46 protein-coding genes, 1 tRNA gene and 2 pseudogenes (1 of these 49 only partly in view) are annotated in these 57,671 nt (G+C 58.4%); 24 read left to right on the top strand and 25 right to left on the bottom strand.

The window, feature by feature from the left end:
- Positions 1–134: 134 nt before the first annotated feature.
- Positions 135–383, top strand: a complete 249-nt coding sequence (locus tag JTJ32_RS07375) for a transposase (protein ID WP_221432736.1) — start codon at positions 135–137, stop codon at positions 381–383.
- Between the two features lie 57 nt (positions 384–440).
- On the opposite strand, the gene JTJ32_RS07370 is transcribed toward JTJ32_RS07375, so the two are convergent.
- Positions 441–1,602, bottom strand: a protein-coding gene (locus tag JTJ32_RS07370; protein WP_210041610.1) for an IS3 family transposase whose coding sequence is annotated in 2 segments (ribosomal slippage) — positions 441–1,344 and positions 1,343–1,602 — 1,164 coding nt in all. Because the reading frame shifts where the segments join, the coding sequence is not laid out codon by codon here.
- A gap of 615 nt (positions 1,603–2,217) precedes the next feature.
- Between JTJ32_RS07370 and JTJ32_RS07365 the strand changes: the two genes are divergently transcribed.
- Positions 2,218–3,297, top strand: a complete 1,080-nt coding sequence (locus tag JTJ32_RS07365; RefSeq protein WP_210041608.1) for a M50 family metallopeptidase — start codon at positions 2,218–2,220, stop codon at positions 3,295–3,297.
- A gap of 151 nt (positions 3,298–3,448) precedes the next feature.
- On the opposite strand, the gene JTJ32_RS07360 is transcribed toward JTJ32_RS07365, so the two are convergent.
- Together JTJ32_RS07360 and nhaA (JTJ32_RS07355) are read right to left on the bottom strand one after the other, a co-directional pair.
- Positions 3,449–3,859: a YybH family protein gene (locus JTJ32_RS07360; RefSeq protein ID WP_038452922.1), complete on the bottom strand. Its 411-nt coding sequence runs from the start codon at positions 3,857–3,859 to the stop codon at positions 3,449–3,451.
- A 383-nt stretch (positions 3,860–4,242) separates the two neighbouring features.
- Complete coding sequence (gene nhaA, locus JTJ32_RS07355) at positions 4,243–5,490, bottom strand: Na+/H+ antiporter NhaA (RefSeq protein WP_210041606.1); 1,248 nt, start codon at positions 5,488–5,490, stop codon at positions 4,243–4,245.
- 290 nt (positions 5,491–5,780) lie between these two features.
- On the opposite strand from nhaA (JTJ32_RS07355), the gene JTJ32_RS07350 reads away from it, so the two are divergent.
- Both JTJ32_RS07350 and JTJ32_RS07345 read left to right on the top strand, forming a co-directional pair.
- Positions 5,781–7,658 carry a DUF294 nucleotidyltransferase-like domain-containing protein gene (locus JTJ32_RS07350; RefSeq protein ID WP_210041605.1) on the top strand — a complete coding sequence of 626 codons (1,878 nt, stop codon included), beginning with the start codon at positions 5,781–5,783 and terminating at the stop codon, positions 7,656–7,658.
- The gene (locus JTJ32_RS07345; RefSeq protein WP_408004578.1) at positions 7,658–8,380 is read left to right on the top strand and encodes a 3'-5' exonuclease; all 723 of its coding nucleotides are present in this window, start codon (positions 7,658–7,660) and stop codon (positions 8,378–8,380) included. The genes JTJ32_RS07350 and JTJ32_RS07345 overlap by 1 nt, the downstream gene beginning before the upstream one ends.
- 323 nt (positions 8,381–8,703) lie before the next feature.
- On the opposite strand, the gene JTJ32_RS07340 is transcribed toward JTJ32_RS07345, so the two are convergent.
- Together JTJ32_RS07340 and JTJ32_RS26710 are read right to left on the bottom strand one after the other, a co-directional pair.
- Positions 8,704–10,374, bottom strand: coding sequence for a BCCT family transporter (locus JTJ32_RS07340; protein ID WP_210041604.1), 1,671 nt, complete (start codon positions 10,372–10,374; stop codon positions 8,704–8,706).
- A 292-nt stretch (positions 10,375–10,666) separates the two neighbouring features.
- Positions 10,667–10,737 (bottom strand): annotated as a pseudogene (locus JTJ32_RS26710) (hypothetical protein); the annotation flags it as partial.
- A gap of 159 nt (positions 10,738–10,896) precedes the next feature.
- Here JTJ32_RS26710 and JTJ32_RS07335 point away from each other — a divergent pair.
- Entirely contained in the window at positions 10,897–12,219 is a 1,323-nt protein-coding gene (locus JTJ32_RS07335; protein WP_210041603.1) for a chloride channel protein, read from the top strand.
- A gap of 1 nt (position 12,220) precedes the next feature.
- On the opposite strand, the gene JTJ32_RS07330 is transcribed toward JTJ32_RS07335, so the two are convergent.
- The gene (locus tag JTJ32_RS07330; RefSeq protein WP_328823956.1) at positions 12,221–12,457 is read right to left on the bottom strand and encodes a hypothetical protein; all 237 of its coding nucleotides are present in this window, start codon (positions 12,455–12,457) and stop codon (positions 12,221–12,223) included.
- A 350-nt stretch (positions 12,458–12,807) separates the two neighbouring features.
- Between JTJ32_RS07330 and nhaA (JTJ32_RS07325) the strand changes: the two genes are divergently transcribed.
- The gene (gene nhaA / locus JTJ32_RS07325) at positions 12,808–14,157 is read left to right on the top strand and encodes a Na+/H+ antiporter NhaA (protein WP_210041602.1); all 1,350 of its coding nucleotides are present in this window, start codon (positions 12,808–12,810) and stop codon (positions 14,155–14,157) included.
- Positions 14,158–14,408: 251 nt separating this feature from the next.
- Here the strand turns inward: nhaA (JTJ32_RS07325) and JTJ32_RS07320 are convergent, their stop codons facing one another.
- Positions 14,409–15,323, bottom strand: a complete 915-nt coding sequence (locus JTJ32_RS07320; RefSeq protein WP_004879583.1) for a LysR family transcriptional regulator — start codon at positions 15,321–15,323, stop codon at positions 14,409–14,411.
- Between the two features lie 318 nt (positions 15,324–15,641).
- On the opposite strand from JTJ32_RS07320, the gene JTJ32_RS07315 reads away from it, so the two are divergent.
- The 5 genes from JTJ32_RS07315 to pgm all read left to right on the top strand — a co-directional run bounded on the left by JTJ32_RS07315 (position 15,642) and on the right by pgm (position 24,543).
- Entirely contained in the window at positions 15,642–16,664 is a 1,023-nt protein-coding gene (locus JTJ32_RS07315; RefSeq protein WP_184322617.1) for a zinc-dependent alcohol dehydrogenase family protein, read from the top strand.
- Positions 16,665–17,357: 693 nt separating this feature from the next.
- Positions 17,358–18,860: a hypothetical protein gene (locus JTJ32_RS07310; RefSeq protein WP_210041601.1), complete on the top strand. Its 1,503-nt coding sequence runs from the start codon at positions 17,358–17,360 to the stop codon at positions 18,858–18,860.
- A 94-nt stretch (positions 18,861–18,954) separates the two neighbouring features.
- Positions 18,955–20,367, top strand: a complete 1,413-nt coding sequence (locus JTJ32_RS07305; RefSeq protein WP_210041600.1) for an aminotransferase class I/II-fold pyridoxal phosphate-dependent enzyme — start codon at positions 18,955–18,957, stop codon at positions 20,365–20,367.
- Between the two features lie 165 nt (positions 20,368–20,532).
- On the top strand, positions 20,533–22,788 hold the full coding sequence (locus tag JTJ32_RS07300; protein ID WP_210041836.1) for an ATP-dependent DNA helicase: 2,256 nt from the start codon (positions 20,533–20,535) through the stop codon (positions 22,786–22,788).
- Between the two features lie 108 nt (positions 22,789–22,896).
- Entirely contained in the window at positions 22,897–24,543 is a 1,647-nt protein-coding gene (pgm, locus tag JTJ32_RS07295) for a phosphoglucomutase (alpha-D-glucose-1,6-bisphosphate-dependent) (protein WP_210041598.1), read from the top strand.
- Positions 24,544–24,598: 55 nt separating this feature from the next.
- Here pgm and JTJ32_RS07290 read toward each other — a convergent pair whose 3' ends face one another.
- The gene (locus JTJ32_RS07290; RefSeq protein WP_004879573.1) at positions 24,599–24,874 is read right to left on the bottom strand and encodes a peptidylprolyl isomerase; all 276 of its coding nucleotides are present in this window, start codon (positions 24,872–24,874) and stop codon (positions 24,599–24,601) included.
- A 111-nt stretch (positions 24,875–24,985) separates the two neighbouring features.
- On the opposite strand from JTJ32_RS07290, the gene JTJ32_RS07285 reads away from it, so the two are divergent.
- Entirely contained in the window at positions 24,986–26,152 is a 1,167-nt protein-coding gene (locus tag JTJ32_RS07285) for a PilT/PilU family type 4a pilus ATPase (RefSeq protein WP_210041596.1), read from the top strand.
- A 12-nt stretch (positions 26,153–26,164) separates the two neighbouring features.
- Here JTJ32_RS07285 and JTJ32_RS07280 read toward each other — a convergent pair whose 3' ends face one another.
- The 11 genes from JTJ32_RS07280 to JTJ32_RS07230 form a co-directional block, all read right to left on the bottom strand.
- Positions 26,165–26,923 (bottom strand): 3-hydroxybutyrate dehydrogenase, encoded by a 759-nt coding sequence (locus tag JTJ32_RS07280; RefSeq protein WP_099227723.1) that lies wholly within the window; start codon positions 26,921–26,923, stop codon positions 26,165–26,167.
- A 10-nt stretch (positions 26,924–26,933) separates the two neighbouring features.
- Entirely contained in the window at positions 26,934–28,325 is a 1,392-nt protein-coding gene (locus JTJ32_RS07275; RefSeq protein ID WP_210041594.1) for a GntP family permease, read from the bottom strand.
- A 252-nt stretch (positions 28,326–28,577) separates the two neighbouring features.
- On the bottom strand, positions 28,578–29,990 hold the full coding sequence (locus JTJ32_RS07270; RefSeq protein WP_210041592.1) for a sigma-54 interaction domain-containing protein: 1,413 nt from the start codon (positions 29,988–29,990) through the stop codon (positions 28,578–28,580).
- Between the two features lie 59 nt (positions 29,991–30,049).
- Positions 30,050–31,633 carry an ABC transporter ATP-binding protein gene (locus JTJ32_RS07265; protein ID WP_184322623.1) on the bottom strand — a complete coding sequence of 528 codons (1,584 nt, stop codon included), beginning with the start codon at positions 31,631–31,633 and terminating at the stop codon, positions 30,050–30,052.
- 1 nt (position 31,634) lies between these two features.
- Positions 31,635–32,657: an ABC transporter permease gene (locus tag JTJ32_RS07260; protein WP_099227719.1), complete on the bottom strand. Its 1,023-nt coding sequence runs from the start codon at positions 32,655–32,657 to the stop codon at positions 31,635–31,637.
- Complete coding sequence (locus JTJ32_RS07255) at positions 32,657–33,721, bottom strand: microcin C ABC transporter permease YejB (RefSeq protein ID WP_210041590.1); 1,065 nt, start codon at positions 33,719–33,721, stop codon at positions 32,657–32,659. Before JTJ32_RS07255 ends, JTJ32_RS07260 begins: the two co-directional genes overlap by 1 nt.
- Positions 33,722–35,584 carry an extracellular solute-binding protein gene (locus JTJ32_RS07250; protein WP_210041588.1) on the bottom strand — a complete coding sequence of 621 codons (1,863 nt, stop codon included), beginning with the start codon at positions 35,582–35,584 and terminating at the stop codon, positions 33,722–33,724. It lies immediately after the preceding gene.
- Positions 35,585–35,738: 154 nt separating this feature from the next.
- Positions 35,739–36,020, bottom strand: a complete 282-nt coding sequence (locus tag JTJ32_RS07245; protein WP_058432735.1) for a peptidylprolyl isomerase — start codon at positions 36,018–36,020, stop codon at positions 35,739–35,741.
- Between the two features lie 83 nt (positions 36,021–36,103).
- Positions 36,104–37,186 (bottom strand): 3-deoxy-7-phosphoheptulonate synthase, encoded by a 1,083-nt coding sequence (locus JTJ32_RS07240; protein WP_210041586.1) that lies wholly within the window; start codon positions 37,184–37,186, stop codon positions 36,104–36,106.
- A 329-nt stretch (positions 37,187–37,515) separates the two neighbouring features.
- Positions 37,516–37,662, bottom strand: a complete 147-nt coding sequence (locus JTJ32_RS07235; protein ID WP_210041585.1) for a hypothetical protein — start codon at positions 37,660–37,662, stop codon at positions 37,516–37,518.
- Between the two features lie 212 nt (positions 37,663–37,874).
- Positions 37,875–38,105, bottom strand: coding sequence for a DNA-binding protein (locus JTJ32_RS07230; RefSeq protein WP_099227715.1), 231 nt, complete (start codon positions 38,103–38,105; stop codon positions 37,875–37,877).
- Between the two features lie 82 nt (positions 38,106–38,187).
- Here JTJ32_RS07230 and JTJ32_RS07225 point away from each other — a divergent pair, with 82 nt between their 5' ends.
- The 5 genes from JTJ32_RS07225 (at position 38,188) to JTJ32_RS07205 (ending at position 41,995) form a co-directional block, all read left to right on the top strand.
- Positions 38,188–38,547 carry a helix-turn-helix domain-containing protein gene (locus tag JTJ32_RS07225; RefSeq protein ID WP_099227714.1) on the top strand — a complete coding sequence of 120 codons (360 nt, stop codon included), beginning with the start codon at positions 38,188–38,190 and terminating at the stop codon, positions 38,545–38,547.
- 242 nt (positions 38,548–38,789) lie between these two features.
- A complete protein-coding gene (gene gacA, locus JTJ32_RS07220; protein WP_025992955.1) occupies positions 38,790–39,434 on the top strand; it encodes a response regulator transcription factor GacA in 645 nt (214 codons plus the stop codon).
- A gap of 2 nt (positions 39,435–39,436) precedes the next feature.
- On the top strand, positions 39,437–41,260 hold the full coding sequence (gene uvrC, locus JTJ32_RS07215) for an excinuclease ABC subunit UvrC (RefSeq protein ID WP_099227713.1): 1,824 nt from the start codon (positions 39,437–39,439) through the stop codon (positions 41,258–41,260).
- Between the two features lie 32 nt (positions 41,261–41,292).
- Positions 41,293–41,853 carry a CDP-diacylglycerol--glycerol-3-phosphate 3-phosphatidyltransferase gene (pgsA, locus tag JTJ32_RS07210; protein ID WP_004879535.1) on the top strand — a complete coding sequence of 187 codons (561 nt, stop codon included), beginning with the start codon at positions 41,293–41,295 and terminating at the stop codon, positions 41,851–41,853.
- Between the two features lie 66 nt (positions 41,854–41,919).
- Positions 41,920–41,995 (top strand) — tRNA-Gly (locus tag JTJ32_RS07205).
- A gap of 87 nt (positions 41,996–42,082) precedes the next feature.
- Here the strand turns inward: JTJ32_RS07205 and JTJ32_RS07200 are convergent.
- The 4 genes from JTJ32_RS07200 to JTJ32_RS07185 form a co-directional block, all read right to left on the bottom strand.
- Positions 42,083–43,162, bottom strand: coding sequence for an alpha/beta fold hydrolase (locus JTJ32_RS07200; RefSeq protein WP_210041584.1), 1,080 nt, complete (start codon positions 43,160–43,162; stop codon positions 42,083–42,085).
- A 184-nt stretch (positions 43,163–43,346) separates the two neighbouring features.
- A complete protein-coding gene (locus JTJ32_RS07195; RefSeq protein ID WP_210041583.1) occupies positions 43,347–44,273 on the bottom strand; it encodes a sugar ABC transporter substrate-binding protein in 927 nt (308 codons plus the stop codon).
- 59 nt (positions 44,274–44,332) lie between these two features.
- Positions 44,333–45,121: a TIM barrel protein gene (locus JTJ32_RS07190; protein ID WP_184322629.1), complete on the bottom strand. Its 789-nt coding sequence runs from the start codon at positions 45,119–45,121 to the stop codon at positions 44,333–44,335.
- Positions 45,118–46,140, bottom strand: a complete 1,023-nt coding sequence (locus tag JTJ32_RS07185) for a Gfo/Idh/MocA family oxidoreductase (protein WP_210041582.1) — start codon at positions 46,138–46,140, stop codon at positions 45,118–45,120. Before JTJ32_RS07185 ends, JTJ32_RS07190 begins: the two co-directional genes overlap by 4 nt.
- 192 nt (positions 46,141–46,332) lie before the next feature.
- Between JTJ32_RS07185 and JTJ32_RS07180 the strand changes: the two genes are divergently transcribed.
- Positions 46,333–48,324 carry a sigma 54-interacting transcriptional regulator gene (locus JTJ32_RS07180; RefSeq protein WP_210041581.1) on the top strand — a complete coding sequence of 664 codons (1,992 nt, stop codon included), beginning with the start codon at positions 46,333–46,335 and terminating at the stop codon, positions 48,322–48,324.
- 24 nt (positions 48,325–48,348) lie between these two features.
- On the opposite strand, the gene JTJ32_RS07175 is transcribed toward JTJ32_RS07180, so the two are convergent.
- Complete coding sequence (locus JTJ32_RS07175) at positions 48,349–50,652, bottom strand: FdhF/YdeP family oxidoreductase (protein ID WP_210041580.1); 2,304 nt, start codon at positions 50,650–50,652, stop codon at positions 48,349–48,351.
- Between the two features lie 203 nt (positions 50,653–50,855).
- Positions 50,856–51,284 (bottom strand): VirK family protein, encoded by a 429-nt coding sequence (locus JTJ32_RS07170; protein WP_184322633.1) that lies wholly within the window; start codon positions 51,282–51,284, stop codon positions 50,856–50,858.
- A gap of 242 nt (positions 51,285–51,526) precedes the next feature.
- Between JTJ32_RS07170 and JTJ32_RS26705 the strand changes: the two are divergent.
- From JTJ32_RS26705 to JTJ32_RS07145, 6 genes and pseudogenes are all read left to right on the top strand, one after another.
- Positions 51,527–52,051: pseudogene (locus JTJ32_RS26705) on the top strand (MCP four helix bundle domain-containing protein); the annotation flags it as partial.
- Between the two features lie 57 nt (positions 52,052–52,108).
- The gene (locus tag JTJ32_RS26700; RefSeq protein WP_408004590.1) at positions 52,109–53,155 is read left to right on the top strand and encodes a methyl-accepting chemotaxis protein; all 1,047 of its coding nucleotides are present in this window, start codon (positions 52,109–52,111) and stop codon (positions 53,153–53,155) included.
- A gap of 334 nt (positions 53,156–53,489) precedes the next feature.
- Positions 53,490–54,491, top strand: coding sequence for a sugar ABC transporter substrate-binding protein (locus JTJ32_RS07160; RefSeq protein WP_210041578.1), 1,002 nt, complete (start codon positions 53,490–53,492; stop codon positions 54,489–54,491).
- Positions 54,492–54,504: 13 nt separating this feature from the next.
- Complete coding sequence (locus JTJ32_RS07155) at positions 54,505–56,061, top strand: sugar ABC transporter ATP-binding protein (RefSeq protein ID WP_210041577.1); 1,557 nt, start codon at positions 54,505–54,507, stop codon at positions 56,059–56,061.
- Positions 56,048–57,052 (top strand): ABC transporter permease, encoded by a 1,005-nt coding sequence (locus JTJ32_RS07150; RefSeq protein WP_210041576.1) that lies wholly within the window; start codon positions 56,048–56,050, stop codon positions 57,050–57,052. Before JTJ32_RS07155 ends, JTJ32_RS07150 begins: the two co-directional genes overlap by 14 nt.
- A protein-coding gene (locus tag JTJ32_RS07145; RefSeq protein WP_184322638.1) for an ABC transporter permease crosses the window boundary here: on the top strand, positions 57,049–57,671 show its 5' portion. The gene runs 364 nt beyond the window's last position; the window shows 623 of its 987 coding nt (coding positions 1–623); it begins with the start codon at positions 57,049–57,051; its stop codon lies off the right edge, out of view. The genes JTJ32_RS07150 and JTJ32_RS07145 overlap by 4 nt, the downstream gene beginning before the upstream one ends.

Below are 57,671 nucleotides of genomic sequence, written 5' to 3'. Positions count from 1 at the left end.
AGATCTCAAGCGGGACGCTTTAACCTCGTGCGTATCCGTCCGGCCAAGTCACCTACCAAGCCCCGCAAAGCCAAGACATGGTGTGCACTTAAATTTAAGTGGGCACCAGTTCTAGCCTTTTAAGTGGGTATTTCATGCAGCCAACACGCCGTTCCTATTCCAAGCCCTTCAAAGCCCAGGTCATTCAAGAGTGTGCCCAGCCAGGCGCTTTGATTGCCAGCATCGCGCTCAGCCATAGCCTCAATGCAAACCTCGTCCACAAATGGATTCGGTTACACACGCAGCAAAATACGGCGCTGCAACCTGCTTTCATTCCGTTGCCCATGCCCCCGGACGCTTACAAACGTCTATGCGACGTAGAACGAGAGCTAAGAAATGGCTGATGCATGCGAAGGATGATCATCTCACTGGCCCCTATTGGTTAGCACGGGCTGTAGTGGTCAACTAATCCCGGACACGACGTTAAGTTTTTCCTCGGCCCGCGCTGGTGCCAATCCATCGTTGAATTGATGAGGCCGAATCCAGTTGTACCGATGCATCAAAAAATGGCTGATATCGCGCTGTGCTTCCTGCGCAGTTCGATAGCCCACGGTCGGTATCCATTCTGTTTTCAAGCTGCGAAATACGCGCTCCATCGGTGCGTCATCCCAGCAGTTTCCTCGTCGACTCATGCTTGGGCGCATGCGGTATCGCCATAACCGCTGGCGAAAGAGTCGGCTTGCATATTGCGATCCCTGGTCAGAGTGGAATAGCAGATCCGAAGGCCTGCCACGCTGCTCGTAAGCCATATCCAGCGCTTTGATCACCAGTTCAGCGTCTGGCTTTTCCGACAGCGCCCAGCCCACGATCCGACGCGTACAAAGATCCAGGACGACAGCCAGGTAATGCCACTTTCCTTGCGCCCAAATGTAGGTGATATCGCCGCACCAGACTTGATTGGGCGCAGGCACGCCGAACTCGCGGTTCAATGTGTTCGGGATATCCAGTCTTTCTACTGTTGCTCGTTTGTAGGCATGGGAGCCGGGTTGTTTGCTGACTAAATCAAGCTCGCGCATCAAGCTACGCACTTTGAATCGACCGAGTTGCTCACCGTCTTCACGCATCAGTGACAGGATGTTGCGACTGCCCGCAGAGCTGCGACTTTGCGAGAACAGCTCACTGACGCGACTCCGCAATCGAAGCCGTTCAACATCCGGCGTGCGGCGCCGCAGGCGCTGGGCGTAGTAACACGAGCGAGTGACGTCAAACACCTTGCACAGCCAATCAACCGGCTCATATGCCCTCAACTGGTCAATCAGCGCGAACGCTCGTGATCTTCCGACATCAAGAGCGCGGTAGCCTTTTTAGTATTGATTTCTCTCGCTCAAGCCGAGCAATCCGGGCTTCCAGCTCCTGAATTTTCTGCTGTTCCGGAGTCAGTGCCTTGCTCTGCGGGGTGACGCCTTTATGTTCTTTCTGAATCTGGTCAACCCAGCGGCGCAATGCCGACTCATCAATGCCGAGCGAACGGCTGGCTTCGATGTAGCTGTAGTTTTGTTTGAGCACAAGGTCGGCAGCCTCGCGCTTGAATTCAGGAGTAAAGGAGCGGCGTTGTTTGGTCATCTGACACCTCGATCTGGCGAGCATTCTCACCTAAATGAGTGTCCGGTTTCATTAGACCACTACAGGCAACTGCGGGCTCTAGGATAGGATCTTAAGACCAAACTAGCTTTCCAGGCTGGGGTGCCATGGAGGGCTAGTGCAGGGTAGCCTAACCGCGGGTGAAGCGTGCGCACACCGTAAACGTCCGGGGGAATACAGTTCGCGCGGAGGATCGCTGGCATAACGTCGAGGAATGTGGCATCACTCCAGCGGGTCATAGTCAAGATATGAGCTTTTTGAGGGATTATAGAATCAACGTTAGCTGACATCGATAGAGATGGCTGGGAGTTGGACGACGCCAAAGCCATCCACTAGGAATCCTTGTTCTGGTCTGGCTGTTTTTTTTGCGCCTTGCACAGGATGGCTCGCAAGTCACTCGGCTTCAATCCGCATTCATAACAGAGCTGAACCAGATAGCGCCTGACGCGAACGGTCATATACGGCGGACATTGACCTAAGACGCCTACATGCCAAACACTGACAGTCGGACACATCTGGAAAAACCGATACTATTCTGTCGGTCGCAAGCTCAAGGAAAGCTGTGATGAAAATTAGCAAGAGTCAGGTTGTAGCCTAATGCGCTTTATGCAAGTGCTCTTTGGGCTGGTGGGCTGGATGGGCGCAGCGTTGATTCTGGGGCTGCATTTGCGCTCAGAGTTACAACCGTTTTTGTCACTGATCTTGGCGTCGGGGCTAGGTGTTATTGCCATGATCGTGCATGAAGGCGGTCACTACCTAGGTGCCAGACTGCACCGCATGCCAGTGTTGATGATGCGTTTCGCAGCTGTGGAGGTTCAGGTGAGACGCCGGAATTGGCGGATCCGATGGTCGCCGCAGATCAAGGATCGTCGACTCGGCGGTTACGTGATGGCAGCGGCCAACCTTGAGCGTCCTCTGCGCCAGCAGATGTTATGGGTAGTGCTTATGGGCCCAATGGCCAACCTGCTCATGGGATTAGCCTCATGGGGGGGTAGCTGGTTCATTGAGGGGCTGATCTCAGCGTTTTTCCTCGCATTTGCCATGCTTAACTTGAGTATTGCATTGGCCAATCTGGTACCAACCTCCCGAATTCTGCCCAGCGATGGCACACTCTTAATCGCCTGGTGGATGCATCGCGACGATCAACGAGCTGAATTGGCCCACATGCGCTTGCTGGCAATGTCAGTGGCGGGAGTGCCTTGCGAGCAACTGCCAGATGCTGATATTGCACAGCTGTCCCAAGGAGCCATGCCTCAACCCTTGATCGCCATGAGCTACCGGCTTAGTGCCTTGTTTAACCAAGGCGATCTCACGGCGGCAATGCAACTGGAGCAGGATCTGGAGGCGGTGTTACAGGAGCATGTGCAGTCACTCAAAGGTATAGGCACGCTGCTCACTCTGTTGCGCATTGAGTTCGCTTTCGTCCGGGCATATCTAGATCAGGACGCCAAGCATCTGTGGGACGACTGGACGAATAGCGACCTTGATTGGTATTGCCCTTGGCTACGTCCACGCTGTGCGGCCCTGCGAGCTTTTTTAGATGGAGACCTGCAGCTAGGTGAACGATATTTGCAGCAGGCGCTAGCCGCTGCAAATAACAGCGTGGTAGCTACGACAATTCGCAGCGAAGCAATTCTGGCGGACAGTATTCGGGCATTACCAGCAGCCGCACTTTAAGTGTCTGCCCAAAACCGAAAAATCAGATTGCTGGCTGCTCTAAATGACGTAAGCGTCTGGCAGACACACCTTGCTGATAGCTAAACTGCCGCCTTTAATTTGTGGGTGATGGAGCCTACTTGCAGGAGGTAGGCACTATCCTTTTGATGTCCTACGATCCGACGACGCTATCAAGTAGCGTCGTCCCATAGGAGTTGTCCACCACGCATAGCCACTTTTCCGAGATTTGTCGAAACACGTAGGTCGCCCTGCGCGAAATCTCAGTTTTCACACCGGCCTTATCCGTGGCCTGTAGCAAGGTTTCCATGATAACGAGAGCTACATCACCTCCTTGTATAACTTGGATCTCCCCCTGTGTGACAACGATGCTGTTATTGAAATGATCCGCAATGGCGACAAAAGCTCGGCGGATGCTCTCTTTGCCTGAGACGGTCAATCCTGGTTTGACCACGAGACTGGCGTCATCCGCATAAAATTTCATCAGCTCGTCGAAGTCTTCGGCTGTGATAGCGCGATCAGCGGCCTCAATTGTCTCTTTGAGAGTTCGGGTAAGTGCGTCCATTCCTGTGCTCCTGTATGAGCCTCAGAAGCAGGAATGAAAAACCCCGCTTTTGAGACGGGGTTCGGCAGATCGTGCGCAGCCCCACCACCTATGTGAAGGCGATAATAATGGAACTTGCGCAACGGAAACTGTAACTGCTCATGGCATGAATCTGCCGCATAAAGCCAAGAAAATCAACTGATACAATCCTGTATGGACACACCGTTTGCCATTACATCGGTCTCCACTGATGCGGCAGCAACTGGCCGATCTCACTCGCCCGCTACGCCGGCAACCGGGTTAGCACATCTTTGAGATATCGCAGGGATCGGGTAGGTGACTTCGCCGGACGCTTACCCTCGTGCAACTTGTCAAGCGTTTATTCCTGCACTCTTGGGACTCACTTAATTCCGCGGGTCGGGTCCCTGGCTGCCTGAGCGGTTAATGTCAGGCTCCAACAGGAGCGGCCTGGCGCTGAGAAGAACGGCAACCCCTAGAACAGCGGAAAGCACAGAGCCCAGTAACACACCGACTTTTACCTCATCCACCAAAAGTGGATTTCCGGCAAAGGCCAGCGCCCCGATAAACAGGCTCATCGTGAAGCCAATGCCGCATAGCAGTGCCATGCCGTATAGCTGGAGCCAACCACATCCTTCCGGCAGTCTTGCCAGACCTGAACGAATGGCCAGCGCGGAGAGACCGAACACGCCCACTTGCTTACCCAGCAAGAGCCCCAAAGCCACGCCCAGCGGCACTGGATCAATCAGATTACCGGGTGAAATACCTGCAAGCGACACTCCGGCGTTGGCAAAACCAAAGACGGGTACGACGGCGAAAGCCACCCACGGATGCAGTTTTTCCTCCAGATAGATAAGTGGAGACTTGCGCTCGTGGTCCGGATCACCCAGCGGAATGCAAAGTGCGAGAATGACTCCCGCCAACGTTGCGTGAATGCCGGACTGGAGCATGAAGAACCACAGTAAACTGCCCGCCACCATGTAAGGCCAAATCCTCTTCACTCCGCAACGGTTGAGCACGAGCAGAAAAACGATCACGGCCAGCGAAGCCAGAAGCATACTGATGGATAAACCGCTGGTGTAGAACAGTGCGATGATAACCACTGCCCCAAGGTCATCGAGAATCGCCAGGGCAGACAGGAAAATTTTCAAAGAGACAGGAACACGCTTGCCCAGCAGAGACAGAACGCCCAGCGCAAAAGCAATGTCCGTTGCCGCAGGAATTGCCCAACCACCCAGGGTTTCAGGATTTCCCCAGTTGATGGCAATGTAGATCGATGCCGGTATGAGCATCCCTCCCAGTGCGGCAAAGCCCGGAAGTGCGCGCTGGCTCCAGCTGGATAACTGACCCACGAGCATTTCACGCTTGATTTCGAGGCCGACCAGCATGAAGAAAATAGCCATCAACCCATCGTTGACCCAATGTTCGATCGAAAGACCAAAGAGTTTGATATGCAGGGTTGAAAAGTAAGCTTCAGACCATGAGGAGTTCGCGACGACGAGCGCGGCAAACGCAGCCGCCATTAAAATCAGGCCGCCAGCGGATTCGGCAGCGAAAAAACGGGTGAGAAAAGCCAGCGCAGCAGGTGTTGTATGGCTATGGTCTTTTTCAAGACGCGAGGGATCCAAGTTCATAGGCGTGATAACCCCGCGCGGCGGCCCGACCTGCGCTAAGTTAAACCTGCCTTGCCGCGGTTTGCGGTGACACCCGGTGACGCATGTTACACAAATGTCTATGACAAGACGACCCGTTGCACGCTACCCGGAAAAACAGTAATGAAGCCGCTTTTCCACGCGGGCTTCTTCATACGGGCATGGGTTGGTTGAACATCTCTCTGACATGTGGTCTGGTGGCGCATGACTGCAGTACTGATCCTGCCCGGGCACTTGGCCGGGCCCGCCTTGTTCATCGACCTTGAGGTCCCATGCAAATCGAGTTACTGGAGATTCGCGACCATCTTCAACGCTTCGCACCTTTCGATACGTTGCCGCAGGCATCGCTGGATGCTATCGCACAGCGCGTTGAAGTCGGCTATTTCAAGGCCGGCAGCGATATCCTCGAGGCGGGAGCGATCATCCAGGACCTGCACTACGTGCGCAGCGGGGCAGTAGAGGTTTATCGCCGGAATGGTGAGCTCTACAACCGACTCGTTGAAGGAGACATCTTCGGCCAGGCAGGTTTGCTGCGCAGCAACAAAGTTCGCTTTCCTGCCCGCGCCCTGGAAGACAGCCTGATCTACTTTATTCCCGCAGAGGTGTTCGCCCAGTTATGTGCGCAGCACGATGCCTTTGCCGATTTCGTTGAGGCGGAAGGCCACTCCAGACTCAAGTCCGCCGTCGATGCCCAAGGCCGTGCAAGCGAGTTGATCCAACTGAAAAGCCGCGCTTTGATTTCTCGTGCTTTGGTCTGGGTCGCATCCGACACCTCGGTGCATGACGCCGCCAAAGTCATGACCGAACAAAGTGTTTCTTGTGTGGTAGTGATGGCTGTGGTTGAAGGCGAAGCAGCAAAGATGGTCGGTATCGTCACTGATCGGGATCTGCGTACGCGTGTAGTTGCCTTGGGGCGAAGCGGGGTATCGACACCTATCAGTGAAGTCATGTCCAGCGATCCCGTAGCAATACAGGCAGACGACTCGGTGTTCGAGGCGATGCTGGTCATGCTGAGGCGTAATATTCATCACCTGCCAGTCGTCCACAAGGGCCGTACCTTAGGCCTGATTAATCTGTCGGATATCATCCGCTACGAGTCCCAGAGTAGCTTGTACCTGGTCAACCGAATATCCAATCAGACGTCTGTCGCGGGATTGCGCTCATTGCTGCGTGATCTTCGCGCCACCTACATTCGGATGGTGCGGGACGGCGCGACTGCGCACATGATCGGCAGCGCTATTTCAGGTATTGGCCGGGCCTTTACCCAGCGTCTGATTGAGTTGGCGGAGAAAGAACTGGGTCCGCCGCCAGTACCGTACTGCTTCATGGTACTGGGCTCGATGGCTCGAGATGAGCAATTGCTGGTAACCGACCAGGATAACGCTCTGGTGCTGGATGATCGGTTCGACCCCGTTCTGCATGACGGTTACTTTCACAGTCTTGCCACATTCGTCAGTGATGGCCTCGCAGCGTGCGGCTATAGCTATTGCAAGGGTGGGGTGATGGCCACCAATGATCAGTGGCGGCAGCCATTACGGATCTGGCGAGCCTACTTTGAGCGATGGATTGAAAAACCAAATGCCGGGACGCTACTTAACAGCAGTATTTTTTTCGACCTCGATGGTGTTTATGGCCAGCTTGATCTCGTTCACGCGCTCAAGACGTTGTGTGCTGAAAAATCCAGTACCCATCCCGGATTTCTTAACGCAATGGCCCGGATTGCGCTGAATCGTACGCCACCGTTGGGGTTCTTCCGTACTTTTGTAGTGGAAACAGACGGCCAGCAGAAGAGAATTATCAATTTGAAGGGCAGGGGAACAGCACCCCTGACCGACCTCATCCGCATCCATGCTCTGGCGTGCGGCACTACGGCGCAGAACTCGTTTGATCGTCTCGATGCAATCAGCACGACCCAGCGTTTACAGCCCGATGCGGTGGAGCATCTACGTTACGCATTAGAGTTTTTGTCCATGGTCCGAATCCGGCATCAGGCAGACGCCCTTGAGCAGGGCGCGACGCCGGATAACTACATTGAGCCTGAGCGATTTTCCACCAGTGAAAGGCACAACCTCAAAGAAGCGTTTCAAGTGTTGAGCAATGCGCAGAATTTTCTGCGATTTCGTTATCCGGGCAAAGGGCGTCAGTCGTAATGATGGGTAGCCACTCCGTAAGCAAACCTGAAACCGTGGAATGGGCCGACAGATTTCAGACGTTGGCTCATAACGCGATCAATCCTTGCGTGCGAAGGTTCTATGAAGCTGGCGCCGTTGACGCAAGGACACCCATAGAGCAGGTGCAATTGCTGGCGATGGATGTGGAGACCACTGGCCTCAACGCGCAGGTCCATAGCATTGTCAGCATCGGCCTGATGCCGTTCAGCTTGCAACGTGTACATTGCGGTCAGGCATTTTATTGGGTGATCAAGCCTCCCTCAGAGCTGAGTAGTCAATCGATCACCTTCCACCACATCACCCATACCGATATTTTGCAGGCTCCCCCGCTGACGGAGGTTGTGGATGCCCTGTTGGGGGCGATGGCAGGGAGGGTGATGGTTGTGCATTACCGTAATATCGAGCGAGGCTTTCTTGATCAGGCGTTTCGCCGTTATCTGGGAGAAGGGCTGCAGTTTCCGGTCATTGACACCATGCAGTTGGAAGCACGAATGCATAGACAGAAACCTGGATGGCTCGACCGGCTTCTGCGTCGTCCTCAGCCCTCGATCAGGCTGGCGGACAGCCGCGTGCGCTATAACCTGCCAAACTACCATGCGCATCACGCGCTAACCGATGCCCTTGCTACTGCCGAGTTGCTGCAGGCGCAGATAGCTAACCATTACTCCCCATCCACGCCCGTCGGAACGCTGTGGGATTGATCTACTGCTCCGCTTGATCAAGCCTTTGCTGGTAGATAGGGGGGGCATCTATTTCGTAATAGCCGTCCAATCAATATATCCTGCACAGCCCGTGCGACTGCAACGCTGCCCACACCAAGGCTCAGGCAAGTCAGGTACTCCGATACTTATCAATAGGAATGCGAGCAGCAGAAGTGTTCCGCTGGTCCCTGACAACACTTATGAAAAGATCGATAGTTGCTTGCAGCATGCCACCCTCGACAGGTGCCCGTGAGCGCGCAACACCATTGCAGAGTTACGCATCTCGCAGACTGTCAGATTTTGTTAAGTCATCCCGTGAGGTCTTACGATCGGGGCTCAGACATCAGGCCTTTGATCAATGAAATGCACCCCAGCATCAGTACGATCGCGAACGGCAGGCCGGTGGAAACGGCCATCGCCTGCAATGCCACCAGACCACCGCCGAGCAACAAAGCGATGGCGATCACACCTTCGATGACTGCCCAAAAAACGCGCTGTGGAACAGGTGCGTCGACTTTGCCACCGGCTGTGATGGTGTCGATCACCAGAGACCCGGAGTCAGAGGAGGTAATGAAGAAGACAATGACCAGGATGATCCCCAGAAACGAGGTGATATCCTTGAGCGGTAAATGCCCGAGCATTGCGAACAACTTGAGCTCCAGGACGGCATCCTTGACACCGACAAATCCCTGGACGGTGGCTTGGTCAATAGCCGTTCCGCCGAACGTTGTCATCCACAATACTGAAACGAGTGTAGGTACCAACAACACTGAGATCAGGAATTCCCGAACGGTCCGACCGCGACTGACACGGGCGATAAACATCCCGACAAAAGGTGACCAACTGATCCACCAGGCCCAATAGAAGGCAGTCCAGCCTTGAGTGAACTCGGTGTCAGTTCTTCCGAACGGGTTGGACAGTGCAGGAAGGTACTCTGCGTAGGTCACCAGATTCTTGAAGAACCCGCTGAAAATTGCGAGAGTCGGGCCCACGATGATAATGAACAGCAGCAGCAACAGCGCCAAACCCATGTTGATCTGGGACAGCAGCTTCACACCTTTGTCCAAGCCTGACAAAACCGACCACAGTGCTATCAGTGTAATGCCAATGATCAGCACAACTTTGCTCAGGTTCGAGGACTTGATACCGAATAGGTATTCAATCCCTGCAGCGGCCTGTTCTGCACCGATCCCTAGTGATGTCGCCAATCCGAATAGCGTGGCGAAAACCGCGAGTATATCGATGATATGCCCTGGCCATCCCCAGACACGTTCTCCCAGCAATGGATAGAAGATCGAGCGTATTGAGAGTGGCAGACCTTTGTTGTAGGAAAAAAGAGCAAGGGACAGCGCAACAATCGCGTAGATCGCCCAAGGGTGCAGGCCCCAATGGAAGATTGTTGAGGCCATTGCCAGGTCGGCGGCCCCTTTCATATCGCCTGCAGCCCCTGCCAGCGGAGCCCAGTCGGTACGCGCGCCATTAGCGTCGAGAGTGACACCACCCATTGACGCGGCGTAGTGCGACATAGGTTCGGCAACGCCATAGAACATCAGTCCGATACCCATGCCTGCGGCAAAGAGCATCGAAAACCAGCCAATGTAAGTGTGGTCTGGCTTGGCGTCTCTTCCGCCCAAGCGAACCTTGCCTAATGGAGAAACGATCAGCACCAGGCACAGCACAACAAAAACGTTCGCCACGCTCATGAAAAACCATGCCAGGTGGCTTGTCAGCCAGTTACGGATCGAGCTGAAAAGGGGCTCGACCTCATTCTGTAACGCTAATGTCAGAATGACGAACAGCAATATTGCCGCTGCCGAAATGATGAAGACTTTGCCATGGATATCTAGCGAAAAGGAAAAGTCACCCTTGATGTTGTCCTGGCCGATGACATAGTCGGTATCAATGAGGTTCGCGGCTCCGCTGGGAGCAGGAATGCCGTCCTCACCGACGGGCTGAGGATTGACGGGTAGATCATCCTTTGGGTTTTGACCCATGAGAGCCTCCTTGGTTAGGGCACGCATTGCGTGCATTTGTATTGATGCCCGCTGTTCCGAGGGTAGAACGAGATATTTGGTTCCCCTATCTGACAGTGTTTGCCGAAAGTTCGGCCAAATCAGTCGGATTGAATTGATTCTTAGTCGTCGAGTGTCAGGTTTCAGACTTGGCCGGCGAGGGGTCAGCACTTCCCATCGAAACACAGTTGCAAGTCACCAGCTTCAGTCGTGCGCGCAAGCTTCAGTGGCTGTTGAGGCGGCAGTTGACGGTGGTCATCCACAGATAATCGTGTTGCAGCATAAGCGCCGGGTATAGACCGCCATGAATGGAATGACAAACCCAGTCAGTGCGATGCGTACCGCTCTCCGTTATCAATACAACGGGTTGACCATCTGGTCGATGCGATACCCTAGGTGGGCCAGATCACCAGGCAAGTAGCCCTCCAATTGTGTTTGGACGTCGTCGTTTATTTGAGTAGGCTTGCTGACACATCACGTTGAACCGCAACTGGAAACCATTGAGTGATCAAACCGATAATGCTGATACGCCGCCGTTTTGCCTCAATGCGCTGGCGCACCCGCATCACGCTTTGGGTGGCCGCGACCATGGCGGGGCTGCTCGTGGTTATGTTTGCTCGTCTGGCCGATATGGCTCTGGCGCAATTTGCCCAGCAGACTGCCGAGCGGCCGTGGCTACCCTTCATTTACACCCCACTGATCGGCATGCTGGTTGTCTGGCTGACCACCCGCTTTTTTGTCGGAGCACAGGGCAGCGGCATCCCTCAAGTGATCGCGGCCACCCGCCTGGTTCATCAGGGCAAGCGGGTGGACAATCTGATTTCGCTTCGCATAGCTTTCGCCAAGATAGGGATAGGTGCCTTGGCATTGACTGGGGGCTTTTCGGCTGGGCGCGAAGGCCCCTCGGTGCAAGTCGCGGCCTCGATCATGCATTTCTTTCATCGGTTTTTGCCCAACGCACGGGTCATTCGCGCTGAGGACCTTATTCTGGCTGGCGGTGCGGCAGGTATTGCCGCCGCGTTCAATACCCCTCTGGCTGGCATCGCTTTCGCTGTGGAAGAACTGGGACGCAAGCTGGAAACCCGCACGAGCGGGGTGTTGCTCAGTACCATCATCTTGTCTGGGATGGTCGCAATTGCGTTGCAAGGTAATTACAACTACTTCGGACACTTCAACATAGAGGGCATCAATGTCGATATCGTCGCGCCAGTGATGGCGATCGGTGTCGGCTGCGGGCTGTTGGGCGGATTGTTCAGCCAAATGCTGCTGTGGCCTCAGCGACATCGTCGATTTGTAGTCTGGGAGTGGCGCGCCCGGCATCCTGTCTGGTTCGCCGGAATCTGTGGCTTGATTGTGGCGATATTGGGTTGGCTAAGCGGTGGTATGTCTTTTGGCAGTGGGTACGGTGTCACGTCCCACGTCATCGCTTCCGAAATCAGCTTGCCATGGCACGCTCCAATCACGCGTTTTCTCGCCACAGTGGTGACTTATTTCTCGGGCATTCCTGGCGGCATCTTTGCCCCGGCCCTGGCCGTGGGGGCCGCCGTAGGTGCAAACGTCGCTGATCTATTCGGCTTGGCCATGCAACCCATGATTGCCCTGTGCATGGTCGGTTTTCTGGCTGCAGTGACCCAGTCGCCCATCACGTCCGCGATCATCGTCATGGAAATGATTGACAGCCACTCAATGGTGATCAGCCTGATGGCTGTCTCCCTGATCGCCAAGGCAGTAAGTTCAAGAATGGGGCCTGAGTTGTATCAGCAGTTGGCTCGCGGCTTTATCCAGCCGTTGGCGGATGAATCAGCGCCGCGTCAAGCGAGGCAGTAGGCTAAACCGCCAGCGGTCGGGCCAGTGCGCGGAGTTGGTCTTTATCCTCTTGCAGGGTAAGCGCGCTATTCGCGCGCTTGAGTAAAAGATCCGCGTGCTTGGCACATGATTTCTGGAATAGGCCCGGATTGATTTGTGCAAGGCTGGCAAGAGCCTTCAGCAGGCGCACATCCACTTCCAGAAGCGCAGCACCGTCTCTGGCGATGGGGGCGAAGAAGTCATCGAACAGATCATCCACTGTCAGGCCGCGCAGGTAAACCAGTTCACAGTCCGAGCAAGGAAAACAGGCTGGCTCTGAACCATAGTCGCTTCGTCAGTTGACTCATCAGCCAGCGCCAGCGAGCGATCATAATCAGTCCTTATAAATAATTGGGCCAGTCGTGGTCACGCTTCAATGAAAGTCAGTGAAGTGCGCCAAAGACTATGGCTGATTGGGTGTGCCCCAAGTCAGAAGTTTCATGGCGCATTGGGCCATGGCAATTTGCATCTCATCGGCCAGCTTCTTATGATCGCGCTGGGTGCGTTGCTGCATACGGCACTGCGCAGGTTAAATGCAAGCGTTGGTCGGGCCGCCAACGGAGCGTTATCGTGTCTGAAAAAAACTCGGCCTCTCCAGCTATTCCCCGTCCTCAGGTTTTAACCGAACGTGCGTTTTCTGCGCTGGAGCGGTTCTCTCATATTGAAGCAGTCAGCGGGATCGTCCTTTTGCTCGCGGCGTTGGCGGCGCTGATTTGGGCCAATAGTCCGGTCGCCGAATCCTATGAGCATTTCTGGCACACGCAGGTCACCTTGGGGGTGGGCGATTTCAGCGTTTCCCGCTCACTGCATTTTCTGGTGAACGACGGCCTGATGACGATCTTCTTTTTGGTGGTTGGGGCTGAAATCCGCCAAGAGATCAAGGACGGCGCACTGGCGAATATGAAACTCGCGACACTGCCTTTAGGGGCGGCGCTGGGCGGTGTCATGATGCCTGCGATCATCTATACGCTGCTCAATCATGGTAGCGAGGCGAGTGCTGGCTGGGCTGTGCCTACCGCGACTGACATTGCTTTTGCCGTCGGGGTGCTCGCCTTGCTGGGGAAATCTATCCCAAGTGGCGTGCGGATTCTGCTGTTGGCACTGGCCATTATCGATGACATCGTCGCGATTTTGATCATCGCGATCTTTTACACCGCAAGCCTGGATTATCTGGGGTTGGTAATCGCGTTGGGCGGTTTGGCACTGGTATTGGCTTTACAGCGAATGGGCATAGGCAAGGCATATGCCTATGTGGTGCCGGGTGCCATCGTCTGGTTTGGGCTGCTGAAGACTGGCGTTCATCCAACGCTGGCGGGAGTGATACTTGGGCTCATGACGCCGGTGAACTCCAAGCCCGCAACGGAGCGCCCACTGGAAACAATCGGGCGGACCTTCCATGAGTTAATGGACCGCTTTTCTCAGGCCAAAGACAATCCGCAGGCCGTCGCAGGACCACTCAAGCAATTGCGCCACGCGCAGCGCGAAGTGCTGCCACCCGTTCAGCGAATCCAGGTTGGGTTGCACCCATGGGTGGCTTTTGGCGTCATGCCCCTGTTCGCGCTGGCTAACGCCGGGGTGAGCTTTGCAGGTGCCAATTTGGATGAGGCGCTTTCTCAGAAAGTGTTTGTGGGTGTGATGCTGGCGTTGGTGCTTGGAAAACCGCTGGGCGTCATTCTGGCCAGCTTTGCTCTGGTCAAACTGAACATCTGCAAGTTGCCCGATGGTGTGACGTGGAGTGGAGTAGGGCTAGTTGGCCTGTTGGCAGGGATTGGCTTCACGATGTCTATTTTTATTGCATCGTTGGCGTTTTCCGATGCTGCATTGCTGTCGTCCGCCAAACTCAGCGTGCTGGCCGCTTCTTCGGTTGCTGCAGTCATAGGATTGATTTGGGGGAAGATAACGTTTCATAAAAGAGCTTGAAACGTTATCCCCCCAAACCTGTGGTCCGGGCCACCGCTGAAAGCCTCAGGCCGGTATGTCGATCGCAAAGCGTCCGGTCGCAGCTATCCTCATCAATGGGCCACTTGGCCTTGGGCTGGGGGCATCCTTTTCAAACCATCCAAAGCATGCCCTCAGATGTGCCCCAATGTAGCAATCCACTGGAAGTGAATGGATCTCCATGGCCTATGAAAAGGCAAAAATGATCAGATAAACAGCCTGCCCGATGAAACCTAGAGACTGTCAGGGTCGCCAAAGAACATCTGAATCCGCGACCTCAACCACCGCTCCCCTGGATCATTGTCCTGCGCGCCACGCCACGCCATGTGCAATTCAAAGGTACGCGTTTCAATCGGCAGTTCTTCAGCCCGCACGCCGCCCGCCGCAGTCAGCACTTGGGCGGCGTAGTCCGGGACGGTGGCGATGATGTCGGTGCCGGTCAGCAGTGTCGCCAGGCCATTGAATTGCGGGACGGCGAGGACGACGTGGCGTTTGCGGTCCAGTTGCTCGAGGTGTTCGTCGATGAATCCGCTCAGGTCGCCTGCGAAGGACACGAGGGCGTGGGGGCGGGCGCAGAAGTCGTCGAGGCTCAGTGGGCCGGGGATCGAGTCGGCGCGCAGCAGTTGCGGCTTGCTGCGGCGCAGGACCTTGCGCTTGGCGTTGGCGGGCAGGTCCTGGGTGTAGCTGACGCCGACCGAGATTTCGCCCGATGCCAGCAGTGGCGGCATCAGGATGTAATTGACCCGTCGGATGACCAGCACGATGCCCGGCGCTTCCGAACGCAGACGTTTGAGCAAGGTTGGCAGCAGGGCGAATTCGACGTCGTCGGACAGGCCGATACGAAAAACCGAGGTGCTGGTGGCCGGGTCGAACTCCGACGCGCGGCTGACGGCCGTGGAGATGGAGTCCAGCGCCGGGGAGAGCAGGCCGAAGATCTCGGTGGCGCGTGCGGTCGGCTCCATGCTGCGGCCGGTGCGTACGAACAGTGGGTCGTCGAACAGCCCGCGCAGCCTTGAGAGGGCGGCGCTGATCGCCGGTTGGCCGAGGAACAGTTTCTCCGCAGCGCGTGTGACGCTTCTTTCATGCATCAGGGTTTCAAAGACGATGAGCAGATTGAGGTCGACGCGACGCAGGTCGTTGCGATTCATACGAAGGGTCTCGGGCCATTTGTCGAATGGAAGCGGGGGCAGGGTGCGATAGTACGAGCAAACGTCGATTTCACGAATCAAAAATTAACAGAAAGATCATTGACCTGCGTTAAATGCCCACATGGGTTGCAATGTTTCGTCGACATGCGAACAATGGCGGCCATCTTCGAATCGCCGCACAAGCGTTGTCTGGCAAGCTGTGCAGCCTTTCAGGGACAATCGATGACAGGCATGTCGACTATTAATAGCCACTGATAGTGTTACCGGCAATGCCCGGATAGAGTTTGTGGCATCAAGGTTTACGAGGCGAGGTTCTCAATGTCCCGCATGATCCGTTTTAACCAGTTTGGCCCGGCCGAGGTGCTCAAGATCGAAGAGCACCCCGACGCGTTGCCTGCACCCGGTGAGGTGCAAGTGCGCGTCCAGGCGATCGGTGTCAGCTGGTATGACGTTCTCTGGCGACAAAATCTGGCTTCCACCCATGCCCGGCTTCCGGCTGGTCTGGGATACGAAATGGCAGGTGTGGTGACCGCGTTGGGCGAGGGGGTCGATGACCTGAGCATTGGCGAAAAGGTCGCCAGCTTCCCCGCAGCGGACGCCAATGAGCATCCGGTGTACGGCGAGTCGATTGTGCTGCCGCGCAAGGCGCTGGTCCGTTATCCGGATGTGCTGACGCCGGTTCAGGCCAGCGTGCACTACACACCGTATCTGGTGGCTTACTTTGCCTATGTCGATCTGGCGCGGGTCAAGGCCGGTCAGTATGTGCTGGTGACCGACGCCAGCCATTGCGCCGGACCGTCATTCGTTCAGATGGGCAAGGCGCTGGGCGTGCGTGTCATCGCCGCCACCAAGACCGAAGACGCCCGCGAGTATCTACTGTCGCTGGGCGCCGACAAGGTGGTGGTCACCGAAGAACAGGACCTGTTGATGGCGATCAACAAGTACACCGATAACCGTGGCGTCGATGCGGTCTTCGATGGTTTGGGTGGGCCACAGATGTCGTTGATGGGGGATGTGCTGGCACCGCGAGGCAGTCTGGTGCTCTATGGTCTGCAAGGTGGCAATCAGACGCCATTTCCGGCCTGCGCTGCATTCCAGAAGAACATTCAGTTCTACGTTCACTGCCTGGGCAATTTTACCGGCAAGCCGGAACTGGGCATCACTCAGGACGAAGAAGCGCTGAAGCGGGCGCTGCGTGACCTCAACCAACTGACCGCTGACCGCGTGTTGGCGCCATTGCAGACGCGCAGCTTCCCGTTCGAGCAAGTGGTACAGGCGCACCGTTACATGGACACCTGCCCGATCGGTGGGCGAGCAGTGCTGGAGATCGCGTCTGACTGAGGTCTGCGCAAGGTAGAAGCCAGAGGTTGCACCGAACTGAAAGCCTTCCCAGTGGAAGGCTTTTTTGTATCCGGGCGCACATGATGTTCTTGCCGACAATGACGGACATGAGTGTAGAGAGCATGCCTTGTCTTCGACATTAAAGTAATTGCCGAATGGAAAAATAAAGTACGAGCAACGGCAATAGTCTGCGGGTCGTCAAATAATGTCGGTAAGGTGTGCTGTTCCGGATCATGGCTGAACGCATTGCGTCTGGCGTATGAATGTTGAATATTGAATGGCCGCCAGCATGATTATTTATGTTTAATCAGTCCTTCAGAACGTCTGTCTTTTAACTAATATTTCCTACGGCTCATAAGTATTTGGCTGTATGTATCGCTGTCGGATTGTCGGCGAAGTGCCCGTGTTCATGGGGTGGGGCCTTCCGCGTGATCAGTTGTCGGGTTGCCGGGTCCACATGGATAAACTGCTCTGGCAATAAACACTTTGTTTAACAGCTAAACCGCTCATCGTTAACTGCACTGTTTTCCGCCCGGATCTGTGCCTTGTAATTGTTTCAGGGATACTGATAATAGTTGGGTAATTATTACTCAGGGAATGAGTCATGGTCGATTTCAGATGTGTTGGACAGCCTGATGTTGAATGCCATATGCGCAGGGTGCCTTGCCGGAATAAACAGGCAGGGGGAACACGATGAGTGTGATTCACGAACAGGCAATGAACTATGTGTACCAGCAAGTGCTGCAACGTTTGCTGGGTTATTTCTCGCGCGCCGAACGCACGGCCTTGCAACTGTTGATCCAGCGCTTGATTGTGGCTGCCGGTGGCATAGAGCGAATTTCTTCGTTCAAGGTGCTGGTCGCTTTTGGCGGTGGCAAGGACAGTGCCTACACGCTGGCGTTTGTCCGGGCTGCCCAACTGAGTATTGCCTGCCGCGCGCCAGGGACGTTCAACCTGCGTGTGGCCAACCGGCGTCATGCAGGCATGACCCCGGCGGTCATGGACAATATCGACAGAAGCTACGGCGCACTGTTTCTTTACGATGATCCGCGGGTCGAGATGCTGGTGTTCGATAACCAGTACGTCCAGCCCTTTGAGCCGGATCTGCCGTTTTCCAGCGCGGGGCGTGAACAGAATCGCTCCGACATGTTGTTGGCCGGTCACCTCTCGGCGGGCGATGCGCGCACCACGTTCTGCAACAGTTGCTACCTGGGGCTGGCCGAGTTTCTGGGGCGGGCGTCGTGCTGGGGCAAGGGCGTGGATGCGCTGGTCAGCGGCGATTCTCGAAAGGAGCAGAAACAGTACATCACCTGGATCATGCGTCTGGCGCAAGGCACAGGGCAGGGTGTCGGTCGCTGGAAGAGCCAGAGCGCCAACAGCGTGCTCAGGACGCTGGATCATGTCGGCGAGGCGTTTTATCAAGAGCTGTATGGCGACGAAGAGGGGCCGAACCGGGTTGCCCGCCCTGTCGGTTCTGCCTTCAGGCCGAGCGCGCCGGCGCTGATCGGCATTGCTGATCTGGTGAGTTGCAATGCCGACGAGCACTGGACTCTGCTGACGGAATTTCTGGGCTTTCGATTCGACGACCTGGCTTTCAGTTTCAGTGAGTCCGATTGTGCCAATCCACTGTTGATGGCGCACATGCGCGGGCTTGCCACGCAGTTTCTGCAGGACCGCAGCTACGCCGACGGGATCGCCGAATACCTGACGATGGCAAAATCCCTGATGCGCGCGAAGCAGATGCCTGCGCGTCTTATCGAGCAGGCCTTGAGTGCCTACGAGGGCGATGAGCGTATCGAAGCGCGTCGTCATCTGGCTGCCAGTTTCGCTCAGGAAGGCTATGGCCTGAATGAAACGCAACTGATCTGCCTGCTGTTCTCTCCCTTTGTGCACGAAGGGCGTGGCCTGGAAGCTTTTCTGCGGCGCTGCCATCCCGGAATGCTGATTGCGCTTCCTGACCTGCACAAGGTGCTGGCTGGTGCCACAGCGCCTGATCAGTTGCTTCATTGGTTGATGGACATCAGCGGTCTCACGATCGAGGGGCTGCGCAGTCTGTACACCCGGCAACGGGTGGACTTCAACGACGATGGTTCGATCATCGCCCGAATTCGCGCCGCCGACCCGGACAAGCGCCGGATACTGACGATTGATCCGGCCACCGGTGAATCCGTGGTGCAGATCCTTTCCGGGCGTTAAGCCTGCGTTGCAGCCCCGACCATGCCGACTTCGGTATCGGTCGGGTCGCGGCTGCCTGGAATCTCTTATTGGCTGAGCGCCAGGTAATTCTTGGATGAAAAACAAAACGGATTTCGCCTATCAGGCGGTCTACCGCTATCTATTGCGCCTGGTCAACGAGGCGCAGGACACATCACCGGCCAAACTGCCCTCGCTGCGTCAGTTGGCCAAGCGTCTCAAGGTGTCCATCTCGACGGTGCAAAGTGCCTACTCGATGCTGGAAAAAGAACAGCGGGTCTGCTCGGTGCCCAAATCAGGCTATTACTCGATACCGAGCGACAGCAGCGAGGGTGATCATGCAGAAAGAGACAACGACAGCCCGCTTCTGGACCTGTACTGCCGAAGCGCGCGCCGTCCGGGAGTGCACCTGCTGGGCAGTGACGAGCCGAGCGCAGCCAGGGAATCAAGCTGTCCGCTGCTGATCATGGAGCGGGAGCTGGCGCGGCTGTATCCTCGTTCCGGCGGCGCGGGATTTCAGCCGTTCGGTGATGTTGAGCTACGCGCAGCGCTTGCGGCCCGCTATACACGCGATGCCGGGCAGGGCTGGTACGCCGACAACGTCTATATAGGGCCGGACCTGCCGGGCATGCTCAAGGCCGTGATCGAGACCCTGGAGTTGCGCGGTACAACTGTTCTGGTCGAGTCTCCGTGTCCGTGGACGTTGTTGCGGCTTCTGCAGGCGTTCGACATGCGTGTCATCGAAATCCCGCTGGACGAGCGCGCAGGCATTGATCTGGACGAGCTTGAACGGGCACTGCTGAGCGAGCGGATCAGCCTGGCGCTGCTGTCATCGCTGCTCAACCCGGTCCGGGGCAGCATTCGCTCTGACGACAATACAAGCGCTGCGGCCCTGTTACTGAACCGCCACAAGGTCTGGGTCCTGGAGAATGACAGCCACGGCGAGTTGCTGTTTGCGCGTCAGGCTAACCGTCTGCGTGATCTGATCGACCCGCAGCACTTGCTGATTCTGGGATCCTTCGCCAAAACGCTGGGACCGGAAGCACCGTATGGCTACCTGTTGTGCCAGGTGCAGGAGCGGGACTGGCAGCGCTATTTCATGCTGCGCTCATTCGAGCTGCCGCCGATTCGTCAAAAGGCAATCGCCAGGCTGTACACGAGTGGACGTCTGGACACGTACCTGGCTTCGTTGCGTTTGGCATTAAGCGAACGTATGCGGCAGACAACCGGCTGGCTGGATCTGCATCTGGCGCGAGCGCTGCGCTATGAAATACCGGCAGGCGGCAGCGGCGTCTGGGCAGAGACCCGGTCTGCGGTCGACATGCGAAAGGTCTTCACGGCGCTCCTGGAGCAGCGGGTGCTCATCACACCTGGCGAGCTGTTCAGCATAGGGGGACTGCATCGACAGCATTTGCGTATTGGCTGTGCCGTCAACGATGAATCCGAGTCGGTGTTCATCGCCCTTAATGCAGCGTTAGAGCAGGCAAGTGGCGCTTATGTGGCCAAGTGATTGCCCGTCGATCCATTTGTGTTTGCCAGCGCCGCCGCCAGGCTGTTAACTGGACGCCTGTCCAGTATTTATCATCAATGGCTTTTCCTCGCAGTGACTTCTACCCCTACCGCCCGCGCTGAACCTGTGTCCGTCCTCGACCGCCTGCCCACGCAACGGTATACGGTGGCCGTGAGGGCGTTATGCGAGTTCACCGCCAAGGTGGGCGACCTCGACCTGCGCTTCACGCCATCGCCCACGGCTCAGGAAGGTATCGCGGGGCATCGCACGGTTGCTTCACGGCGAGGTGCCGACTATCAGGCCGAACTGAGCCTTGCGGGTGACTACCATGAGCTGACTGTCAGGGGCAGGGCGGATGGCTACGACCCGGTCCGCAATCAGCTTGACGAAGTGAAAACCTATCGCGGCGAGCTCGACGCCTTGCCTGCCAACCACCGTCAGTTGCATTGGGCTCAAGTGAAAGTCTACGGCTGGCTGCTCTGCCAGCAACTCGATCTGCAGGACGTCACGCTGGCACTGGTGTATTTCAACATCGTCAGCGAGCAGGAAACGCTGATTGTCGAGCCGTTCAGTGCCGAGGCGCTGCGAGCATTTTTCGAACAGCAGTGCGCGCTGTTTCTGAACTGGGCGCGTCAGGAGCTGGCTCACACTCAACGGCTGCATCAGTCACTGGGCACGCTGGCCTTCCCTCATGCAGCGTTTCGTACGGGGCAGCGAACGCTGGCGGAGTCGGTCTATAAGGCTGTGAGCACCGGCCGTTGCCTGATGGCACAAGCCCCGACTGGCATCGGCAAGACCATTGGTACGCTGTTTCCGCTGCTCAAGGCGATGCCGGTCCAGACGCTCGACAAGGTATTCTTTCTGACCGCCAAGACGCCGGGTCGCAGGTTGGCGCTTGATGCCTTGCAGGTGATCGGCAAAAGCGCACCGACGCTCGGGTTACGAGTGCTGGAGCTGGTGGCGCGGGACAAGGCCTGCGAGCACCCGGACAAAGCCTGTAATGGCGACTCCTGTCCGCTTGCGAAGGGCTTTTATGACCGCCTGCCTGCTGCGCGGTCTGCTGCCGTGCAATCGCTCTGGCTGGATCAGGCCGGTGTGCGCGACGTTGCGTTGCAGCATCAGGTCTGTCCGTATTACCTGAGTCAGGAGCTGGCGCGCTGGGCCGACGTTGTCGTCGGCGACTACAACTATTACTTCGACTTGAGCGCGCTGCTGTTCGGCCTGGGCCAGTTGAATCAGTGGCGCGTCGCGACGCTGGTAGACGAAGCACACAACATGGTCGAGCGTGCGCGGCAGATGTACAGCGCCAGCCTCGACCAAAGTACGATCAAGACATTGATCCACACGGCGCCTGAGTCAGTGAAGAAAGCCTTGCAGCGTGTGAGTCGGCAGTGGACCGCGCTGCACAAGGAGCAGGCGGGCGTTTATCAGGCCTATACACAACTGCCGGAAAAATTTCTCAACAGCCTCAACCTCTGCATTTCAACCATCGGCGATCATTTCAACGAGCATCCACACGCGGTGGACGTTGCGTTGCAAGGTTTCTATCTGGAAGCCATCGGGTTTGTGCGCATCGCGGAGCTGTTCGATGAGCACTTCCTGTTCGACATTGCCAAGCGGGATGTCGGCAGCAAGGGCAGCCTGTCGCGTCTGAGTCTGCGCAATGTGGTGCCGGCGCGCTTTATTCAGCCGCGGCTGATGGCAGCACGCAGTACTGTGCTGTTCTCCGCCACGCTCAACCCCAGTCACTACTATCGCGATCTGCTGGGCCTGCCTGCCGGCACCGTGTGGATCGATGTGGAGTCGCCGTTCCACCATGAGCAACTGGAGGTGCGCATTGTCAGCCGAATCTCCACGCGCTATACCCATCGGCAGGCATCGCTGGCACCTATTGTCGAATTGATGGCGGAGCAGTTTCAGACTCGGCCGGGCAATTACCTGGCGTTCTTCAGCAGTTTCGATTACCTGCAACAGGTCGCCGAATTGATGGCGCGTACTCATCCGCATATCACCTTGTGGCAGCAGGCCAGGGGAATGGGAGAGAGCGAGCGTCACGCCTTTCTCGAACGTTTCACCCTGAGCAGCCAGGGCATCGGTTTTGCGGTGCTCGGCGGAGCTTTCGGCGAAGGGATCGATTTACCGGGTGCCCGGCTGATCGGTGCTTTCATCGCCACGCTTGGCCTGCCGCAGCTCAATCCCGTCAATGAACAGTTCAAGCAGCGCATGGCGGCCTTGTTTGGCGCTGGCTACGATTACACCTACCTGTATCCCGGCGTGCAGAAAGTCATACAGGCGGCGGGACGGGTCATTCGCAGCCAGAGTGATCGCGGGGTGGTGATGCTCATCGACGACCGCTTTGCCGAACGCAAGGTGACGCAGTTGTTTCCTGCCTGGTGGCGTCCAGTCGGGTCAACGACTTAAGGATCGATATTCAAGCATCGCTGTCGAACTGCCAGTAAACTGCCGCATCGCTCGCGGTCCGTTCGGTTTTTCCTGTCCGAATTTTCCTTTTTTATCCACGGAGGTTGTATGAGTCTCAGTCCTTTCGCCGGCAAGCTGGCACCTGCGCAGTTACTGGTCGATATCCCGAGACTGGTCACGGCTTACTACACCGGCCAGCCCGATGCTTCGGTCGCCACCCAGCGTGTCTCGTTCGGCACCTCCGGGCATCGCGGCACCTCGTTCGAACTGAGCTTCAACGAATGGCACGTTCTGGCCATCAGCCAGGCCATCTGCCTGTACCGTCAGGCCAAGGGCATCGACGGCCCGCTGTTCCTGGGGGCCGATACTCACGCGCTGTCCACGCCTGCCGCGGCCTCCGCGCTTGAAGTGCTGGCGGCCAACGGTGTGCAGGTGATGATCTCCCAGGGCGACGAGTACACGCCGACACCTGCCGTGTCCCACGCGATCATTTGCTACAACCGCGGCCGTACCTCCGGCCTTGCTGACGGCATCGTCATCACGCCATCGCACAACCCGCCACAGAGCGGCGGCTTCAAGTACAACCCACCTAACGGCGGCCCGGCCGACAGCGACGTCACCAAGTGGATCGAAAACAAGGCCAACGAATTGTTGGCCGAGAAGGTTCTGGGCGTGTCGCGCATGAGCCACGAAAAGGCCCTGCGCGCCGACACCACGCATCGTCATGACTACGTCAATACGTACGTGGCAGACCTGAAAAATGTCATCGACATGGACGCGATTCGCGATGCAGGACTGCGCCTTGGCGTCGATCCGCTGGGCGGAGCTGGGGTCAACTACTGGACGGCGATCGGTGAGCATTACGGCCTGAACCTGGACGTGGTGAACAAGTTCGTCGACCCGACGTTCCGCTTCATGAGCGTCGACTGGGATGGTCAGATCCGTATGGACCCGTCGTCCAGTCACGCGATGCAGAGCCTGATCGGTCTCAAGGACCGCTATCAGGTCGCCTTTGCCTGCGACCCCGACCATGACCGCCACGGTATCGTGACCCCGACCGGCGGGTTGATGACGCCCAACAGTTACCTGGCGGTGTCCATCGACTATCTGTTTCAGAACCGTCCCGAGTGGCGCGCTGATGCTGCAGTCGGCAAGACCGTGGTCAGCAGCGGCATGATCGACCGTGTCGCTGCGCGTCTGGGTCGCCGCCTTTACGAAGTGCCGGTAGGTTTCAAGTACTTCGCTGACGGCCTGTTCGACGGTTCGCTGGGCTTTGGTGGCGAGGAAAGCGCTGGCGCTTCGTTCCTGCGTCGCGATGGTACGGTGTGGACCACCGACAAGGACGGTCTGATTCCAGCGTTGCTGGCGGCCGAAATCACTGCACGCACGGGACGTGATCCAAGCGAGCATTACCAGACCATGACCGAGCAGTTGGGCAAGCCGTATTCGACCCGTGTCGATGCCAGGGCCAACCCGCAGCAGAAGGCGTTGCTGAGCAAGCTGTCGCCGGAGCAGGTCACGTCCACCGAGCTGGCGGGCGAGTCGATCCAGAACGTGCTGAGCAACGCGCCGGGCAATGATCAGGCGTTTGGTGGCGTGAAAGTCATGACTGAAAACGGCTGGTTCGCGGCGCGCCCATCGGGTACCGAAGACATCTACAAGATCTACGCAGAAAGCTTCGTGGGCGAGGATCACCTGAAGCGTCTGGTCGAAGAAGCCCAGGTGCTGGTGGACAGCGCGATTTCTGCGAAGTAATCGCTGAGGTCGAATTGACGGCTCGCCTGCGTTTTGCGCAGGCGGGCCGTTTTCGTCAGTCCCTGTAAAAAACCTGCACCAGGTGGTAGCCGAACTTACTTTTGATCGGCCCGTGGACGGTGCGCAGCGGCTTCTTGAAAATCACCTGATCGATAGCCCCGACCATCTGTCCTGGCCGGACTTCGCCCAGATCGCCGCCGCGTTTGCCGGACGGGCAGCTAGAATGCTTTTTGGCCAACACGTCAAACGCCTCGCCCTTGGCGATTCGCTGCTTGAGCTGTTCGGCCTCTTCGGCAGTTTTCACCAGAATATGGCGGGCCTGTGCTTTCATGTCTCGATATCCAGCAACTGTAAAAGCCTGCCATTATGCCTGTCCTTGCCGCATCTGGCGCTCAGGCGACAGGCAAACGTTTTTCCACCCTGATTTCGTACGGTAGTGATTATGGATTTCCCGGCGTTGTTGAAGATTCTGGCCAGTCAGGACGGATCGGACCTCTATCTTTCCACTGGAGCGCCGCCCTGCGCCAAATTCAATGGCGTGCTCAAACCGCTCGGCACCGAAACTCTCAAGCCGGGCGAAGTGGCGAAGATTGCTCAGGGCCTGATGGACGAAGAGCAGAAACTGGAGTTTCTGCGAGAGCTGGAAATGAACCTCGCCGTCTCACTGGCCGGCATCGGGCGTTTCCGGATCAATATCTTCATGCAGCGCAATGAAGTGTCGATCGTCGCGCGTAACATCAAGCTGGACATCCCGCGCTTCGAAGACCTGTATCTGCCGCCGGTCCTGCTGGATGTGATCATGGAAAAGCACGGCCTTGTACTGTTCGTCGGTGCCACCGGCTCGGGTAAATCCACCTCGCTGGCGGCCTTGATCGACTATCGCAACCGTAACGCCAGCGGCCATATCATCACCATCGAAGACCCGGTCGAATTCATTCACCGGCACAAGAAATCCATCGTCAATCAGCGGGAAGTGGGCGTCGACACCCGCAGTTTCAGGGCGGCGCTGAAAAACACCCTGCGCCAGGCCCCGGATGTGATTCTGATCGGTGAGATTCGTGACCGCGAAACCATGGAGCACGCGCTGGCGTTCGCCGACACCGGGCACCTGGCGATTTCGACTCTGCACGCCAATAACGCCAACCAGGCGCTGGACCGAATCATCAATTTCTTCCCGGAAGAACGCCGTCCGCAACTGCTGCATGACCTGGGCAACAACCTCAAGGCGTTCGTGTCTCAGCGTCTGGTCAAAACCCCGGATGGCAAGCGCCGTGCAGCGGTGGAGGTGATGATGGGGACGCCGACCATTCGTGATCTGATCCAGCGCAACCAGTTGAACGAGCTCAAAGGGATCATGGAGAAGTCCGGCAGCCTCGGCATGCAGACCTTCGACACCGCGCTGTTCAACCTTGCGGTGGAGGGCGCTATCAGCGAAGAGGAAGCGCTGAAACATGCGGATTCGCAGAATAACGTAAGGCTGCGCCTCAAGCTGCACGGCGAAAATGGGGTGAACGCCTTGACGACAGCGCCTGCTGCACCGATCGGCGCGGCTAAACCGAGCATGGTCGAGTGGGGGCTGGTCGACGACGAGCCCCCGTCCCAGAACTGACGGGCAAGGCTGTCACTGGGCCAGCCAGCCGCCGTCAACGTTCCAGGCCGCACCGCGCACTTGAACGGCCGCATCGCTGCACAGGAAGAGCGCCAGTTCACCCAGTTGTTGCGGCGTGACGAAATCCAGCGACGGCTGCTTTTCCGCCAGCAGGTCGTATCGCGCCTGCTCGGTCCCCCCTCGCTTGTCGATCTGCTGCTGTACCAATGGCGTCAACACCCATCCAGGACAGATGGCGTTGCAGGTGATCTGGGTGGATGCGGTTTCCAGCGCCACAACCTTGGTCAGGCCGATCACGCCATGCTTGGCCGCCACGTACGCCGCCTTGCCGGTTGAACCGACCAGACCGTGTACTGAAGCGATGTTGATGATCCGCCCCCAGCCTTTTCTGCTCATGCCTGGCAGGCTGAGGCGCGTGGTGTGGAACACAGAGGACAGGTTGATGGCGAGGATCGAATCCCAGCGCTCGACCGGAAACTCCTCGACACTGCTGACGTGCTGAATACCTGCGTTATTGACCAGAATGTCGACGCCGCCGAACTCACGCTCGGCGTAGGCGATCATGTCCGCGATCTGCGCAGGATCACTCACATCGGCAGGATGGTGGCCGACCTTGCCGCCAGCCTGTTCGATCTGGCTGATCACCTCGGACGTGTCACCAAAGCCGTTGAGGATCACGTCGGCGCCCGCCTTGGCCAGTTCGAGCGCGATACCCAGACCAATGCCGCTGGTGGAGCCTGTCACCAGAGCGGTTTTGCTTTGCAGATTCATAATCGATTCCTTACACGATGCCAGTGGCATAGAACGTTGCGATGACGACGAATACCGCCAGCGTCTTGATCAATGTGATGCCGAAAATATCCTTGTAGGCCTCGCGGTGGGTCAGCCCCGTCACCGCCAGCAAAGTGATCACTGCGCCGTTGTGCGGGAGTGTGTCCATGCCGCCGCTGGCCATGGCGGCGACCCGGTGCAGAACCTCCAGCGGAATGTTCGCGGCGTTGGCGGCGGCGATGAACTCTTGCGACATGGCGGCCAGGGCAATGCTCATGCCGCCCGACGCGGAGCCCGTGATGCCGGCCAGCAGCGTCACGGTGATCGCCTCGTTGACCAGTGGGTTGGGGATGCTCTTGAGACCATTGGCCAGCACCAGAAACCCCGGCAGTGAGGCGATGACTGCGCCGAAGCCGTACTCGGAGGCGGTGTTCATGGCGGCCAGCAGTGCGCCGCTCACTGCGCTCTTGGTGCCTTCTGCGAGCCTGCTTCGAATGGCTCGGAAGCCGAAGATCAGCACCATCAGAATGCCCACCAGCAGCGCCGCTTCGACCGCCCAGATGGCCGTGACCTTGGCCACTTCGGTCTGCACGGGTGCCGCCATGCCTGGCAGCGCGAGGGTGTGGGTCTTGCCATACCACTGCGGAATCCACCAGGTGAACAGCAGGTTCATGATGCCCACGGCCACCAGCGGTGACAGGGCCAGCCAGGGATTGGGCAACTTGAGGTCAGGCGCAGTCTCGGGTTCGTTGCGCAATTGCGTGCCGTAGCCTTCGCCAGCATCTTGCGCCTTGTTGCGCTGGCGCTGCAGGTAGAGCATGCCTGCGCTGAACACGAAGATCGTGCCAATGAGCCCAAGCCAGGGGGCCGCCCATGCGGTCGTGTTGAAGAAGGCGGTCGGGATGATGTTTTGAATCTGCGGCGTGCCGGGCAGGGCGTCCATGGTGAACGAGAACGCGCCCAGCGCGATGGTGGCCGGAATGAGGCGTTTGGGGATATTGCTCTGCCTGAACATCTCCGCGGCGAATGGATAGACCGCAAACACCACCACGAACAGTGAAACGCCGCCGTAGGTCAGCAGCGCGCAGACCAGCACGATCACCAGCATGGCCTGGCGTGTGCCGAGCACACCGATGGCGGCCGCCACAATGGAGCGCGAGAACCCGGACAGCTCGATCAGCTTGCCAAACACTGCGCCCAGCAGAAAAACCGGGAAATACAGCTTGATGAAGCCGACCATCTTGTCCATGAACACCCCGGTGAAGGCCGGGGCCACCGCCGAGGGATCAGTCAGCAGCACAGCGCCCAGGGCCGCGATGGGGGCGAAAAGAATGACGCTGTAGCCGCGGTAGGCGGCAAGCATCAACAGCGCAAGCGCTGCCAGTGCGATGAGGACGCTCATCAGGTGTCTCCTGTTGTTATTGTTTTTAATGAAACCGGAACAGCTTCAGTCGACATAGCGGGTTTCGTGCCATGTGAGCAACGTATTGAAATGTATGGAAATTTTGAGTCGAACTGAAATGCAGGCAGGTTCTATGTCTACAAATCGAGACAGATAGACAGGCTTCAGCCAGCCAGGCGGCGTTCAATGGGCCAAAAAAACGCCCGATTGCGGGCTGCTCGGCGTTATCTCCCTAAAGAGACCGATGTCTCTTTAGGGAGACTCGGCAATGCCCAAGGTCGCCATTTTCTTGTAGAGAGTGGAGCGACCCAGGCCAAGCTGACTGGCCGCCAGCACAACGCTGCCCGCGCACTGGCGCAGGGTGGTTTCGATCAGGTGCCGGTCGAAACGCCGGCGCGCCTCGGTGAAGGTTTCCTGTTGCACAGGACTGGCGACACTTGCAGCGGTCGTCTTCAACGGTATCAGCGTTCCGATGGCCGCCTGAATGTCCGCAGCGGTCAGCAAGGACTCGTCACTCAGTAGCGCGGCACGCTCCAGTACATTGCGCAACTCACGGATATTGCCAGGCCAGGCATGCCGGGCGAGAACCCCCAGCGCTTCGCTTTCCAGCTCATGATGGCTGCGTAGCTCCTCCAGAATCGCCTCACTGAGCGCCGGGAGGTCTTCCAGGCGATCGCGCAGAGGCGGCACTTTGATCGGCAGTACGCTCAGGCGGTAGTAAAGGTCGGCGCGAAATTCACCGCACTGGATGGCAGCTTCAAGGTCAGTGGACGTTGCCGCGATCAGGCGAACGTCGCTCTGAAAGACTTCGTTGGAGCCCACCGGCTCGTATTCCTTTTCCTGCAGTACGCGCAGCAGTTTGCTTTGCAGGGCCAGCGGCATGTCTCCGATCTCGTCGAGAAACAGCGTGCCGCCCTGAGCGATTTTCAGTTTTCCGGGGCGTCCCTTGCGGTCGGCACCGGTGAAAGCACCGGGCGCGGTGCCGAAGAACTCTGCCTCCAGCAGGTTTTCCGGGATCGCAGCGCTGTTGATGCTCACGAATGGCTTGCCGGCTCGGGGCGACGCGTTGTGAATGGCGTGAGCGAGCAGCTCCTTGCCAGTGCCGGTTTCGCCCAGCAGCAATACCGTTGACTGAGTATTGGCGCCACGTCTGGCGCGGCGCTTGACCTCCAGCGACGCCTCGCTGGTGCCGATGAAGTGCGCGAAGCTGTATTTGGCCTGACGGGCCTTGAGCAGCGAGCGTGTGGTGGCCAGTTCCTGTTGCATGCTCAGGTAGCGGGTGAGCAGGGGAGACAGCGTCTGCAACTGGTCGAACAGCGCAAACCCGATGGCACCGATCAGTCCTCCCACGTCATCGTGGATGGGCAGGCGCATGACCACCAGCGGGTCCTTGGCGGTGTCCATCATATCCAGCAGGATGGGCTGTCCGTCGCTCGCCACCTGACGCAGCAGGCTGCCCGGTATCACGTTTTCGCACGGCTGCCCGATGGCCAGCGTCGGGTCCTGCAACCCGAAACGCCGTGCATACCGCTCGTTGATCCAGACGATGCGTGCGTCCTTGTCGACGATGACTGTCCCTTCGCTGGATTGCTCGATGATTTCGAACAGCGAGCGGATAGCCAGGCGCCGGATGCTTTGATAGTCGTTGAGATTATTGTCGTTCATGGGGGGTGTTCCGTCAGAAGCGGGCGCCTGGCCGCACAGACTGCCCTTTTTTCACATGATCAGATAAAACCCGGGTGCGCTGCCGCCAGCAGTTCCCGGGTGTAGGGCTGCTGTGGCGAATCGAATACCGCATGGCTGGGGCCTCGCTCGACCACCTTGCCATCCTTGACCACGATTACATCATGGGCCAAGGCCTTGACCACCGCCAGATCGTGGCTGATGAACAGGTAGGTTAGCCCGTGTTTCTCCTGCAGTTCGCGCAGCAGGGCAACGACCTGCTTTTGCACGGTGCGATCCAGCGCCGAGGTGGGTTCGTCGAGCAGAATCAGCGCGGGTTTGAGCACCAGCGCCCTTGCGATGGCGATGCGCTGCCGCTGGCCGCCGGAGAACTCGTGCGGATAGCGATGACGGCTCTGCGGATCGATACCGACTTCCTCCAGTGCGCGGATCACCTCGACATCACACTGAACCGCATCCAGACCGCTGTGCACGTCGAGCCCTTCGGCAATGATCTGCGCCACCGACATGCGCGGGCTGAGGCTGCCGTAGGGATCCTGAAACACGACCTGCATCTCTTTGCGCCAGGGCCGCATCTGTTTCTGGGTCAGGCCGTCCAGCGCGATGCCCCGAAAGCGGATGCTGCCACGCGAATCCAGCAGCCGCAGGATGGCCTGGCCCAGCGTCGACTTTCCGGAACCCGATTCGCCGACGATACCCAGTGTCTTGCCTCGTTCGATGCTCAGACTGATGTCATCGACTGCTTTGAGGTATTCCTTGTGCCGCCTCAGAATGCCGCCGGTCAACGAGAACCAGACTTTCAGGTTGTCGACTTCCAGTACCTTCTCCCGCGCATCACGTGGCAAGGGTTCACCCGCGGGCTCGGCATCCAGCAGTAAACGGCTGTAGGGGTGCTGCGGCGCCTTGAACAGCGATTGGCAATCGGCCTGTTCGACGATTTCGCCAGCGCGCATCACGCAGACCCGCTGCGCGACGCTGTGCACCAGATTCAGGTCGTGACTGATCAGCAACAGCGACATGCCCAGGCGTTGCTGCAACGCCTTGAGCAGCAGCAGGATCTTGCGCTGTACGGTCACGTCCAGCGCCGTGGTCGGCTCGTCGGCAATCAACAGTTCCGGCTCGCAGGCCAGTGCCATTGCAATCATGACCCGCTGACGCTGACCGCCGGACAACTCATGCGGGTAGGCCTTCAGGCGTTTGTGCGGTTGCTGGATGCCCACCAGTTCGAGGAGTTCGACAATCCGTTTCTGCGCCTCACGACCACCCATGCCCCGGTGCAGCAGCAGGGTTTCACCGATCTGTTTGGCAACGGTGTGCAGCGGGTTCAGCGACGTCATGGGCTCCTGAAAGATCATGGCAATACGGTTGCCGCGCAGCTCACGCAGGGTTTGATCATTCGCGCCGACCAGTTGCTGGCCACGATAGGTAATGCTGCCTGTCGTCACGGTGCCGCTTTTGGGCAGCAGTTGCAGAATCGAGTGCGCGGTGACCGACTTGCCCGATCCGGACTCGCCGACCAGCGCCAGGCACTCGCCCGGCCGCACGTCCAGACTCAGGTTGCTGACCACTGTCTGCCCGCTGAAAGCAACGCTCAGGTCGCGGATTTCGATCAGGTTTTCTTGCATGTCAGGACCTCGGGTCGAAGGCATCGCGCAACGCCTCGCCAATGAACACCAGCAACGTGAGGATCAGGGCGAGGGCGAAGAATGCTGTCAGTCCCAGCCAGGGCGCCTGCAGGTTCTGCTTGCCCTGAGCGATCAGCTCGCCCAGTGACGCACTGCCTGCGGGCATGCCGAAGCCAAGGAAATCCAGTGCTGTCAGGGTCGAAATAGCGCCCGTGAGAATGAACGGCAGATAGCTGAGCGTGGCGTTCATGGCGTTGGGCAGGATGTGGCGCAAAATCACCGTCCGGTCGCTCAGCCCCAGGGCGCGTGCGGCTTTGACGTATTCCAGATTTCGGCCACGCAGAAACTCGGCACGCACCACGTCCACCAGCGTCAGCCAGGAAAACAACGCCATGATGCCCAGCAACCACCAGAAGTCCGGCTCGACAAAGCCTGAGAGGATAATCAGCAGGTACAACACCGGCAGGCCCGACCAGACTTCCAGCAGCCGCTGGCCAAGCAAATCCACCCAGCCGCCGTAATACCCCTGAAGCGCGCCTGCGGTGATGCCGATCAAGGCGCTGATGAAGGTCAGTGCCAGTGCAAACAGAATCGACACGCGAGCGCCGAAGATGACACGAGCCAGTACATCGCGGGCCTGATCGTCAGTGCCCAGCCAGTTGGTCGCGGACGGCGGGCTGGGCGCGGGGATGGTCAATTCGTAGTTGGGCGTGTCGTCGCTGAACGGGATGGGTGGAAACAGCATCCAGCCATCCCCCTTGTCGATCAACCGGCGCACATAGTCGCTGCGGTAGTCCGGCTGGAACGGCAGCTCGCCTCCGAACTGCTGCTCGGTGTAACGCTTGAGCACCGGGAAATACAACGAGTGCTGGTAGCTGACCACCAGCGGCTTGTCATTGGCGATCAGCTCGCCGCCCAGCGTGAGGGCGAAGAGGGCACAGAACAGCCAGAGCGACCACCAGCCGCGGCGATTGCCACGAAAACGCTCCAGGCGGCGACGGGCAAGCGGAGAAAGACTGCGCATCATGCCGTCCTCGCGTTGAAGTCAATTCTGGGATCGACCAGGGTGTAGCAGACATCCCCCACCAGTTTGATCAGCAGCCCGAACAGCGTGAATATGAACAGCGAGCCGAACACCACCGGATAGTCCCGGGAAACGGCGGCTTCGTAACTCATGCGGCCCAGACCGTCGAGCGAGAAAATTACTTCGATCAGCAGCGATCCTGCAAAGAACACGCTGATAAATGCCTGCGGAATGCCAGACACCACGAGTAGCATCGCATTGCGAAACACATGGCCATAAAGCACACGCCGTTCGCTCATGCCCTTCGCTCGGGCGGTAATCACGTATTGGCGGGTGATCTCGTTGAGAAACGAGTGTTTGGTCAGCAAGGTCAGCGAGGCGAAACCGCCGATGACCAGCGCCGATACCGGCAGTACCAGATGCCAAAAGTAATCGGCGATCTTGCCCGGCGTCGATAGCTGATCGAAGTCATCCGAGACCAGCCCTCGCACCGGGAACCAGCTCAGGGAGGTTCCGCCACAGAACACCACGATCAACAGCATGGCGAACAGAAACGCGGGCGTCGCGTAACCGATGATGATCGCTGTGCTGCTCCAGATGTCGAACTGGCTGCCGTGTTTGACGGCCTTGCGAATGCCCAATGGGATCGATACCAGGTAGGTCAGAAGCGTCGCCCAGAGTCCCAGGGAAATGGACACCGGCATCTTCTGCAGAATCAGATCGGTGACCGTCGCGCCGCGAAAGAAGCTGTTGCCGAAGTCCAGTTGCGCGTAGTTCTTGAGCATCAGCCACAGCCGTTCATGCAGTGGCTTGTCGAAACCGTATTGATGCTCTATTTCCTTGATCAGCTTCGGGTCCAGTCCTCGAGACGCTCTGGATTGCCCGGCACCAGTCGACTCGGAGGCGCTGGCACCGGCCGTGGTGCCGCCAATGCCCTGCAGTCGTGCGATGGCTTGTTCCACCGGGCCGCCGGGTGCCGCCTGCACGATGAAGAAGTTGACCAGCAGAATGCACAACAAGGTCGGGATGATCAGCAGCAGACGCCGCAGAATGTAGCCGAGCATCTACTTCATCTCCGAAACAAGGGCTGATGCGCCGCGCTTGGCGGTGAATTGCTCGTTGGTCAGCGGCGTGGGGCTGACCTCCCACCAGGTTTCGATGGCTTCGTTGTTGCTGGCCTGAACTTTCGGAATGCCGAAGCGGTTCCACCACACGGTCGAGGACCCCGGCGGGTAATAGTTGGGAATCCAGTAATAATTCCACTGCAGCACGCGATCCAGGCAGTGCGCATAGTCGGTCATTGTCTGCTTGTTGTCGGCCTTGAGCAGACCGGCGATCAGCGTATCCACGGCCGGATCCTGCAGCGTCATGTAATTGCTCGAGCCCGGATCCATCGCCACTTTCGAGCCAAAGCTGTTGTACAGCTCCGAGCCCGGCGAGGTGGAAACCGGGTAGCCGGTGACGATCATGTCGTAGTCGCGGGCCATGACCCGGTTCAGGTACTGCGCCGCGTCTATCCGGCGAATGTCGAAATGAATGCCGATCTGCGCAAGATTGCGCTTGTAGGGCAGCAGCATGCGTTCAAAACCGGTCTGGCCGTTGAGGAACGTGAAGCGGAAAGGCTGGCCTTCGGCGTTGACCAGTTCATCGCCTTTTGGCGTCCAGCCAGCTTCTTTCATCAATGCCAGGGCTTGCAGTTGCTTGTCGCGGATAAAGCCCGTGCCATCGGTCTTGGGCGTCTTGTAGACGGTGTCGAACACCTGGTCCGGCACCTTGCCACGCAACGGTTCGAGAATCTTCAGCTCTGCCGTCGTCGGCAGTTCGGTGGCGGCAAGATCGGAATTGGAAAAGTAACTGTCCTGACGGATATACATGTTGCGCATCATCTGTCGGTTGGTCCATTCGAAATCCCAGAGCAGCGACAGTGCCTGACGTACGCGTCGGTCCTGAAACATCCGCCGGCTCAGGTTGAACACGAAACCCTGAGAACTTTGCACAGCGCCCTTGGCCAGATGCGCCTTCTGCAATCTTCCGTCGTTCAACTGCGGACTATCGTAGCGAATCGAATAGCCGGTCGCGGAGAATTCCCGGTTGTAATCGTAGGCGCCGCCCTTGAGCACCTGGCGTGCGACGTCGATATCGCCGAAGTACTCGATGCTGAACGTGTCGAAGTTATAGAGACCGCGGCTGACCGGCAGGTCCTTGCCCCACCATGCCGGATCACGCTCGAACGTGATGGTGCGACCCGGATCGACATGCGCGATCTTGTATGGGCCGCTGCCCGGCGGCACTTCAAAGCCTGCGCCACTGGCGAAGTCGCGGGTCTTCCACCAGTGTTCCGGAAAAACCGGCAGCGAGGCCAGATCCAGGGGCAGGGTACGGTTGTCGGAGTGTTTGAAGTCGAACCGTATCTGTGTCGGCGACTCGACCTCCAGGCCTTTGACCGCCTCGAACTGGGTCCGGTACTGCATGCTGCCCTGGGTCATCAGCAGCTCGTAGGTGTATTTCACATCGTTGGCGGTGATTGCTGTCCCGTCGGCAAAACGTGCCTTGGGGTTCAGGTAGAAGCGCAGGGACAGCCCGTCCGCGCTGCGTTCCATCTTCTCGGCCACCAGCCCGTAGACGGTGTAGGGCTCGTCCATCGAGCGCACCGCCAGCGGCGAGTACAGCATGCCGTTGATCTGCGAAACGCCCATGCCCTTGTCGGTGAAGGGCATCAGGTGATCGAACTGACCAATCTCGATGGCGGAGCGGCGCATGCTGCCACCTTTCGGCGCATCAGGGTTCACGTAATCGAAATGCTGGAAATTGGCGGGGTAGCGAGGGGGCTCACCATAAACGGTCAGGGCGTGTTGCGGAGCGGCGAACAGCGGAAAGGAGGCCAGGGCCAGTGTTGCGGCGATCAGTGAAGAAAAAACAAAACGCATTACTCGAATCCCGATTGACCGTAGAAGCGCCCGGCGTCGCATTGCAGACAGCGGTATCTTCTACAGATAAATCCCTGATTCGCCAAGCCACCTGCGAAAACGGCCCATCCGAAGATGAACCGTTTGGTAACGCGTGCAAAACCGTGCGACAGGATCAGTCCTGACGGCTGGTCACTTCCAGCAGGTGGTAGCCGAACTGGGTCTTGACCGGACCCTGAACGGTATTCACCGGAGCGCTGAACACAACGGTGTCGAATTCCTTGACCATCTGGCCTGGACCGAACGAACCCAGTTCACCGCCCTGGCGGCTGGACGGGCAGGTGGAGTTGGCTTTGGCGATTTCAGCGAAATCAGCGCCGCCTTCGATCTGTGCCTTGAGTTCGTTGCACTTCTCTTCGCTCGAAACAAGGATGTGGCGCGCAGTGGCTTTAGCCATGGGGAAAAATCTCCTGTGAAAAAAAAGAAACAGCCTACCGGAATCAGTTCGGTATTTCCTGACAAAGTTCCTTTGTGTTGCTCTTATCTGTAGCGCAACCGATCAACCGCGCGGCGTAGCAACTGCTCGGTGCCCGTCCAGCCCAGACAGCCGTCGGTCACCGACACACCGTATTCAAGTGCGTTGCTCAAGGGCTGGCAGCCGTCGAACAAGTGGCTTTCGATCATCATGCCGATCAGTGAGTTGTTGCCTTGCAGACGCTGCTGGAGAACATTGTCGAAGACCTGCGGCTGACGTAGCGGGTCCTTGCCACTGTTGGCATGGCTGCAGTCGACCATGATGCGCGCTGCAATCCGGTTCTTTGCCAGACTGGCCTGTACCTTGGCAATGCTCTCGCTGTCGTGGTTCGGTCCGCTGTGTCCGCCGCGCAGCACGATATGCGTGTCCGCGTTGCCTTGGGTCTCGATGATTGCCGGATGGCCGTGGCTGTCCATGCCGAAGTGGCGATGAGGGTGGGCCGCCGAGCGGATCGCGTCGCTGGCGACTGCGACACCACCGTCCGTACCGTTCTTGAAGCCGACCGCCATGGGCAGGCCGCTGGCCATTTCCCGATGAATCTGCGATTCGGTCGTGCGGGCGCCGATAGCGACCCAACTCAGCAGGTCGTCGAAGTAGCCTGCGGCCATGGGCTGCAGGATTTCAGTCGCAACGGGCAGGCCCATGTGCAGCATCTCGCGCATCAGGTCCCGTGACAGCTTCAGACCCACCGCCATGTCGTCGCTGCCGTCCAGGCGAGGATCATAGGCCAGGCCTTTCCAGCCGACCGTCGTGCGGGGCTTTTCGACGTAGGCACGCATGACCAGCAGCATCTGGTCGCTGACTTCAGAGGCGAGACCCGCCAGGCGTTCTGCGTATTCGAGTGCGGACTGCGGATCGTGGAGGGAGCAGGGACCGACGATGACGAGCAGGCGTGAGTCTTCACCCTGGAGGATGGCTCTGACGGCGCGACGGTGGGCGGCGACCTGATCGGTCAGGGCGGTATTCAGCGGCAGGCTGCTCTTGAGCTCAAGGGCACTGGGCAGGCGTGTCGAGGCGGAGATGCTGTGGGGCAGCGTGATCGAGTGGCTGGACAGGTCGAACGGTTTTACGGCAACGGACGAATTCATGTTTTGACTTCCTGGGCCGGCGGGTCGTATTCCCGCTCAGAGCCCTACTGGGGTGTTCGACAAAGGGCCAGTTCGGCCGTGTGTGTGCAATTGCCACCTGGCAGTGACCGATCGGAGGCGGCAGGCTGTCCCGAACGGAGGTTGCTAAATCGCCAGGCGAAGTCGATGTCGTTGCGGTAATAGGTGGCGTAGTTCATGTCGTGTTCCTCGATTCGATTCAATGTGGTGTTTTTTGAGGGGCCAAAAAAACAAAACCCCCGGTCGGGTAGCCGACCGGGGGTAGAGAATTCTCTGGTTGGCGTCCCCTTGAAGTGGGCGCCGGATGGGTATCAGGCGCGCCAGTGGCTAAACCAATACCCGTAATACGCGTTGAGCTGGAGAACCGTCATGGCAGGAGCAATCCGCACAGTCATGGCATCAGCCGAGCGGCAGGCGCTGGCGTGTGCGACGAACTGTAATGAAGTGGATTGCAGCATGGTGTGTCTCCGTTGAATGAGCTGAAGCTTACTTCAGGCATGCACGCTCATTCAATTGGAAAATTCGATCGGGGGGATTGTCGATCAGTCGTTGCAAGGCTGCCGACAAAATGGGCTGTGGACAAAAACTGTCGGAAAAGGCTCTTTCGTCAGTCCGTTCGTGCCGCCGGGCAGTAAAGATTCCTGTCCTATACTCTTCGGAGGAATTCACATCAATCCGCCACGGTTTCTGATTTTTCATCCCCGGAAGGGATGCTGCCGACCTTCATCCCCAGCAGAACCGCCACTTTATGGGCTTCGCCGCGTTTTCCCTTCTTGCGTCCTGCCAGCACTTGGTAGGTCGTCGCAGGATCAATGCTGTTCTCCCGAGCGAATTCTTGAACAGATTTACCCTGTTGTTCGAGCCAGGCCTTGGCTTGTGCAGCAGTACGTATTCCGGGCATAGTTCAAAACCATTCAAATCAGTTTAATTTTAGCTGGATTTTACCATTCGTAAGGATGGGGTCAACAGGGTTGTGTATTCAAATGAGTGGAATTGGGTACCGATTAAGAAAAGAAAGAGAACGTCTGGGCCTGTCTCAGCGTGCCTTTGGTGAAATCGGTGGTGTGGAAGCGAACGCTCAAGGGAAGTATGAAAGTGGCGATCGTGCCCCTAAGGCCGATTACCTGGCTGCAGTGGCTGCCAAGGGTGTCGATGTACTCTACGTGCTCACTGGAACGCCTACGCCGATTCCGGTCGATAACCTAAGTGTTGCCGAAGAAAAAGTGCTGGGCAGTTATCGTGTGCTCGACAAGGAGGACCAGGACGCTATCAGGCGACTGACCACCACCATGGCGGAGCTGTCGGCTTCTTACGTAACGACCGACAAGCCGACCGACAGTTGAGGGGCGCCAGCCCTGCGCAGGTCTGTCGAGCTCCGCAGGTGCCGTTGTCTTCGCATGCTGTGCCTGAGCCGGTTCGGCCCAGGCACAGCGCTTACCGCCGACACGGTCAATCGTCGGCATTATGCCGCGCTCGACCCTGCCTCTGAGCGGTTCGAGCGAAAACGGCAACATCCCCTAGGTCTGCCTCGCCGTTTTTGTTATGGTGAATAGCATTCATTATGTCCGTTGCGCGAGGTGTCTGCTTGATTAGGGTGCTAGTTGTAGATGACCATGATCTTGTTCGGACAGGCATCACACGGATGCTCGCCGATATAGATGGCCTGCAGGTGGTAGGTCAGGCCGATTCCGGTGAGGAGTCCTTGAAAAAGGCGCGAGAACTCAAGCCCGATGTGGTGCTGATGGACGTCAAGATGCCGGGTATCGGTGGTCTTGAAGCCACGCGCAAGCTATTGCGCAGTCATCCGGATATCAAGGTCGTGGCCGTGACGGTCTGTGAGGAGGATCCTTTTCCCACGCGACTGCTACAGGCCGGAGCGGCGGGTTACATGACCAAAGGCGCAGGCCTTGCGGAAATGGTTCAGGCCATCCGTCTCGTCTTTGCCGGTCAGCGTTACATCAGCCCGCAGATTGCTCAACAATTGGCGCTCAAGTCGTTCCAGCCACAGGTCAACAATTCACCGTTCGACCTGCTGTCCGAGCGCGAAATCCAGATAGCATTGATGATCGTCGGTTGTCAGAAGGTGCAGACCATCTCGGATAAGCTGTGCCTTTCGCCGAAAACCGTGAATACTTACCGCTACCGAATCTTTGAAAAGCTCTCCATCAGCAGTGATGTCGAATTGGCGTTGCTGGCAGTACGTCACGGCATGGTGGACGCCAGCGCCTGAAAATGACCCAGACTTTTGATCCAAGTGCCTTTCTCGCGACCTGCAGTGGTCGTCCCGGCGTCTATCGCATGTTCGATGCCGAAGCGAAGCTTTTGTATGTGGGCAAAGCCAAGAACCTGAAGAAGCGCCTCGCCAGTTATTTCCGCAAGACCGGACACGCACCGAAGACCGGCGCACTGGTGGCGCGCATCGCTCAGATTGAAACCACCATCACCGGCAACGAGACCGAAGCACTGTTGCTGGAGCAGACGCTGATCAAGGAGTGGCGGCCTCCCTACAACATCCTCCTGCGTGATGATAAATCCTATCCGTATGTGTTTTTGTCGGACGGCAAGTTTCCGCGTCTGAGCATCCATCGTGGCGCGAAGAAAGCCAAAGGCCGGTATTTCGGGCCTTATCCGAGTGCGGGTGCCATCAGGGAAAGTCTGAGTCTGCTGCAGAAGACCTTCCAGGTACGTCAGTGCGAAGACAGCTATTTCAAGAACCGTAACCGGCCTTGTCTGCAGTATCAGATCAAGCGTTGCAAAGGGCCGTGCGTCGATCTGGTCGAGCCTGAGGTGTACGCAGAAGATGTGCGTCACTCGGTCATGTTTCTCGAGGGGCGCAGCAATGCCCTGAGCGATGAGCTGAATACTGCAATGGAAAAAGCTGCCATGGCGCTGGATTTCGAGCGCGCGGCAGAGTTGCGCGATCAGGTCGCCTTGCTGCGCCGCGTGCAGGATCAGCAGAGCATGGAAGGCGGCACCGGCGATGTCGACGTGGTCGCGGCATTCGTCAACCCGGGCGGTGCCTGCGTGCATCTGATCTCGGTGCGCGGCGGTCGCGTGCTGGGCAGCAAGAATTTCTTTCCTCAGGTGGGTATCGAGGAGGAGGTTGGCGAAGTCATGTCGGCATTTCTGGCTCAGTATTTCCTGGGTGGCGTTGATCGTGAACTGCCCAGTGAAGTCATCGTCAACGTCGTCAATGAAGACTTCCCGGCCCTGATCGACGCAATTGAAGAGTCGCGCGGTCGCGAGATGACCATCAGCCATCGGGTGCGCGGTACCCGTGCACGCTGGCAGCAACTGGCCGTGACCAACGCCGAACAGGCCCTGTCGGCGCGTCTTGCCAATCGCCAGCATGTGGCATCGCGCTTCGATGCGCTGGCCAAGGTGCTGAACCTCGACGAGCCGCCGGTACGGCTCGAGTGCTACGACATCAGTCACTCCAGTGGTGAGGCGACAGTCGCCTCCTGCGTCGTGTTCGGTCCGGAAGGCCCGATCAAGGCGGACTACCGTCGTTTCAACATCGAAGGCGTGACGGCGGGCGATGACTACGCCGCCATGCACCAGGCCTTGACCCGGCGCTACAGCCGTATCAAGGACGGGGAGGGCAAATTGCCTGACGTTCTGTTGGTCGACGGTGGCAAGGGGCAAATGGCGATGGCGCGTGATGTGCTCAACGAGCTGGCCATACCGGACCTTATCCTGCTCGGGGTCGCCAAGGGCACGACGCGAAAGGCCGGGTTCGAAACCCTGTACCTGAACGATGCCGCTCATGAGTTCACCCTGCCAGGCGACTCGCCGGCGCTGCACCTCATCCAGCAGATTCGTGACGAGGCGCACCGTTTTGCAATTACCGGACACCGCGCCCGACGCGGCAAGACCCGCCGTACTTCCACGCTTGAAGGCGTGGCGGGAGTAGGGCCGACACGCCGTCGTGACCTGCTGAAACACTTCGGCGGCCTTCAGGAATTGTCTCGTGCGAGCATCGATGAAATAGCAAAAGCACCGGGAATCAGTAAAAAGCTGGCAGAGTCGATTTATGCAAACCTGCACAGCGAGTAGAATGCCCGCTCACCTCGTAGCCAGTTGTGCCGATGAATATCCCTAATCTGATTACCGTACTACGCGTTTTACTGATTCCGATCTTCATTCTGTTGTTCTACATGCCCTATCACTGGAGCTACATGGCTGCCAGCGCGGTGTTTGCCTTTGCAGCGGCAACCGACTGGCTGGACGGGTATCTGGCACGTCGCCTGGAGCAGAGCACGCCATTCGGTGCGTTTCTCGATCCGGTCGCTGACAAGCTCATGGTGGCCGTTGCCCTGGTGCTGCTGGTTCAGGCACACGCAAACCTGTGGCTGACGCTGCCGGCGGCTGTGATCATTGGTCGCGAAATCGTCATTTCCGCCCTGCGCGAATGGATGGCGGAAATCGGCGCCAGAGCCCAGGTGGCAGTGTCGAACATGGGCAAATGGAAAACTGCTGCACAGATGCTGGCGCTGGTGATCCTGCTTGGCAACCCGCCCGCCATCACGTTCTGGGTCATTCTGGGTTACGCATTGCTGTTGGTGGCAGCAGGTCTGACCTTATGGTCGATGGTGCAATACCTGAGGGCCGCCTGGCCGCACCTGAAAACCACGGCAGAAAAAAAATAAGTTTTTGAATCAAGGGCTTGACGGGAATTTTTGAGGCGCTAGAATGGCGCCCGTCAACACGACAATGCGGGAATAGCTCAGTTGGTAGAGCACGACCTTGCCAAGGTCGGGGTCGCGAGTTCGAGTCTCGTTTCCCGCTCCAGACATGGCGCTGAAGAAGTTTTGAAACTGCTTCAGCCAAAGAAAAAAGGACCTTCGGGTCCTTTTTTCGTTTTTCACAAACCGCGACTCAGTTGTTCGCGACGTGTGGCTTTTCGGTCTGTCGCATGAACTGCTCCAATTCCTTCGTGTAGAACTTTGCCATGCTCGTGGTGCCGTGGCCTCGGGTTTCGGCGCTGGCGGGAATCAGCAGCAGCCTTGCGTTCTTCACCTCTCGTAACGAGGCTTCGAGCAGCCCGATTTCCGGTGGATTGCGTTCGTCGTCCGCTGCGTTTATGGCCAGTACCGGTGCCTGGATTTTGTTCAAGCCCTTCGACGCGTCGTAATCGGCCGAGGACTGCCATTGATAAATGAAATCGTTGGCGTCAGAGGTCTGTGGTGAGTTGAGCCGGTCCTCCACGTACTTGTCCGCCAGCGCCCGGGACGGTGCCGCTGCCTGATAGGCCAGATTGCCGCCGCTGGTGCCGATACTGAACATCGCGTTGGCCAGACGCAGGGAAGGCGGCTGTGTGGTGTAGTTGCCGTTGTTCCAGGCTGGGTCCTGCTTGATCGACTCCACGAGCAGTCGGCGCATCATCCAGTTGCGCGATGACATCGGGGTGGGTTGGGAGGCCATCGGCACGAGCGCGTCCATCATCTGCGGCCAGTTCTGGCCCCACATCCAGGTTTGCATGCCACCCATGGAGTTGCCGATGACCAACCGCAGGTGCTTGACACCAAGCCCTTCGGTCACCAGTCGATACTGTGCCTGAACCATATCGGCGTAGTTATATTCCGGGAAGCGGGCGCGCAGGCCGTCCGAGGGCTTGGTCGATTGCCCCATGCCAATGCCGTCGGTAGAAATGATGTAGTACTTGCTCGCACTCAGCGGCTGGCCTTCGCCGAATAACTCACCACCGAAATCCTTGGCCAGAACGTCGCTGCCGGGTCGGTAAGTGCCGTGCAGGAAAAGAATCGCAGGGTTCTTCGGGTCGCCGAGGGTGATGTAGTGCAGTTTCAGGTTGGCGAGTTTTTCACCCGTGTGAAAGGTGAACTCCGTGGCGACCCAGTCGCCTTCTTTCGCAACCGGAAGGGGCGCAGCATTGATGCCGGACGCGAGGAAAAGCAGGAACATCAGCCCTGTGGCAGGGCGCAAAGCGAAGCGCTGCATGAACGGTATCCTGTCTGATTTTTATTGTCAGGTCGTAGGCGTGCCGGACGGATATTCCTCCTGTGATCGTATTTTGTGAAGTTGTTTTTTGGTTAACACCCATTAACACCGGGCAACACAAAAGGGCCTCAGGCCCTTTTGTGCTTGCGAGACAACCACCACACGTGAGCAGGCGGCGAGCAGACTATTTGTAACGCTGTTCGAATATCGTCAGATTTTCCGGTGTGATCAATTGAAAGGGCACCCACACGTCCGCCGTCACTGTCTCGCCTCTGATCATTTTGACCGCCGACTGCATCGCACTGGCAGCCTGAGCCTTGGGGTCCTGAAAGACCGATGCAACCAGCATCCCGCGTTTGATTGCTGCAAGCCCGTCGGGCAGGCCATCAATGCCCACAATCGCAACCTCGCCCTTTGTCTTGCCTGCCTGCTGCAGAGCCATGGCTGCGCCGATGGCCATTTCGTCGTTGTTGGCGATGATCGCGTCGAAGTGGCTGCCAGCGAGCAGCCAGTTGCTGGTCAGGTCCATGCCCTTGTTGCGTTGCCACTCGGCACTTTGCTGTTCAACCACCTTGATGTCCGGATAGTCCTTGAGGACCTGTTTGACGCCTTCGGTACGATCATGCGTGGCGTTTTGCGCCAGGTCGCCCATGATGATCGCGAGTGTGCCTTTGCCGCCCAGCTTTTCGGCCAGATAACGCATTTGCAGTTGTCCGGCCTCGATATCGTTGGACGCGACCGTGACCACGCCTGGGGGCAGCTTGCGTTCATCCGGGTGACGATTGACGTACACCAGCGGTATTTTTGCTGCCACTGCAGCGCGGGTCATGCTTGCTGTGGCGGACGTGTCTGCGGGCAGGACGATGACTGCATCGACCTTTTGATTGAGAAATCCCTGAACCTGATTGAGCTGGCGAACCACATCGCCCTGTGCGTCCTCGAACTGTATCTGGACGTTCTCTTGCCTGGCGGCATCTTCCAGGCCGTTGCGCACGTAGGTCATGAAGTTATCGTCGACTCTGGCGATGCTGACCCCGATGCGGTAACTGGCGGCGGCCCATTGGCTGAACAGGGTCAGTAGCGCAGCGAACAGCAGTGTGTAGATACGCATGACGGTTTTCCTTTTTGTTATTGTGTGGCCTTCATTGAGGAAGGTGCTCGATGACACCTTCAGTCAAGGGTGAATGCGCGCCGAAAGCGCTCAAGCGCCAGCTCGCTGTCGCCGCTGGCCCAGCCCTCCAGTCCGACAACACCGTTGTAGCCGATGTTGAACAACGCTCTGGCGATGGCCGGGTAGTGAATCTCGCCGGTACCGGGCTCCATGCGTCCCGGCACATCCGCGACCTGAATTTCGCCGATGGCCTTGCCGGCGCGCTGGATCAGCTCGATCAGGTTTCCTTCCCCGATTTGTGCGTGATACAGGTCCAGGTTCATTTTCAGGTGCGGGCTGTCCACGGCTTCGATGAGTGCAAGGGTGTCGTCGGCCCGGGCGAAAGGCGTGCCGGGGTGATCCACTTCGGTATTCAGGTTTTCCAGCAGAAACACCCGCCCGGCGTCTTCTCCCAGGCGTGCAATTTTCTCCAGCGTCTTGCAGGCGTTCAGCCACATGCGGCCCGTGGTGTGCGCGACCGGTTTGACGGGCAGACCTTCAGCATCCAGTCCGGTGCCATGCAGGTTCAGGCTTGGACAATTCAGCTGCTCGGCGACGGCCAGTGATTCGCGTGCGGAGTCGAGCAATCGACCGATATCATCCGGGTCGGTCAGGTTGCCCGAGATGTAGCCGGTCATGGAGGTGAAATCTGCGCCGGTGGCGACAAGGGCGGCAATGTCCTTGGTGGTCCAGTTCCATATTTCGGCACTGAAGCCCAGCGCATGAATGCGTTCGACGCGTTCGGTGAAAGGCAGATCGATAAACACCATTTCGGCGCTGATCGCCAGTGTGAAGGGCATGGTACTCATGAGGCGACTCCTTGCACGCGTACCGCCTTGCCTTGTTCAAAGGATTCGATACAGGCGCGGGCAATGGCCAAGGCTGCCCGGGCATCTTCGCCGCTGGCCAAGGGTTTTTCACCGCTGCGCATACAGTCGACGAAATGGTTGAGTTCGGCGATGTAAGCATCCCGTAGCAGGTCGGTGTCCATTCTCTGGGTATCAGCCTGCACGCCGGTCGCCAGATAGCGAAGCAGGTCTGACTTGTTGACACTGCCCATACTCAGCATGCCGGCGCTGCCAAAGACTTCTCCGCGAACGTCGTAGCCATAGACTGCCTGGAAATTCGCCTCGGCAACGGCCATCGCGCCGTTACCGAAGCGGACGGTGACCACAGCAGTATCGAGAAATCCGTTGGCCTTGAATTCCGGTGCGATCAGGGCGTCTGCCATGACAAACACCTCGACGGCTTCCGCGCCGGGGTTGAGATAGCGCAGGGTGTCGAAATCATGGATCAGGGTTTCCAGAAAGATCACCCACTGAGGCGATGTGGCTGGATTATTCAAGGCCGGATCTCGAGTCAGTGATCGCAGCAACTGCGGCGTTCCGATACGGCCCGCAGCAACGTCCAGATGGGCTGTGCGAAAGCTCTTCGCGAAACGCCGGTTGAAGCCGACCTGCAAGGTCACCTGAGCATCGGCAGCCGCCGCGATAGCGCGGTCAGCTTCGTCCAGGGTGATCGCCATCGGTTTTTCACAGAAGACACTTTTTCCGGCGCGGGCGGCTTTTATCACCAGTTCGGCATGGCTGCGGGCGGGCGCTGCGATCAAAACACCGTCGATGTCCGGGTCGTCCACCAGCTGCTGAGGGTCGGTATAAACCTTTTGCACGCCAAGTGCAGATGCAAGGCGGGTGGCTTGGGTGTGAGAGGGATCGGCAATGGCGGTCAGGCTTGCTCCGGGAATATGCCGGGCGGCAGTGAGGCCGTGAAAACTGCCCATGCGTCCGGCTCCGATAAGCCCCAGGCGGATCGTTTGCGATGTGCTCATGATGTCTCCTTTTTATTGTTGTTCGGTGTACCGGCGGCCGGGGCCAGCCGATATGACATCGGGAGCAATCGCTGTGCCAATCCATAAATAGCTGATAAGCAAGAGAATTATTTTAAACGCTCAATAGTTATGTCTATTTCAAATACATGTCTAGACTGACATGTCAAATATATGAACATGATGGGTAGTGTGATGACCCCACAGCCAATGATCCTCAGTACGGAGGACCGCGACTACCTCACGACGCTCGGTCCGGCCTCGTTGAACGCGGGACCGGGCGACGTGCTCAATGAGGCCTGGAAAGCCTGCCTTAAGGGATGCACCGAACGGCCTGCCGGAGTCAGGCAGATCATTTGGGATTCGTGGTTACGCAGCGTAAAGGCCGGTATTGACCCCGGTGATGGCCAATACCGCTTCGTCACGCCCGAGGAACTGACGGCGGCATTGACGGCGAATCGTGCCCTGATCGCCGCTGCGGCTCAGGTCATGAGCGGTTTGCTTGCTTATAACCCCAAGGGGCATATCAATCTTACTGATGCACAAGGCACGACCTTGTATTTCTGCGGGCTGGATCTCACTCCGATAGGCAGTCGACTGCTGGAGTCGGTACAGGGAACCAACTGCACCGGCATGGCGCTTGCCGAAGATCGACTGGTCTATGTGCTGGCTGAAGAGAACTTCGGTTCGGGCCTGCGAGAAAGGGGCATGCACTGCGCCGCTGCACCCATCAGGGATGGCCAGGGCCGCATGCTGGCGATGTTGACCCTGACGGCAGAGCCGGGCTGGTTCCATTTCCACACGTTGGGCACTGTGCAGGCTGCAGCCGAGGCGGTGTCGCGGCAAATGGCCTTGCAGGCGCTGCTGGAAGAACAGCAGGCGGTGCTTGAAGTGCTCAACGAAGGCTTGGTGGTATTGAACGGGCAGGGCTGCATAAAAGCGCTCAATCGTTACGCCCGACAGCTGTTTCGCGTCGGGCTCGAGGTGCTGGGCAGTCCTTTCCAGCGGCTTGGTCAGAGCGAGCTGACTGATGGAGTCCTGCAGCGTGGCGGGGAAGGGGTGCGTGACCTGGACTGTACCTTTGAGTTGCAGGACCGCAGCCATCTGGCATGCCTGGTTTCGATCTGCCCGTTGGAACAGGGCGGGCTGATTGTTTCCTTGCGCGAGAAAAGACGGATCCGGGACATCACCCGCAAGATCATCGGCAGCCAAGCCAGCTACACCTTCGACATCATTCAGGGCAGCTCACGTGCGATTCAGGATGCGCTTCACCTGGGCCGGGTCGCCAGCCGGAGTGACTCGACGACATTGATTCTGGGCGAAAGCGGGACCGGCAAGGAGTTGTTTGCCCAGGCGATCCACAACGCCAGCGAACGGTGCGGCGGACCTTTTGTGGCGGTCAACTGCGGGGCCATTCCGCGGGACCTGGTCCAGAGTGAGCTGTTCGGCCATGCGGAAGGCGCCTTTACCGGTTCGGCGCGCGGTGGTGCTGCCGGGAAATTTGAACTGGCGGATGGCGGGACGATTTTTCTCGACGAGATCGGAGACATGTCCTTCGATGCTCAGGTCAGTCTGCTGCGCGTTTTGCAGGAGAGCGAAGTGACCCGTGTGGGTGCGAAGAAATCACAGCGTGTGAATGTGCGCATCATCGCCGCGACTCATCGCAATCTCAGCCAGGCAGTGGCTGACGGAGCCTTTCGTGAGGACCTTTATTACCGTCTCAACGTGCTCAACCTGACCGTGCCTCCCTTGCGAATGCGGCGCGACGATGTGCCTTTGCTGGCGCGCCACTTCCTTGCTCGCTGCGCCCGCTCGCTGCGCAAACCGGTGCGCGATTTTGCGCAGGACGCATTGGACATCTTGTGCGGCTATCACTGGCCGGGCAACGTGCGCGAGCTTGAAAATATCATTGAGCGCGCGACCAATCTGGCAATGAACGAGCTTGTTCAAGTCCATGATCTGCCGCTGGAAATCAGGCAAGGTCCGGGTTCCCTGGGATCGGGCGTTGTGTCCGGGAGTCGAACGACGCCGGATCTTGGCTCTCATGAAATGAACGCCATCGCCGCTGCCCTCGAAGAAACGCGCGGAAATATTCGTCAGGCTGCCCAGAGGCTGAAGGTTTCGCGCGGCGGTCTGTACAACAAGATGGAACGCTACGGACTCAAGGCCGAGGCGTTTCGATCGTGACCGGCTGCGCGCAACCTTTTCACTTCATCCGTGTACCGAGGTCAAACGCACCGGCACCGACTTCGCCGCGGGCACCTTGCTGCGTTCGGCATGGTGCCATAGCGGCACCAGTGGATTGCATTCCGGGTAATAGGCTGCCGCGCATCCCTCTGGAATGTCGTAGGCGATGATTTCGAACGGCCCGACCTGACGCTTGATCTCAGGCTCCACGGCAGTGGTCAGCAGGACGCGCTCACCGACCTTGAAGCCCAGCCGCTCGATGTCGTTGCTGTGCATGAAGATCACCTCGCGGGTTCCGCTCACGCCGCGAAAACGGTCGTCATAGCCGTAGATGGTGGTGTTGAACTGGTCGTTGCTGCGCAGCGTCATCAGTTGCAGCACGTCGCGGGTGGATTCCGCAAGCGCGATGTCGTCGTTTTCGACCAGCGTGTCAGGCGTAATGAATTGTGCCCTGCCACTTTCGGTGTTCCATTTGCGCTGCGCGGCGGCCAGCGGGCGATGAAAACCTCCCGGCTCGGCCATGCGGGCTTCCATGTCGTGGAATATTTCCGGGTAAATGGTGCCAATCGCTGTCCTGATCCGTGAGTAGTCATTGCTCCATGCCTGCCAGTCAATCGACTGTCCATCGGGCAGGGTGGCCGTGGCCAGACCTGCAACGATAACGGTCTCTGCTCGAACATGCGGTCCGACCGGCTCGGCGCTGCCTTTCCATCCATGTATACAGCCCGTGCTGTCCTCGGTGGTATAGGTTTGAGCGACGCCATTTTGCCGGTCGATCTCGATCCGCCCAAGGCATGGAAGCAGCCAGGCGTTGTGTGCCGGCACCAGATGCGTACGATTGAGTTTGGTCGCGATCTGGACACTCAGCTCCAGTCCACGCCAGGCCGGTTCCATCCGGGAGGTGTCAGGGATAGCCCGCAGGAAGTTACCGCCCAGACCGATGAAACCTTTTACGCGACCATCGAGTATGCCTTCGCACGCGTCCACCGTTGCCATGCCTTTTTGTTCGGGGATCTTGAAGCCAAAATGCTGTTCCATCAGTTCTACAGGGACTTTTTTCGGATCCTCGGTGATGCCGACGGTTCGCTGGCCCTGCACGTTGGAGTGGCCGCGTACCGGGCAGATGCCTGCGCCCGGCTTGCCGATATTGCCGCGCATCAGCATCAGGTTTACCAGCATCTGCACGTTGGTCACCCCACGTCGATGCTGGGTGAGCCCCATGCCATAGACGAACATCACGCGCTGGCTGCGGGCGTAAACATTCGCTGCCGCTTCAAGTGCCCCTCGGGTCAGGCCGCTCTGACGCTCAAGGTCTGGCCAGGTGCTGTGGCGCACATAATCCATGAACGCGTCGAAACCTTCGGTGTGACTGGCGATGAACGCGTGATCGAGTACAGGTGCGGTGCCATTTGCGCTAGCCTGATCCTCCAGCGCGAGCAGTGCCTTGGCGATGCCGGTAATGGCGGCCGTGTCGCCACCGGTTGCCACCTGATGATATTGCGTACTGATGACGGTCGAGCCGGGGATCAGCATTTCGCCGGGCGATTGCGGATTGACGAAGCGCTCCAGGCCACGCTCGCGCAAGGGATTGAAGGTGATGATTGGCACATCGCGCTGACGCGCCTCCTGCAACTGATGAAGCATGCGCGGGCTGTTACTGCCGACGTTCTGGCCAAAGAAAAACAGACAATCAGTGTGCTCGAAATCGTCCAGGGTCACGGTGCCGACGGGCACGCCGATGCTTTCCTGCAAACCAACCGAGGTGCTTTCGTGGCACATGTTGGAACTGTCAGGCAGGTTGTTGGTGCCGTAGGCACGGGCAAACAGCTGGTACATGAACGATGTTTCCAGCGAAGCTCGTCCCGAGGCATAAAAAACCACGCTGTCAGGCGCCATGCTCTTGAGTTGCGCGCCGATCTCCCGATAGGCCTCTTCCCATGATGTTTCCCGATAGCGGTCACTCTGGGCGTCGTAGCGCATCGGGTGGGTGAGGCGACCCTGTTGCTCCAGATCGTAATCGCGCCACTGGCGTAACTCACTGAGCGTGTGCCCTGCAAAGAAAGCCGGATCGGTTTTCAGCGACGTCAGTTCCCAGGCGGTGGCTTTGGCGCCGTTTTCACAGAATTCCAGCGCACGCGGATGGCCGGGCTTGGCCCACGCACAGCTGACGCAGGCGAAACCGTCCGGCTTGTTCTGTTTCAACAGTGCCGCAGGACCCTTGGCCAATGCGTGCTCCCGCCACAGAATCTGCGCCACCGATTTTGCCGACCCCCAGCCGCCGCTGGCGTGGGTGTAGGGTTTGAAACGAGTCTTGGGGTAAATCAGCATCGGTGGCTCCCGGGCATTCAGCAGGCTGCTTGATAAGGCTGGGACGAGACCGACTGTAGAAAGGTTCAGCAGATTTAGAGGCGGGGGAGTGTGTGAGCAATGCTCAATGGCTTCAGCTGGATGAACAACTGACTGGCAGGCTTGCGCGGCAGTTGCAAACACCTCGGCAGGCCCTGGCTGAGCCTGCGTTGGATGCAAAAATCCTACTTCGCCGTGAAAAAGCTCAAACCCTTGTTGATCGCGCAGTCATAACTCACAGCCTGCCCGGTCTGCTGGTAACCGGGAACACTGAGCGTGGTCATGCTGAAATCGGCTTTGCCGTCGGGCTTCACGCGGTAGCGGATGAATTGCTCGATGGGCTTGTTGTCGCGATCAAGCGTGAAGTGTGTGTCCGAGAACGCCAGCATCCCGTCGGCGGTGATCCGGTAGGCGTCGATGCGTTTGCCTCCTTGAGTCTTTGACGGCTCGGCACCTTTGATCGACGACGTGCACTGTCCAAGGTCAATCACCACCGAAACAGATTCTCCGGTGTTCAGGGCTTTGATGATTGAAGGCTGGTCGCGAAGGGCATCGCCGGCGCACGCGAAGGCGGGCAGTGACAGGGCGACGAATGCAGCGCAGTAACGTTTCATGATGACTCTCCAGCAATGCAGACCGGCCACTTTGTTACCCTGCCAAAAGAGCGTTGGAGGTGACAGAGACCGGTCAAGTCCGGGGTTATTGGGCAGCGCGAACCCTACCATAAGGCTTTTTCCCAGTGGGCCTCCTGTTGCGGTGGCCTGCATGAAAGTTTGTCCGATCATCCTTTTCAGACATCTGCCGATACAAATGATGGTGGCAATATGGTCGCCATATTTGAGGAAGAGGATTCGAAATGCTGAGACAGCTGAAAATCGCAGTCAGAACCGCCGTCTGCTTTACGCTGATGGTGGTCCTCGTCATCGGGCTCGGTGTTTTCAGCCTTCAGCAACTGCGCAGCATTCGCGAACAATCCCTGGAAATCGAGAACGACTCGCTGCCGGGGATTGCGTTGGGCGACGACATCGCGCTGGCGTTCGAGAAAACCCGTACCACGGCGATGAAAATGCTGTCGACGCGCACGGCTCAGCAGGTTGATCAGGTTCATGCGGAATTGCTGGAAAAAAAGGCCGGTTTTCAGAAGGCGATCCAGGCTTATACGCCGTTGATTACCTCCGAGGACGAGCGGGCTTTGATCAATCAGCTCGGTGCGGGTTATCAGTCTTATGCCGAGGGGGCCGAGCGGGTCTACCAACTGGTGAAGGACAATCAGATCGAGGCCGGCCAGCAGTTGGCCTGGGTCGAGATGAAAAGCATCGCTGAAAGCATGGAAGCACTGGTCGGCAAGCTGGAAAAGCTCAATGACGCCTCTGAAGAGGAGTCGAGCGCCAACGCCACCAGCGTTTATGACCAGGCATTCACGGTCACCTTTGCGGTCATGCTGCTGGCCGTATTGCTGACCGTGCTGCTTGCCTGGCGCCTGTCGCGCAGCCTTTCGGTGCCTATCAGTCAGGCGCTGCTAACCTCGGAAACCATCGCCTCGGGCGATTTGCGGCCTACTGGCGTGAACCGTGATGGCACTGATGAAGCTGCGCTGTTGCTGCAATCGATGGAGCAGATGCGTCTGAGTCTGAGCAAGACCCTGACCCACGTGGGCGATGCGGCGAACCAGCTGGCCTCGGCAACCGAAGAGATGAACGCACTCATTGTCGACAGCAACAATGATCTGGTGGCGCAGAACAGCGAAATCGAAATGGCCGCAACGGCGGTGACCGAGATGAGTCAGGCCGTGGACGAGGTGGCACGTAATGCGGTGGCTACTTCGCAGGAATCCAAGGCGTCTTCGTTATCGGCACTTCAGGGTCAGGAAGAGCTCAATCACACCGTCCAATCGATTCAAGAGCTGACGCAAAACGTTGGCACTGCGTCTCACGAAGCCAAGTCACTGGCGACCCGGACGCTGGACATCACCAAGGTGCTGGACGTCATTCGCGCAGTGTCGGAGCAGACCAACCTGCTGGCGCTCAACGCGGCTATCGAAGCCGCTCGCGCCGGAGATGCAGGGCGTGGCTTCGCAGTGGTTGCCGATGAAGTACGCGCGCTGGCGCATCGCACCAGTGAGTCGACCCGCGAGATCGAAACCATGATCGGTCATATCCAGCAGGGCACTCAAAGCACGTTGACAGCCCTTGAGGTCAGTACCAAACAGGCGCAAAGGACCCGGCAGCAGGCCGAGTCGGCCAACGCGGCACTGGCATTGATTGCGGCCTCGGTTGCGGTCATCGACGAGCGCAACACCCTGATTGCCACCGCTTCTGAGCAGCAGGCAGAGGTCGCACGTGAAGTGGACCGCAACCTGGTGCGCATTCGCGACCTGTCCGCGCACTCGGCGGTCCGCACCGGGCAGACCGGCAGTGCCAGTCAGTCGCTGGCAGAGCTGGCCAATGGTTTGAATACCACGCTTGGTCAATTCACGTTGCGTTGAGGCCGGGCCAGGGCGGGATGCATGCCCACGCGGAGTGATGGGCACGATCGGCAGCGTCGAGGCGGCTGCTGTGTGAGGGAGGCAAGGGCATTCTCGCAAAAATAGCGTTTCCTCGACGCGTCGTGCGCTGTTGTCCCTGCAACAGCAGATCGGCAATTTGCGCGGCGCGGTTGGCTGTTCTTCAGCCCGCAATCACGTTACGTGGCATCAGGCCAAAGCCCTGAAAGCACCTGGAACCGTGCCTCACAGCGATGTGCAACCCTCAGCGCCTCGCTCAGGCACGACCTGTGCACTGCTCCTCGGATTCCTGTCCTGAATCTGCGGAGCTACCTCGATGCCCGATGCCGTTTTTCCGACTTTCAATCGCTTTGGCAAACGCTGGCCTGCGCTGGCGCTGACGTTAATGGCCGCCTGCATGGGCACCTCTGCGCAGGCCGATGACAGCGACGTTCCATTGCTGGCGGGCAAGCGCATCGCGATCAGCATGACCGGCACCAGCCATTACTTCGATATCAAGGCGTTTCAGGCGCAGGTGGATGAGGTCAAGCGTCTGGGCGGCACACCCATTACCCTGGATGCAGGGCGTAACGACAAGAATCTGGTGAACCAGTTGCAGACCGTGATTACCCAGAAACCGGATGCGGTCATCCAGACGCTCGGTACGCTCAGCGTCATCGATCCCTGGCTCAGGCGCATCAGCAAGGCGGGCATTCCGCTGTTCACCATCGATGCGCCATCGCAGTACAGCCTCAACAACACCACCTCCGACAATATTGCCACCGGCAAGGCGCTGGCCGGGCAACTGATCAAGGATGCCGGTGGCAAGGGCAACGTTCTGGTGTTCAACGGCTTTTACGGCGTGCCGGTCTGCGCGATTCGCTACGACCAGCTCAAGCTGGCGCTCAAGGACCACCCCGAGCTGAAGGTCATCGAGCCCGAGCTGCGCGATGTCATCCCCAATACCGTTCAAGACGCTTACTCGCAGGTCTCGGCCTTGCTCAACAAATACCCCAAGGGCAGCGTCTCGGCCATCTGGTCGGCCTGGGACATTCCTCAGCTGGGTGCGAGCAAGGCGCTGATCGATGCCGGACGAACCGAGATCAAGACCTATGGCGTGGACGGCACGCCGGAAGTGCTGGAGCTGCTGGGTCGTAGCGACTCACCCATCGGCGCTGTGGTGGCGCAACAGCCGGTATTGATTGGCAAGACCGCCGTGCAGAACGTGGCGCGTTATCTGGCCGGTCAGCGTGATCTGCCGAAGGAAACCCAGGTGCCTACCTTGCTCACCACCGCAGGCAATCTCCCCGAAGTGCGACAGCTTCGCGGCGACAATTGAACAGGAGTTGACCATGACTTCAGTGACGTCACCGCCTGCCTTGCACCTGCTGGGCATCTGCAAACGCTTCGGCGCGACTCAGGCGCTGGACGGGGTCAGTCTGCGCGTCGAACCGGGCACCATTCATGGTCTGGTCGGTGAAAACGGCGCAGGCAAATCGACCCTGATCAAGGTGCTGGCCGGCATTCACAAGGCCGACAAGGGCAGCCTGAGCGTTCATGGCGAGTCTTTCGATGTTTTCACGCCGCGTCAGGTCGAAACGCTGGGCGTGCAGTTCATTCATCAGGAGCGCTTGCTGCCTGGAAGCTTCACGGTGGGTGAGGCGCTGTTCTTCGGTCAGGAGATCAGGCGCGGCCTGTGGGTGGATCGTCGCGCTCAGGAGCGTGAGGCCGCTCGGCTGATCCACGATTACTTCGCCATGGCGTTTCCGAAAGGGGCTCTGATTCGTGATCTGGACAGTGCCCAACGGCAGATTGTGCAGATCATCCGCGCACTGATCGCAAAGCCGAAAATACTGGTGTTCGACGAGCCGAGCGTATCGCTGGTGAAGCGGGAAGTGGACCGGTTGCTGTCCATCGTGCGGCGTCTGCGTCATGAAGGGCTGACGATTCTGTACATCTCGCATTACCTGCAGGAAATCGAATCGCTGTGTGATCAGGTGACCGTGCTGCGTAATGGGCGCGATGTGGCAGTGGTGGACCCGGCTGTCACCAGTACTGCGCAGATCGCCCGGCTGATGGTCAACCGCGATGTCGGTGAGCTGTATCCCCGGGCCCGGACGACCCCTGGGCCGCCAGTGCTTGAGCTGAAAGGACTCGGCGCGGACCAGGCTTACGAAGGCATTGACCTCACAGTAGGACGCGGCGAGGTGGTCGGTCTGACCGGACTGGTCGGTTCCGGCGCCAAGGAGTTGCTCAAGAGTCTGTTCGGGCTGGTTAAACCCTCTCGGGGCGAACTGCTTCTCAAGGGTAAGCCGCTTCGGTTGAAGTCGCCACGCGACGCAGTTCGCCATGGCATTGCATTGGTGCCGGAAGAGCGTCGCAGCCACGGCATCGCGCCAGCGCTTTCGGTGCTGGAAAACATCACGCTGGCCAGTCTGGGCCGGTTCAGCCGCTGGGGCCTGCTGGACGGCAAGGCGCAGGTTCGCGAGAGCGAGCGGCTGATCCATGAGTTGGCAATAAAGACCTCGGGGCAGGGCAGCGCAGTGCAATCGCTCAGCGGTGGCAATCAGCAGAAAGTTGCGCTGGCCAAATGGCTCAGCCGACAGTCGTCGTTGTATTTGCTCGACGAGCCGAGTGTGGGTGTCGATATCGGCGCCAAGACCGAAATCTATCGGCTGATCGCCAGGCTGGCCGAGGGCGGTGCTGCGGTTCTGGTGCTGTCGTCGGACCTGCCGGAGCTGATCGGGATCACGCAGCGCATCGTAGTGCTGCACCGGGGCCGGACCGCGGGTGAATTCGACGCGCGCACCACCGACAGCGATGAGTTGCTGGCCTGCGCCACCGGGGCCAGCGAGCGCGAAACAGTCATTGATCAGGCCCATGAGGAGCGCAAACATGTCCGGGCTTGAAATATCCATTCGTGACCCCTCCGGCCCGTCTTCAGGGTGGCTGCTGCGTCTTGCGCAGCGCGGCTCCCTGCTGGTGTTTCTGATCATTCTGTTGGGGTTTGCCCTGAGTGCGCCGAACTTCCTGAGCGTCGGCAACCTCAGCAACGTGTTTGCCCAATCTGCGGTACTGGGCATTCTCGCGCTGGGGCTGACCTGCGTGGTGATCGGCGGCGGCTCCAACGTGGTTCGCGGCGGGCTGGACCTGTCGCTCGCGGCCAATCTGGGGTTATGCGCGGCGGTCTACAGCAGCTTGAACAACGCGGGGCTGGAAACCTGGCAAGCGGTAGCGCTTACATTGGGCTGCGGTCTGTTGGTCGGTGCATCGAATGGGCTGGCGGTCGTGTTTCTCCGATTACCGCCGTTGCTGGCAACCCTGGCAAGCATGAACCTGGTCGCAGGGCTGGAACTGGTGCTGACCCAGAATACCGTGCTGGCCACTGACTCTGCGCTGTTGGACGTGTTGGCTTCGGGTGAATGGCTGGGCGTACCGGCCCTGGCCTGGGTGCTGTTGAGCGTGGCTGCCGTGTTGCATGTGGTCATTCAGCGCAGCGCCTACGGCCTGCGCCTGTACGCCATTGGCCAATACCCGCTGGCAGCGATAGCGGCCGGTTTGAATCCCCGTGGTTATGTGTTCTCCACGTACCTGATCGCCGGAACCTGCGCGGCCTTGGCTGCATTCTGTTCCGCCGCGGTGTTCAGCGGCAGCACGACCGGTTCTGGCGACCTGCTGCTGTCGGTGGTGGCGATTGCCTTTCTCGGTTCGGTGTTTTCCAGACGTCTGACCGCCAACATTCCCGGGACCCTGCTGGCGACCCTGCTGTTGGGTTTTCTCATCAATGGCTTCCAGTTGCTGAACATTTCCAGCTTCTGGGTCAACGGCGTGCAAGGCGTGCTGATTCTGCTGGTGGTGGCCTTTTCCGGCGCCGTCGGCCAACCGGAGGGTGAACAATGAGTACGCTGACCCTGACTGCTTCATCGGCACGAAACAGCTTTTTGCCGCGTTTGCTGACGGCCACGTTACCGGTACTCATCCTTGTCATTCTGGTGTTCTTCGCGCTGGAGGCACCGGGTTTCCTGAGCTGGGGCAACCTGTCGAGTCTGATCCTGAACAACTTCGTGCTGCTGGCAATCGTCGCGGTCGGCATGACCTGGGCAGTGGCGGCGGGCGGAATCGACCTGTCGGTGGGTACCGCCGTGGACTTTGCCAGCCTGGCGTTTGTGGTCGCGCTCAATGGCGGCTACGGGCTGGGCGTTGCGGTGGTCGTCGCGTTGTTGGCGGGCGGCGCGGCCGGGGCGTTCAACGCGCTGTTGATTGCCGGTCTGCGCATTTCGCCGTTTCTGGCGACGCTGGGCACGCTGTTCATTGGCACCAGCGTGCAGCAGTTGCTGTCGGATGGCGGGCAGCCGATCTATATCGCTCAGGGGGTGTTACCTGGCATAACCGGTCTGGTGATTCTGGGGTTGCCGTTGCCAGTCTGGCTGGTCGCGTCAATGGCAGGCGGTTACGGCCTGGTGCTGGCGCGCGGGCGTCTGGGGCGCGAGATTCTGGCGGTGGGTTCGCAGCCACAACT

Origin of the sequence: Pseudomonas alliivorans (genome assembly GCF_017826695.1) — a bacterium.
Lineage (GTDB): Bacteria > Pseudomonadota > Gammaproteobacteria > Pseudomonadales > Pseudomonadaceae > Aquipseudomonas > Aquipseudomonas alliivorans.
This window is presented reverse-complemented; position numbering and strand designations above follow the sequence as displayed.

Bases quoted from the DNA above. Each gene is read 5' to 3' on its own strand.
- JTJ32_RS07260 (WP_099227719.1), bottom strand. From the start codon at position 32,657: ATGCGCAGTCTTTCTCCGCTTGCCCGTCGCCGCCTGGAGCGTTTTCGT.
- JTJ32_RS07320 (WP_004879583.1), bottom strand. From the start codon at position 15,323: ATGAATCGCAACGACCTGCGTCGCGTCGACCTCAATCTGCTCATCGTC.
- JTJ32_RS07250 (WP_210041588.1), bottom strand. From the start codon at position 35,584: ATGCGTTTTGTTTTTTCTTCACTGATCGCCGCAACACTGGCCCTGGCC.
- JTJ32_RS07365 (WP_210041608.1), top strand. From the start codon at position 2,218: ATGCGCTTTATGCAAGTGCTCTTTGGGCTGGTGGGCTGGATGGGCGCA.
- JTJ32_RS07235 (WP_210041585.1), bottom strand. From the start codon at position 37,662: ATGCTGCAATCCACTTCATTACAGTTCGTCGCACACGCCAGCGCCTGC.
- JTJ32_RS07350 (WP_210041605.1), top strand. From the start codon at position 5,781: ATGCAAATCGAGTTACTGGAGATTCGCGACCATCTTCAACGCTTCGCA.
- JTJ32_RS07305 (WP_210041600.1), top strand. From the start codon at position 18,955: ATGAAAAACAAAACGGATTTCGCCTATCAGGCGGTCTACCGCTATCTA.
- JTJ32_RS07290 (WP_004879573.1), bottom strand. From the start codon at position 24,874: ATGAAAGCACAGGCCCGCCATATTCTGGTGAAAACTGCCGAAGAGGCC.
- pgsA (WP_004879535.1), top strand. From the start codon at position 41,293: ATGAATATCCCTAATCTGATTACCGTACTACGCGTTTTACTGATTCCG.
- pgm (WP_210041598.1), top strand. From the start codon at position 22,897: ATGAGTCTCAGTCCTTTCGCCGGCAAGCTGGCACCTGCGCAGTTACTG.
- JTJ32_RS07225 (WP_099227714.1), top strand. From the start codon at position 38,188: ATGAGTGGAATTGGGTACCGATTAAGAAAAGAAAGAGAACGTCTGGGC.
- JTJ32_RS07245 (WP_058432735.1), bottom strand. From the start codon at position 36,020: ATGGCTAAAGCCACTGCGCGCCACATCCTTGTTTCGAGCGAAGAGAAG.
- uvrC (WP_099227713.1), top strand. From the start codon at position 39,437: ATGACCCAGACTTTTGATCCAAGTGCCTTTCTCGCGACCTGCAGTGGT.
- nhaA (WP_210041606.1), bottom strand. From the start codon at position 5,490: ATGAACTTGGATCCCTCGCGTCTTGAAAAAGACCATAGCCATACAACA.
- JTJ32_RS07255 (WP_210041590.1), bottom strand. From the start codon at position 33,721: ATGCTCGGCTACATTCTGCGGCGTCTGCTGCTGATCATCCCGACCTTG.
- JTJ32_RS07310 (WP_210041601.1), top strand. From the start codon at position 17,358: ATGAGTGTGATTCACGAACAGGCAATGAACTATGTGTACCAGCAAGTG.
- JTJ32_RS07280 (WP_099227723.1), bottom strand. From the start codon at position 26,923: ATGAATCTGCAAAGCAAAACCGCTCTGGTGACAGGCTCCACCAGCGGC.
- JTJ32_RS07170 (WP_184322633.1), bottom strand. From the start codon at position 51,284: ATGAAACGTTACTGCGCTGCATTCGTCGCCCTGTCACTGCCCGCCTTC.
- JTJ32_RS07230 (WP_099227715.1), bottom strand. From the start codon at position 38,105: ATGCCCGGAATACGTACTGCTGCACAAGCCAAGGCCTGGCTCGAACAA.
- JTJ32_RS07315 (WP_184322617.1), top strand. From the start codon at position 15,642: ATGTCCCGCATGATCCGTTTTAACCAGTTTGGCCCGGCCGAGGTGCTC.
- JTJ32_RS07345 (WP_408004578.1), top strand. From the start codon at position 7,658: ATGATGGGTAGCCACTCCGTAAGCAAACCTGAAACCGTGGAATGGGCC.
- JTJ32_RS07360 (WP_038452922.1), bottom strand. From the start codon at position 3,859: ATGGACGCACTTACCCGAACTCTCAAAGAGACAATTGAGGCCGCTGAT.
- JTJ32_RS07190 (WP_184322629.1), bottom strand. From the start codon at position 45,121: ATGAGTACCATGCCCTTCACACTGGCGATCAGCGCCGAAATGGTGTTT.
- JTJ32_RS07340 (WP_210041604.1), bottom strand. From the start codon at position 10,374: ATGGGTCAAAACCCAAAGGATGATCTACCCGTCAATCCTCAGCCCGTC.
- JTJ32_RS07150 (WP_210041576.1), top strand. From the start codon at position 56,048: ATGTCCGGGCTTGAAATATCCATTCGTGACCCCTCCGGCCCGTCTTCA.
- JTJ32_RS07175 (WP_210041580.1), bottom strand. From the start codon at position 50,652: ATGCTGATTTACCCCAAGACTCGTTTCAAACCCTACACCCACGCCAGC.
- JTJ32_RS07155 (WP_210041577.1), top strand. From the start codon at position 54,505: ATGACTTCAGTGACGTCACCGCCTGCCTTGCACCTGCTGGGCATCTGC.
- JTJ32_RS07375 (WP_221432736.1), top strand. From the start codon at position 135: ATGCAGCCAACACGCCGTTCCTATTCCAAGCCCTTCAAAGCCCAGGTC.
- JTJ32_RS07185 (WP_210041582.1), bottom strand. From the start codon at position 46,140: ATGAGCACATCGCAAACGATCCGCCTGGGGCTTATCGGAGCCGGACGC.
- JTJ32_RS07195 (WP_210041583.1), bottom strand. From the start codon at position 44,273: ATGCGTATCTACACACTGCTGTTCGCTGCGCTACTGACCCTGTTCAGC.
- JTJ32_RS07285 (WP_210041596.1), top strand. From the start codon at position 24,986: ATGGATTTCCCGGCGTTGTTGAAGATTCTGGCCAGTCAGGACGGATCG.
- JTJ32_RS07270 (WP_210041592.1), bottom strand. From the start codon at position 29,990: ATGAACGACAATAATCTCAACGACTATCAAAGCATCCGGCGCCTGGCT.
- JTJ32_RS07180 (WP_210041581.1), top strand. From the start codon at position 46,333: ATGACCCCACAGCCAATGATCCTCAGTACGGAGGACCGCGACTACCTC.
- JTJ32_RS07200 (WP_210041584.1), bottom strand. From the start codon at position 43,162: ATGCAGCGCTTCGCTTTGCGCCCTGCCACAGGGCTGATGTTCCTGCTT.
- JTJ32_RS07275 (WP_210041594.1), bottom strand. From the start codon at position 28,325: ATGAGCGTCCTCATCGCACTGGCAGCGCTTGCGCTGTTGATGCTTGCC.
- JTJ32_RS07265 (WP_184322623.1), bottom strand. From the start codon at position 31,633: ATGCAAGAAAACCTGATCGAAATCCGCGACCTGAGCGTTGCTTTCAGC.
- JTJ32_RS07240 (WP_210041586.1), bottom strand. From the start codon at position 37,186: ATGAATTCGTCCGTTGCCGTAAAACCGTTCGACCTGTCCAGCCACTCG.
- JTJ32_RS07160 (WP_210041578.1), top strand. From the start codon at position 53,490: ATGCCCGATGCCGTTTTTCCGACTTTCAATCGCTTTGGCAAACGCTGG.
- JTJ32_RS26700 (WP_408004590.1), top strand. From the start codon at position 52,109: ATGCTGCTGGCCGTATTGCTGACCGTGCTGCTTGCCTGGCGCCTGTCG.